Below are 46,865 nucleotides of genomic sequence, written 5' to 3'. Positions count from 1 at the left end.
CTAGCACAAAAATGACAAAGTACATTTTTATTTCCGCTGTTTTGTATCTCACTTTTATTTTATTAGGGATATGGATCGGCTTGATGTTAGGCACCTATATTTATAATTGTAATTACTGAGGCAATAATGAAAAAGTTAATGATGGTAGCGGCTATATTATCTCTTGCTGCGTGTTCCTCACCAGCTCAACGGATGGCTGATTGTCAAAGCAAAGGAGTGAGTAAAGATGCTTGTTATATTGCAGAGCAAAACCGCACCACAGCCATTAACGCTGCGGCTGAAAAACAGGCTTTAGAGAATGCAGCTCAACTTGCACAGTCAGCGCACAGGCGCCTTCCTGAAGGCTGCACTCAGGTTATGGATGCTGCCGGTCGTTGTGATAGCAAGCCAGCCAAAGTAAGCGGTGATTTAAAAAAGTTATCAGGTGATGCGGATCACGTTATGAATAAGCCTGTCTCTGATGCTGCTGAATATCTGCTTTCGAAAGGCTGGAAGCCAAATAAAGGTTCATGGCACAAGGGTAACTATATTATGCAGCTGGTTGTCGAAAAAGAGAGAGTTGTAAACGCACAATTATCAAAAATGTGATCTTTGCAGGACGCTACCACCTGATAAGATTTACGTAGCCCCATGTTTATGGGGCTTTATTTAGCTCGTTAATAGATTTACTCCAGCTGCCACGCCCCGCCATGAATAAGCGATGCTCCTCCCGTCCAGGCAAATAACGCCAGCTCGCGGCAGTCGGCATCAGGATATATACGGCTGCTGAGGCACGCCTCACCCTCGTTAACAAACACTTCCACGGAGGAGCTATCAAAGAACAAACGAAGATTAAGCGCGTTGCTAAGGTTAAGCGCGACGCTTCGGGTCCCGCACAGGCCATACTGCGGATAGTCTCGCTCCAGCACCAGGCGCTGCATCTGCGCATCAACATAAAGGCGTAACCCGTCGCCAAGACGAATGCCGTACTGCTCCGCGCTGCTGTTGGCGCAATCCCACTGCAGAATGACCTCCATCGCATCGCAGTGTTCCACCAGCGTCATCTGCTGGTTATTAAGCGTACTTATCGGGCAGGGGAACCACGCCCCGCGCAGGCTTTCCACTTCTCTGGCTGGCCGCATCTGCAGGCGGTTATCCGCGCTTAGCGTCAGTTCGCGCGGTAAAGAGAGCATGCCAGCCCACCCGTCCTCCTGTTCCGGAAGGGGAGATTCCCACATGTCCAGCCAGCCGATAACGATGCGGCGGCCGTCAGGCGTCAGGAAGCTTTGCGGCGCATAGAAATCATGCCCGTAGTCCATCTCCACAAATTCACCTTCACGCATAAAGGGCTGACCAGGCTGCCATTCGCCTACCAGATAGCCGCTCTGGAAGAGATTGCGATGTTTAAATCCGTCTGCCGCCAGTCCCTGAGGCGAAAACATCAGCACGCGTTTACCATTGAGAGTGAAAAAGTCCGGGCATTCCCACATATAACCCAGCTCTTTTTCAGCCACCGCGAGCACGCCCCTGTCCTGCCACTCAAGCAGATCGGCAGACCGGTACACACGCACCTGGCCCGTATCCCCCTCGCGCGCGCCAACGACCAAGTACCACCACGCCCCTTCACGCCATACCTTCGGATCGCGGAAGTGATGCAGCCCGGGCGGTGTATCAATGACGGTCCCGTGCCGCACAAACTGGATGCCGTCACGGCTGGTTGCCAGGCACTGAACCTGGTAGAGATTAGCCTCATCGCCGGGATCGCCGTGGAATTTGTGGCCGGTGTAAATCAGCGCCAGCGTATCGCCATCCACCACCGCTGAGCCGGAAAAACAGCCGTCCTTGTCGTCTGGCCCTTCCGGGGCCAGCGCAACCGGGAGGTGCTCCCAGCGAACTAAATCTTTGCTGCGCGCATGGCCCCAGTGCATTGGCCCCCACTGGGTCGAATACGGATGGTGTTGATAAAAGGCGTGATACCAGCCGTCAAACCAGACCAGGCCGTTCGGGTCGTTCATCCAGCCAGCGCGCGCAGCGAGGTGGTAACGGGGATACCAGCGCAGATTAAGCCCTTCGCGTCTGGACTGCAGTTCCTGTTCTGCTTTCGTAATGGAATACATCATTTCTCTACTCTTTCGATCAGATGGTGGAAGGTTGCGGCATGAGCGGGTCAGAAGAGGACTTACCCGAGCGCAACAGGAAGATGGAGATAAACGTGGTGCTGAAGACCAGTAGCCCCATGATGAGATAGGACTGGGCAAAGCCGTATTTCTCGTAGCTGTAACCTGCCAGCGGTGACAGGACCGAGGCAATCACCGAGCTTGTACAGGCAAAGCCCACCAGATAGAGGGTGGAAGAGAGCCGCTTATCAAAATGCAGGCTGTTGTATTTAAAGATGGAGACCAGCAAAACGGGCAGTTCAACCGCGTGCAATAGCTTGGTAATGGAGATCAATACCGGTCCCTCAACCAGACCCGATGCCACCATACGCATCGCCATCACCATTCCGGCGAAAATCAGGCCGTTTTTCGCACCGAGGCGATTCACCAGCCACGGGGCGCAGAACATGCCCGCCGCTTCCAGGAAAACCTGGAAGGAGTTGAGATAGCCGTACATGGCGTTTCCTTCCTGCAACGTCGGGAACTGTGAGGAGAAATAGACCGGGAACTGCTGGTCGTAAACGCCGTAAATACAGGTGCCAATAACGAAAAACACCAGCGCCCAGAAGCGCGGCAGCGTCAACAGGCGTAAGGCATCCTCCAGCGTGACCTTACCACCGGATACCGCCTCCTGCATGGCGTGCGGCGCGGAAGAGACTCTTAGGCGCGCCAGCAATACAAAAAACACCAGCCCGGCGCAGCTCGCCACCGCGAAGTTCAGCTTCGGATTGATGTTGAACAGCAGACCGGCAAAAAAGGTTGCCACCGCCCAGCCAAGGGATCCCCACATCCTCGCCTTGCCAAACTCAAACTGACTCTGGCGGGCTACGCGCTCGGTATAGGATTCCAGTACACCAATCCCGCCGTTAAACGTCAGCCCGATATAAATCCCGCCGAAAATACTGCCGAGCAACACGTTAATCTGCAGCAGATAACCAAACAGCAGGAAGGCCGGACCGGAAAGAATGAGCAGGCTGGTGAGAAACCAGAGCAGGTTTTTTCGCAGGCCGAGCTTGTCCTGAATGAAGCCGTAGCAGATTTGCGCGCACAGCGCGGAGATGGACAGCACGGCATAGATGACCCCCGTATCCCCTGCCTTTAACCCCACCTCCTGGTGGAGCCAGATAGAGAGCAACGAGCCGGAAGATGACCACGTGACAAAAAAGAAAAACAGTAATGCGCTTAATAAAGGGTAGCTGTGAGAGTGATGCGTTTTCATCATGACATTCTCATGTTGGAGTAATGACGCAATGGTAACGTTAACATTTACGCTTTCTCATGCTGTTTGGCTGAAATTTAAGATGTTAATCACGAAAGTTAACGTTAACATTAAGAGAATGAGATCGCGATCAAATATTCATCACTGAGGTAAACATGACCCGGCCTGGGCATCAGCCTTTCTTTTACATCAGCGACTTAGTTGTATACCCTTTCACGCAGAATATTCACGGAGTAAGACAATGGCTTCCCTGAAGGACGTCGCAAAGCTGGCTAACGTATCGCTGATGACGGTCTCCCGCGCGCTGAACAGCCCGGAGCGCCTTAAGCCGGAAACGCTGGCGCGCGTTCAGCTGGCTATTGAGCAGACCAACTACGTGCCCGATCTGTCCGCCAAGAAAATACGCGGCGCGCATGCCTCGCCTAAAACCATAGGGGTACTGGCGCTCGATACGGTGACGACGCCGTTCTCGGTGGAGATCACGCTGTCTATTGAAGAGACGGCCAGAATGCACGGCTGGAACAGCTTCGTGATGAATATGTTTACCGATGACAATCCGGACGCCATTGTCGACCTTCTCCTCTCTCATCGGCCCGACGGAATTATCTACACCACCATGGGGTTACGTCAGGTTCCTCTCCCGGCCAAACTCCTCACCCTTCCCTGCGTGCTGGCCAACTGCGAAAGCGACGGCGAAAAGGTCGCCAGCTATATTCCCGATGATGAGCAGGGGCAATATACCGCCGTGCGGGCGTTACTCGCGGAGGGTTATCGACGCCCTCTCTGCCTGCATTTACCTGAGGGGCATCTGGCCACAACCCGCCGGCGTCAGGGGCTGGAGCGTGCATGCAGTGAAGCGGGGCTCGATCCGGACAGCCTGGAGCACTGCTATATGGCACTCGGCGATGAGCACTATCGCGACATTCCGGCCGTGTTGCTGGCGCACATGCAGAATGGCATTCCCAGGTTCGACGCCGTTATCTGCGGTAACGATCGTATCGCGTTTATGGTGTACCAGACGCTACTGGGACAAGGGCTTCGTATACCGGACGACGTCGCGGTGATCGGCTATGACAATATGGTGGGCATTGGGGAGTTGTTCCTTCCTCCTCTCACGACGGTACAACTGCCGCACTATGAAATTGGTCGCCTGAGCGCCCTGCATATTATTAACGGTGAAGAACATCAGGAAACCACGCGCGTAGAAAGTCCATTTTTACTGCGTGATTCCGTTGCACAGGCAACGTGAGCACCGTTTTCTGCACCTGCCGGATAAACAGGGAAAGCTTCCCTCCTTTTGTGCCGTTGAATGGCACGATTTGTCACACTCTTTTCTGCGACTTTACACACCGGGCAAATAGCCTGTAACTAGCTGTTTTTATTTGGCATAAAATACAATTTTCATTTTAAAAAAGGGGATATTTCCTCGCTATACACACGTGTCACAAAACAGTAAACAAATTAACCATTGAGCCCCGTGGCAAAAGGCTCTATATTGGCGGCGTTTTTTTCAGGCCCCTTCTGTTTTTTAACTTTTTATTCAATCGTGGCTCATAACGAAGCGGCGGTTGTAGGAGTGATATGATGACGGATAAAGTCCGTATTGACACCGTAGATGCCCACAAAAGCAACGAAACCTATCTGGCCCGTCAGGCCGAGTTTGAATCTAACGTCAGGAGTTATCCGCGCAAACTGCCTTTAGCCATCACTAAAGCAGAAGGCGTGTGGATCACCGATGCAGATAATAAAGAATACCTTGACTGTTTAGCAGGTGCAGGGACCCTTGCTCTTGGCCATAACCATCCTGATGTGCTGAAAAGCATCCAAAATGTCATTACCAGCGGCTTGCCGTTACATACTCTGGATCTGACAACGCCTCTGAAAGACGCGTTTTCCGAATACCTGCTCTCTCTGCTGCCTGGCCAGGGCAAAGAGTACTGCCTGCAGTTCACCGGTCCATCCGGTGCTGACGCCGTTGAAGCAGCGCTGAAGCTGGCGAAAAAAGTGACCGGCCGTAGCGGTATCATCAGCTTCTCTGGTGGTTACCACGGCATGACCCACGGCGCACTGTCCGTGACCGGCAACCTGTCTCCGAAAGAAGCGGTAGACGGTATGATGCCAGAAGTGCAGTTCATGCCTTACCCGCACGAATACCGTTGCCCGCTGGGTATCGGTGGTGAAGCGGGCGTGAAAGCGCTGACTTACTACTTCGATAACCTGATCAACGACGTTGAAAGCGGCGTACGTAAACCTGCTGCGGTGATCCTGGAAGCGGTTCAGGGCGAAGGCGGCGTGAACCCGGCTCCGGCTGAGTGGCTGCAGCGCATCCGTAAAGTGACTCAGGAACACGGCATTCTGCTGATCCTCGACGAAGTTCAGGCTGGCTTTGCCCGTACCGGTAAATTCTTCGCCTTCGAACACGCGGGCATCGAGCCAGACATCATCGTGATGTCTAAAGCAGTCGGTGGCGGTCTGCCGCTGGCCGTACTCGGTATCAAAAAGCAGTTCGACGCATGGGCGCCAGGTCACCACACCGGTACCTTCCGCGGCAACCAGCTGGCGATGGCAACCGGTCTGACGACGCTGAAAATCCTGAAAGACCAGAACATCGCAGGCAAAGTGGCGGCACAGGGCGAATGGCTGAAAGGCCAGCTGAAAGAGATGGCGAAACGTTATCCGGTTATCGGTCACGTTCGCGGTCTGGGCATGATGATCGGTATTGAGATCGTTAAGCCGCACGAAGCCGCTGACCACATGGGCTGCTTCCCGGGCGACGGCGAGCTGTCTGCACTGATTCAGAAGAAGTGCTTCGAAGCCGGTCTGATTCTGGAGCGCGGTGGTCGTAACGGTATCGTTCTGCGTCTGCTGCCTTCTCTGCTGATCAGTGATGAAGAGCTGAAGATCTTCCTGGATAAATTTGAGCAGGCACTGCTTGCTGCGGGCGTTCGCCCGGCGTAACCGGAGTTATTGATTACGATGTCTGATTCAAACCCAATTTTGTTCTCCTCTGCGCAGAGCATTGAAGCTTACCAGCAGGCGATTGAACAAAGCACTCAGGCTGTGATGCAGTGGCTGAAACAGCCTGAGATGTACCAGGGCAAAACGGTCGCGGAACTGCGCGACCGTATTAAGCTGGATTTCAACCCGAAAGGGCTGGGCAACGAAGCGGCGATTGAACGCGCCGTGGAGTTCTTCCTGAAAGACAGCCTGTCCGTTCATCACCCGCAGTGTGTGGCGCACCTGCACTGCCCAAGCCTGGTCGTAAGCCAGGCGGCGGAAGTGCTGATCAACGCCACTAACCAGAGTATGGACTCCTGGGATCAAAGCCCGTCCGCAACCATCATCGAGATCAAACTGATCGAGTGGCTGCGTACCCGCGTGGGTTATCAGGCTGGTGACGCCGGTGTCTTCACCAGCGGCGGAACCCAGAGCAACCTGATGGGCCTGATGCTGGCGCGCGATGCGTTCTTTGCGCGTCAGGGTCACTCCGTTCAGCAGGACGGTCTGGTGGGCGATCTGCGTAAGATCCGCGTACTGTGCTCTGAAAACGCGCACTTCTCCGTGCAGAAAAACATGGCGCTGATGGGTCTGGGCTACCAGTCCGTGGTGCAGGTGAAAACGGACGAATTCTCCCGCATGGATCTGACCGATCTGGCGGCGAAAATCGAACAGTGCAATGCGAACGGCGAGCAGATTCTGGCGATCGTCGCAACGGCAGGTACCACCGATGCCGGTGCTATCGATCCGCTGCGCGCCATTGCTGAACTGGCGGCGAAGCAGAACATCTGGGTACACGTTGATGCGGCCTGGGGCGGCGCGCTGCTGATGTCTGAGCAGTATCGTCACTACCTGGACGGCATTGAGCTGGTGGATTCCGTCACCCTGGACTTCCACAAGCAGTTCTTCCAGACCATCAGCTGCGGCGCGTTCCTGCTGAAAGAAGCGCGCCACTATGAGCTGATGCGCTATCAGGCGGCTTACCTGAACTCTGAGTTCGACGAAGAAGCCGGCGTGCCGAACCTGGTCTCCAAATCTCTGCAGACGACCCGTCGTTTCGACGCGCTGAAGCTGTGGATGAGCCTGGAAGCGCTGGGTCAGGAGCAATACGCGGCGATCATCGATCACGGCGTGACCCTGGCACAGCAGGTTGCGGCGTACGTGAAAGCGCAGCCTGCGCTGGAACTGGTTATGCAGCCGCAGCTGGCAAGCGTGCTGTTCCGCTTCCGTGGCGAGGTGCAGGCAGATGATGCCGGTATCGCTCTGCTGAACCAGAAAATTGGTGATGCGCTGCTGGAATCCGGCCGTGCAAACGTCGGCGTGACCGAGCATAACGGCGTGACCTGCCTGAAGCTGACGCTGCTGAACCCAACCGTGACGCTGGAAGATATCAAAATCCTGCTGTCTCTGGTTGAGCGCACCGCGCAGGAAGTTCTGGCTAAGTAATATAAAACCCCTCTCCCGCCGGGAGAGGGGTTATTCTTATAAGCCCGCCCACCACATCCTGATTTTTAATCCCCAGTAGCTCGTCCAGCCCGTTGTGGTACTGACCACGTTCCCCTTCGATACAATGACTAACGTCGGCGTCACGCTCACCTGCCACGCCTGCGACAGCGCACCGTTTTCATCGTTTATCACCGGCATTTTAAGCTGTTTCTTGTCAACCCAGCGTGCAAGCTTTGCGTTATCACCAGAGCGCATGGCGATACTCACCACGTTCCCGCCCTCTTCTGCCAGTAGATTAACCGCAGGCGTCGTGTAGCGGCAAATGCTGCACCAGGTCGCCCAGACGTAGATCAGCAGCGGACGCTCCTGGCTGAGCGCCGCAATATCATGCATTTTTCCGTCGATGCTCGTCATCGGCGTTGCACTAAAACTGGCGGGGAGTGTCGGTTTTCGGTATTGATCAACTCCCCACGCCACGGCCAGCGTCAGCAGAACGAGTATTACCCCTTCCCGCGCCCAGCGGCGCAGTCGATTGATTTTGCGGTTATCCATTGTGACCTCGTGTTTTAACGAAGGTCATCTTAACGGGCAATACACCATCACGCTGTAAAGAAATGTCGCGTCAGGGTTACTCCCGGGTATAGCCATAGTCGTAAGCGCTATACCCGGAGTTGTAATAGAGCGCCGCCGATTTCACAATGTCATTGAGGATCACGCCATTCACCTTTACGTTCATCCGTTCCATACGCTTAAGGCTGGTCTCGATCTCTTTCACGCTGGTTTTACCAAAGCGGGCGACCAGCAGCGTAGTGGCTGCTGCTCTGGCGATCAGCAAAGCATCCGTCACGGCAAGCACAGGTGGAGTGTCGATAATCACGATGTCATACCCTTTTTCAATCTGCGCCATCACATCCTGGAAGCGTTCACTCATGAGCAGGTCAACGGGATGCGTAGGTTGGGGTCCGCAGGTCAGTACATCAAAACCGCCTTTCTCAAAGCGTTGAACCGCCTCCTGCCACTCAACGGTTCCGTCGAGCACGCAGGACAACCCCCGATGATTGTTCAGCCTGAACACATTGTGGACATACCCTTTACGCATATCCGCATCAATAAACAGCACCCGCTGTCCGGCCTGTGCCACAATCGACGCCAGTGAAGTACTGACCAGCGTCTTTCCGCAATCCTGCGTGGGGCCAGACACCACGACAACCCGGTTTGCGGTATCCATCATGGTAAAATGCAAACTGGTGCGCAGCCCACGCATCGCCTCGACAAACGTATCAGCCGGACGGTCAATGGGCAGGAAAGGCACGTTGGATATCCTATGCTTCCAGTGGGAAGTAAACAGGTTTCTCCTGCGCAGGTGCGTTTTTTTCCATAACCATACCGAGCGCGGAAGCGTTACCAGCAGCGGCATCCCGAACTCTTCCAGTTGTTCTGACGACGTAATGCCCCGCTTGAAGGCGGAACGCACTAAAACTGTTCCGGCAGAGAGGAGCAGCCCTATCATCATACCAAACAGAATGATGAGGGCTTTGCGCGGTTTGACAGGGGCAGGCTGCGTCACCGCCGGGTCTATGATCCGCACATTCCCGATAGCGCTGGAGCGCGAGATGCTCAGCTCTTGCTGACGCGTCAGCAACTGCATGTATACGGCGCGCCCGGATTCAACATCACGACTCAGGCGTAATATTTCCTGCTGCGTGGATGGCATGGAGGAGACGCGGCTATACAGGCGCGCGCGTTCCCGCTCAAGCGTTTGTTTTTTCTCCAGTAAAGCACGGTAGGTGGGATGGCCCTTTTTGAACAGCTGGGATACTTCTGCCTCGCGAAACGTCAGCTCGTTAAGCTGATTTTCCACGTTAACCACCTGATCAAGAACCGACTTTGCCTCAAGAGATAAATCGACCGAATCGCTTTGCTCTCGATAAGCATTCAGTCGCGCCTCGGCTTCATCCAGTTCGCGACTGATTTTAGGTAACTGATCCTGTAAGAAAGTGAGGCTACGGGAATCTTTAGCTTCCTGGCGCGCAATGTTCTGGCTGAGAAAATTTTCGGCAATCGTATTAAGTACCGTAGCGGTCTTGCCGGGATCGTCACCCGTTAACGTTAAGGCGATCATTCCACTCTGTTTCGACGACTCCACAACCGTCAGTCTGCTCTGAATGGCGTTGATGGCCTCAAGCCTGGTAACGATGTTGAGGGTAAACTGGGTTCCCGGTGCCGCATTGAGGGAGGTCACCAGAAGAGAGACGCCCTCTTTAAGCAGCGCTTTTCCAACAACGCCTTCTGCCTCAAGCGTTTGTCCCTCAAGACGATATCGCCCTTGCTCGAGAACAGTGAGTAAAAGCGTTTGTGGATCCCCCTCCACAGACGGAATATTCAGCGAGCCAATCGTGATTTCAGCGGGGTTGCGCCCCTGCACATGCTCCCAGAAAGCTCCAATGACGGGGAACAAGCGCCTATTAACCTCGTAGGTCAGCCCTAACCGATCAACGGTCTGTCCGAGGACCATCCGTGATTTAAGGAGTAAAAGTTCTGGAGCGACATCGGGTGAGAGATCGGATCTGAGCGAGGTCAGGTTCTTGAGCAGCGCGTTGCCCTGCTTCGCTTCGACCTGCACCAGGGCATCAGCCTGATAAACCGGCGTGACGCTGAAGGCGTAGATCCCCGCACATACCGTGAACAGAAGCGTAACACACGCGATCATTACCCGGTGATCGAACATCTCAGCAAGCAACTGAATGAGATCCATTTCGTTATTCTGCGGTGTCGCAGCACTATATTTGTCTGATTTAGAAGACGACATTACGGCTTCATTCCTTGTTAACTCAAACGACGAGCCCATTCCTGACTGGCTTTCCCCAATTGCCCGAAAACATATTCAAAGGCTTCACGGCTTTTGCGATACGGGTCGGGAATGACCTGGGTTTCCAGCCATTGTCCAAATAGCAGCGATTTTCCCCGGTTCTCCGGGGCCATTGTGGCAATAAAACGAAGGTGTTCCGGCTCCATCACCAGAATCAAGTCGGACTGTTGCAACAGACTGCACGTCACCCTGCGGGCAACGTGCCCCTCCAGCGAAAGGCCGTGACGCAAGGCCACAGCCTGCGCACTCGCATCCGCAGGGCGTCCTTCTAGTCCGAAAATACCTGCAGAGGTGACCTGCCTGCCGGGTAATTGCTGACGCAATAGCCGCTCACCAATGGGTGAGCGGCAAATATTGCCGGTGCAGACCACTAAGATTGAATGGAACATGACTACGGCCACGATCGGATGTTACGAACGGTTTCGGTCAGGTCATGTACGCCGCTGATGGTGGGCACCAGTTGGGAGATCACGCGATTCCAGCGCGATAGCGGTGCCGTGGTGACGTAGACAATGTCATACGGCTCAAGCTGGAATTCCGTACCCAGCACCATGGCTGAAGCATCTTCCGCATTCAGCTGATAGATATTGGCGATTTTGTCGGTATCACCTTTTTTCGATACCTGGCGAATAACAAAAATGCCGGTTGCATCGGCCATATTTTGGTTAAGCCCCCCGGCATTGCCCAGGGCCTCGGCCAACGTCATGCCGCTACGATCCATCTTAAGGGTGCTCTGTTTCACCACCTCGCCCATTACGAACACTTTCAGCGCGTCGTTCCGGGGAACAAACAGGATATCGCCAGGATAAAGCAGCTTATTTTGGGTCAAATCGCCATGCTGCATCAGGGCATAGAGTGAGAGGTGGGCGTCCTGTCCATTGTGTGTGAGTACGACGTTACGCCAGTCGGCATCCGCCGAGAGCCCACCCGCGGCGTTAATCGCATCCATCACCGTCAGCGGAATATTGGTTATCGGCTGTTGACCCGATTTTTCCACCTCTCCGGTGACGTAGGCTTTTTGTGAACGGAAGGAGGCTACGCTGACGTCCACCTGCGGGCTCTCAATGACGCTATCCAGTCGAGCCGTAATCTCTTCACGTACCTGTGAAACCGTTTTTCCTGCCACCCGCAGTTTACCGACATAGGGATAAAAGAGCGTACCGTCAGCGTTGACCCAGTTGCCTGTATCGCTCGCGCTACGATATTGTCCTGCGGGCGTTGTTAATTCAGGGTGATCCCAGACGGTGACCGTCAGGATGTCGCCTGCACCAATACGGTATTCCCAGTTTTTGATCTGCTTGTCCAGATTAGGATTTGCCTGAGATTTCGACACGGGCGGGCGCAGTTTTTCAATCCACTCCGGCGTCAGCGGAAAAATTTCCACGCGCTTATCAAGCTGATAATTTGCCTCTTTCGCCGAAATAACTTTCTTACCTGACACACTTAAGTTCTGACCAGGTGAAAAAACACACCCTGTTAACTGACTAATACTGAGAAATAACAGCGAAAATGCAGTTGTACTTTTCATTAATATAAATATTTCTTTTTAACGTTGCGTTTATCGTTAAGCCTGTAAAAAGACCCAATCCAACCCCATGAAATGTAATCAATTATGCTTATGAGAGATGAACTTCCTGCCCTTATAAAACACACCTCACCCGCGCTTTAAAAAACAGATCCTATACTCGACCTGGTTAAAAAAACGGATGTCAGCACGCTTCATCCGGAGGCAATATTAAATGCTCTTCCGAGAGAAAGCATTCGCCTCGCTTTCTAACTTTGATATGGAAAGTTATTTTCAGAATTAATTAATGAAATGATAAATATTAAAAATATAATGCATCGACAATATTCCCGACACTGATAAACATCACGCAATTGGGCTACACAAAACCGTCCACTTTTGTTACATTTTTTTTCAAACATACCCTGCGTTGATACTTAAAATGGACTGTCTGCTTCGCTTTCGACGTCCCGCAGACGAAAAGTATCTGTAACGATATCACTGGAGAAAAAATGGCTAAGCGTAAACTGCTGCTTCTGGGTGTATTACTGTCTCTGGCGGGATCCGCATTCTCTGCCCCGCAAACGGCCGCTGCACCCTCCGGCATCAAGGCCTATGAAGAACAAGAGTTCATCGCTGACTTCACGAAATTCAAGATTGGCGACACGGCGCCGGCGCAGTATCAAACGCCGGAGTACACCATCAAACAGTACCAGCTGCGTAACCTGCCGGCTCCGGATGCCGGAACCCACTGGACCTACATGGGCGAGAACTACGTGCTGATCGGCGATGCGGACGGCAAAATCTACAAAGCCTATAACGGAGATATTTTCTATCACCGCTAAGACCATTCTGATCCGCCCCTGGCAGGAAAGCGATCGTCCTTTCCTGCGCACGCTCTTTCTCCACGCCCGGCGTGAGGCCTGGCCATGGCTGGACAGTTCAGACTGGAAGCTTGAAGACTTTGACGCGGCCACCCGTGACGAAGTGATTTGGGTTGCCACGCAGAACGGCCATCGCCTGGGCTTTGCCTCCGTCTGGGCGAACGATAATTTTCTGCACAACCTCTTTGTTGACCCGCAGTATCAAAGCCACGGCGTCGGGAAAATGCTTCTGGAACAGGTGCAGAAGACGTTTACCAGTACAGGTTCGCTTAAGTGTCTGGTGAAGAATGCGCGGGCTGTCGCGTTTTACCAGCGGCACGGCTGGCACATTGAGGCGACGGGGGATTCTCCGGAGGGAGAGTATTATTTGATGCACTATCGGCTTGGGTAAAGTCAGGTGGCGCTTCGCTTACCTGACCTACAAAACCGTATTTCGTAGGCCGGGTAAGGCGAAGCCGCCACCCGGCACTAAGCGAAGAGGTATTACACCGCGCGGAACGCGATTTCGCCCGGGATGACTTCGCCCTGCCAGTAAAGCTGCGCCGCAACGCGTCCCGCCAGCTGACGATACATCTCTGCAAATTCGCTGTCCGGACGGCTGACGACCGTCGGCTTGCCGCTGTCCAGATCTTCACGCAGGGTAATGTGCAGCGGCATCTGTCCCAGCAGTTGGGTGTGATACTTCGCAGCCAGTTTTTCTGCCCCGCCCGTACCGAAGATAGGTTCATGGTGACCGCAGTTGCTGCAGATGTGCATGCTCATGTTCTCAACGATACCGAGCACCGGCACTTCCACCTTCTCGAACATCACGATGCCTTTTTTGGCGTCGATCAGCGCGATATCCTGCGGCGTGGTCACCACAACGGCACCCGTCACCGGAATGTTCTGCGCCAGCGTGAGCTGGATGTCACCGGTCCCCGGCGGCATGTCCAGCACCAGATAATCCAGATCCGGCCACATCGTCTCCTGCAGCATCTGCAGCAGCGCTTTGCTGGCCATCGGGCCGCGCCAGACCATGGCGTTATCGTCAGTCACCAGGTAACCGATGGAGTTGGTCGCCAGACCGTGCGCCATGATCGGCGCCATGTGGGTGCCGTCCGGTGAGGTTGGACGCTGGTTTTCCGCGCCCAGCATGTTTGGAATAGACGGGCCGTAGATGTCGGCATCCAGAATACCGACCTTTGCCCCTTCCGCTGCCAGCGCCAGCGCCAGGTTTACGGCAGTAGAGGATTTCCCCACCCCGCCCTTGCCCGAGCTGACCGCAATGATGTTTTTCACGCCGTTGACGCCAGGCTGGTTTTTCACGCGCTTCAGCGTGGCGATGCTGTGGCTCAGCTTCCAGTCGATCGCCTTCGCGCCGGTAATGCGCAGCAGCTCGGCGCTGGTCTGCTCTTTCAGCGCGTCAAAGGCGCTGGTCCAGACGAACGGCATCTGCAGCTCAACGTGCAGCGTGTCGTCCAGCCAGGCAACGTGGTGTAACGCTTTCAGCGTAGTGAGATTGTGCTTCAGGGTTGGATGCTGAAAGTTAGCCAGCGTCCCGGCGACCATTGCTCGTAAGGCTTCCGGTGATTTGGCCTGGGATTGAGAACTCATCCCGACTCCTTTGTTCTTGTGAATAAGACCTTAGATGAACAAGTTTACCTGAAAGGCCGTGGTTTGTGCTTACTTAATAATGCCCCTTTTGGTAATATCAAAAACCCTTTTCACAGTTAAAAGAAGTAATGCCTACTATGACTCAAGTCGCGAAAAAAATTCTGGTAACGTGCGCACTGCCGTACGCCAACGGCTCAATCCACCTCGGCCACATGCTGGAGCATATCCAGGCTGATGTCTGGGTCCGTTACCAGCGAATGCGCGGCCACGAGGTTAACTTCATCTGTGCGGACGATGCCCACGGCACGCCGATCATGCTGAAAGCGCAGCAGCTGGGGATCTCCCCGGAGCAGATGATTGCCGAAATGAGTCAGGAGCATCAGACCGATTTTGCTGGCTTTGACATCAGCTATGACAACTATCACTCCACGCACAGCGACGAAAACCGCGAGCTGTCGGAGCTGATCTACACCCGTCTGAAAGAGAACGGTTTTATCAAAAACCGCACCATCTCTCAGCTGTACGATCCGGAAAAAGGCATGTTCCTGCCGGACCGCTTCGTCAAAGGCACCTGTCCAAAATGTAAATCCCCGGACCAGTACGGCGATAACTGCGAAGTGTGCGGCGCGACCTACAGCCCAACCGAGCTTATCGAGCCGAAATCCGTGGTTTCCGGCGCCACGCCTGTGATGCGTGACTCAGAGCACTTCTTCTTCGACCTGCCGTCCTTCAGCGAAATGCTGCAGGCATGGACCCGCAGCGGCGCGCTGCAGGAGCAGGTAGCGAACAAGATGCAGGAGTGGTTCGAATCCGGCCTGCAGCAGTGGGATATCTCCCGCGATGCGCCGTATTTCGGCTTCGAAATCCCGAATGCACCGGGCAAATACTTCTACGTCTGGCTGGACGCGCCAATCGGCTACATGGGCTCCTTCAAGAACCTGTGCGACAAGCGTGGCGACACCGTCAGCTTCGACGAATACTGGAAGAAAGACTCTACCGCCGAGCTGTACCACTTCATCGGCAAAGACATCGTTTACTTCCACAGCCTGTTCTGGCCGGCCATGCTGGAAGGCAGCAACTTCCGCAAGCCAACCAACCTGTTTGTTCACGGCTACGTGACGGTGAACGGCGCCAAGATGTCCAAGTCCCGCGGGACGTTCATCAAGGCCAGCACCTGGCTGAACCACTTCGACGCGGACAGCCTGCGCTACTACTACACCGCGAAGCTCTCTTCCCGCATCGACGATATCGACCTGAACCTGGAAGATTTCGTGCAGCGCGTAAACGCGGACATCGTGAACAAGGTGGTGAACCTGGCGTCCCGTAACGCGGGCTTTATTGCCAAGCGCTTTGACGGCGTGCTTTCTGCCGAACTGGCCGATCCTGAGCTGTATAAAACCTTCACCGATGCCGCCGCTGCGGTTGGCGAAGCCTGGGAAAGCCGTGAATTCGGTAAAGCGATTCGCGAAATCATGGCGCTGGCCGATGTTGCCAACCGCTATGTGGACGAACAGGCTCCGTGGGTGGTCGCGAAACAGGAAGGCCGTGACGCCGACCTGCAGGCGATCTGCACCATGGGTCTGAACATGTTCCGCGTGCTGATGACCTGGCTGAAGCCGGTTCTGCCGCAGCTGGCAGCCCGCGCTGAAGCGTTCCTGAACACCGAACTGACCTGGGATGCTATTCAGCAGCCGCTGCTCGGTCACAAGGTCAACACCTTCAAAGCGCTGTACAACCGCATCGAGATGAAGCAGGTTGAAGCCCTGGTAGAAGCATCCAAAGAAGAAGTGAAGGCGGCTGCGGCACCGGTCACCGGCCCGCTGGCGGACGATCCGATTCAGGAAACCATTACCTTCGATGATTTCGCCAAAGTCGACCTGCGCGTGGCGCTGATCGAGAACGCGGAGTTTGTGGACGGCTCTGACAAGCTGCTGCGCCTGACGCTGGATCTGGGCGGCGAGAAGCGCAACGTCTTCTCCGGCATCCGTTCTGCCTATCCGGACCCGCAGGTGCTGATCGGCCGTCAGACCGTGATGGTCGCCAACCTGGCGCCGCGCAAAATGCGCTTCGGCATCTCTGAGGGGATGGTGATGGCCGCAGGCCCTGGCGGTAAAGATATCTTCCTGTTAAGCCCTGACGAAGGCGCGAAGCCGGGCCAGCAGGTGAAATAACAAAAAAGCCGGAGATTATCTCCGGCTTTTTTTTGCCCGGCGGCGCTACGCCTGCACGGGCCTACGGGTTTTGTAGGCCGGGTAAGGCGAAGCCGCCACCCGGCTAAACATCACGCCTTCGGGTGATGCACCCGGTGGGTCAGCCCGCGCAGGAAATTACGCAGGAACTGGTCGCCGCACTCGCGGTAGTTTTTATGATCCGGTGCGCGCATCATGGCGGTCACTTCCGGCACGGATACGCGGAATTTTTGCTCGGTCATGATCGCCACGATATCGTCCGTTTTCAGCGAGAACGCGATACGCAGCTTTTTCAGCACCGTGTTGTTGTTCACCCGACGCTCCAGCGCCAGCTCTGGCGCGGCAGGATCTTTGCCGCGCTTATCGTAAATCAGGCCGTTCAGGAAGCCCGACAGAATGATATCAGGGCAGCGGACAAACCCCTCTTCGTCTTCTTTGGTCATCCACGTGTCAAAACTGGCAGACGTGGATTCCATGTCGGACAGCGCAAGAATGCGCACCATGTCGTTATTGTTCGCTTTCAGGGTGTAGCGCAGGCTACGAAGAATATCGTTACTTAGCATAGTGCCTTCGAATGTCGATGATGCAATGGCGCGCAGTGTACCAGCTTTACAGCCCAATCGCCTCTTTCAAACTCTTCAGGTAGCGGCGGCTGACCGGGACGGTTTGCCCGGCGCGCAGCACCAGCTCGGCCTGGCCGTTATCTTCCAGGCGGATCTCCTTCAGATGCGCCATATTCACCAGGTACTGGCGGTGACAGCGAATCAGCGGCGTGCGGCTCTCCAGCGTGCGCAGGGTCAGCTCGGTAAACCCTTCGTTCCCTTCCGCGCTGGTAACAAATACCCCGCTCAGGCGGCTGCTGACAAAGGCCACATCATCCATCTGCAGAAGATAGATCCGGCTGTGCCCGGTGCAGGGGATAAACTTCAGCGGCTGCTGGTTCTCCGCCAGCAGCGTGACGTCCTGCACGGTGCGCTCCTGGCGTAAACGGTTGAGCGTTTTATCCAGACGCTTCTCTTCAATCGGCTTGAGTAAATAATCAAACGCATGCTCCTCAAAGGCCTTAACGGCATATTCGTCGAACGCCGTCAGAAACACGATGTAGGGGCGATGGTCCGGGTCAAGCATGCCGACCATCTCCAGCCCGCTGATGCGGGGCATCTGAATGTCGAGGAACAACACGTCCGGGCGCAGCTTGTGCACCGCGCCGATAGCCTCAATGGCGTTGGCGCATTCCCCCACAATCTCAACATCCGGCTGCTCCTGCAGCAGAACGCGCAGGTTTTCCCGTGCCAGCGGCTCGTCATCCACAATCAGCACTCTTAACATGCGTTTTCCTCCAGCGGCAGTCGTAGGGTAATACGGGTAAATCGGTCGGGCTCGCAGGCGACGGTAATGCCACAGTCATCGCCAAAATGGGCGCGCAGGCGTTTATCCACCAGGCTCATCCCTAAACCGCCGGAGGCGGAAGGCTGATAAAGCCCGGCATTATCTTCAATATCCAGCACCAGGTGATGGTTGAATCGGCTGGCGGCAATGGTTATCTCCCCCCTTCCCAGCAGCTGTGATGTACCGTGCTTGATGGCGTTCTCCACAATCGGCTGCAGGGTAAAGGCCGGAAGATGCTGATACGCCAGCTCGTCCGGCACGGAGAGCGACACCTGCAGACGCGACTGGAAACGCGCCTGCTCAATCTGCAGATAGGCATTCACGTGCTCAATCTCATCGGCGAGGGTCACGATCTCCGACGGCCGCTTCAGGTTCTTGCGGAAAAAGGTCGACAGAAACTGCACCAGCTGCGCGGCCTGATCGCTGTCGCGGCGGATCACCGCTTTAAGCGTATTGAGGGCGTTGAACAGGAAATGCGGATTGACCTGCGCATGCAGCAGCTTAATCTCCGACTGCGTCAGCAGGGCTTTCTGCCGCTCATACTGCCCGGCGAGGATTTGCGCGGACAGCAGCTGGGCGATCCCCTCCCCCAGCGTGCGGTTGATGGAGCTGAACAGACGGTTTTTCGCCTCATACAGCTTGATGGTGCCCATCACCCGCTGATTCTCGCCGCGAAGCGGAATCACCAGCGTGGAGCCCAGCTTGCACTGGGGATGCAGCGAACAGCGGTAAGGCACTTCGTTACCGTCGGCATACACCACCTCGCCGGTTTCGATGGCGCGCAGCGTATAGGCTGAGGAGATCGGTTTGCCCGGCAGATGGTGATCGTCGCCCGTACCGGTAAAAGCCAGCAGCTTTTCCCGATCGGTTATCGCCACCGCGCCGATATCCAGCTCCTTGTAGAGCACCTGGGCCACCTTCATGCTGTTCTCTTCGTTGAACCCCTGGCGCAGGATCCCTTCGGTCGAGGCGGCAACCTTCAGCGCCGTGGCGGAAAAGGCCGAGGTGTACTTCTCAAACATGGCGCGCTTGTCGAGCAGAATGCGCATAAACAGCGCCGCGCCCACGGTATTGGTCACCATCATCGGAGCGGCAATGCTGCTGACCAGGTGCAGCGCATCCTCAAACGGACGGGCAATCAGCAGAATGATCGCCATCTGCGCCATTTCGGCCACAAAGGTAATGGCTCCGGCGGTGAGCGGGCTGAAGACTTTATCCGGGCGACCGCGCTTGATCATATAGCTGTGCACCAGGCCGCCGAGGAGCCCTTCAACAATCGTGGAGATCATACAGCTCAGGGCCGTCATCCCCCCCATGGAATAGCGATGCAGCCCCCCGGTTAAACCGACAAGCCCCCCGACGACGGGACCGCCGAGCAGCCCGCCCATCACCGCGCCGATAGCGCGCGTATTGGCAATAGAGTCTTCGATATGAAGACCAAACCAGGTCCCCATAATGCAGAATATGGAAAATACGACGTAGCAGAGGAATTTGTGCGGCAGACGGACGGTGACCTGCATCAGCGGGATAAACAGGCGCGTTTTGCTCATCAGCCAGGCAATGACCAGAAACACGCACATCTGCTGAAGCAACAGCAGCACCAGGTTAAACTCGTACATACTCAAAACCGCACACGCTAAAAAACGCGTAACATACACGGATGCGGCTCAACTTTCTTTGAAGCATCCCAAAAAAGCGCAAAATCGTGCCCGTTATCACACCTTTTTCAGAATATCGCATACGCTTCGCATTCTTTGCGTAAAAAACAATCAATTCTTCCTGGTTCGGCAAAGTGGGTCTACAGTTAAGCTGGGGACGCGTAAGCCAGGGGGCGAATATGGCGCTTTACACGATCGGTGAAGTGGCACTCCTTTGTGATATCAATCCCGTTACCCTACGGGCGTGGCAGCGACGGTATGGATTACTCAAACCGCAGAGGACCGACGGTGGGCATCGCCTTTTTAATGATGACGATATCGACCGCATTCGCGAAATCAAAAGCTGGATCGACAACGGCGTGCAGGTTGGGAAAGTGAAGTCCCTGCTGAGCCACAACGACCCGGATACGCAACATCTCTGGCGCGAACAACAGGAAACCCTGCTGCGGCTCCTGCAGGCGGGCAACCTGCAGCGCCTGCGTGGATGGATAAAAGAGCAGGGTCGCGATTATCCGGCGCAGACGCTGATATCCCATCTTTTCATTCCGCTCCGGCGACGCCTGCAGTGCCAGCAGTCCACCCTGCAGGCGCTGCTCAGCATGCTCGACGGCGTGCTGATCAACTACATTGCCGTCTGCCTTGCCTCAGCGAAGAACAAAGCCGGAAAAGATGCGCTGGTTGTCGGCTGGAACGTACACGATACCACCCGCCTGTGGCTGGAAGCGTGGATTGCCACCCAGAAGGGCTGGCGCGTGGATGTTCTGGCGCACTCGCTGGCGCAGCTCAGACCTGAGTTTTTCGACGGCCAGACCCTGCTGGTCTGGTGTGGCGAAGTGCCGTCCGCCTCGCAGCAACAGCTGCTGACGGAATGGCGTGAAAATGGTTACCCGGTCTATTCCCTTGGTCCGGATGAGCCATAACGGCATTTAATGGTTCATTAACAGCTGCGCTTCACCGTATAATTGTTCCGTTAACAACAGGAGCACATGATGAAGGCAACCAAACTGGCCATTATTACCCTTTTTGTCCTGATGGCCGTAAGCGGTATCGGCGGCGTGATGCTGGCAGGGTACTCGTTTATTGTTCGCGGCGGTGTCGGCTGAGGTACAGCGCCAGCCGCTCAAAAGCGCGATCGACGACGATTGCCGCCAGCGCAACCAGCAGCGCTCCCTGCACAATATACGCCGTATTAAACCCGCTTAAGCCGATAATGATCGGCGTGCCCAGCGTATTAGCGCCGACCGTCGACGCAATGGTCGCCGTCCCGATGTTAATGATGACCGACGTGCGGATCCCGGCAATGATAACCGGTGCCGCTAGCGGCAGTTCAACCTTGGGCAGCCGCTGGCCGCGACTCATCCCCATCCCTTCCGCCACGCTCAGCACGGACGCAGGTACCGCCGCGAGGCCCGCCAGCGTGCCCTGCAGCACCGGCAATACGCCGTACAGAATCAGCGCAATGATGGCAGGCTGTTGGCCAAAGCCCATCACCGGCACCGCTATCGCCAGCACCGCCACCGGGGGAAACGTCTGTCCGATGGCCGCAATCGTCTCCACCAGCGGGCGAAACTCCCGGCCCGCGGGCCGCGTGACCGCGATGCCCGCCCCCACGCCCAGCACAACCGCGATGGCGCTTGAGAGCGCCACCAGCCAGAGATGCGCCAGGGCGAGATTAATGAAGCTCTCCTGCTGATACACCGGCCGCGGCAGCCCGGGAAAGAGACTGTTAAACAGCGCCGCGCTGTGGGGCATCAGAAACAGTAAGCCGACAAAGAGCGCTACCAGCCAGAGAAGCGGATCACGCAGTGCCTTCACGCGTCACCTCCCCGGCCAGCAGATCGCGAAAGTGTAAGGTGCCGCACGGCGCGCCCCGGGCATCCGAAACGGGCAATACTTCGCACTGGCGCGCGACAAACGCGGAGAGCGCATCCCGCAGGCTCATCTGCGCCTGCAGCGGTTCGCCGCTCACCGGCGCCGCCTCCCGACGCATATAGTCGCTCACCGTTCGCAGGGAGAGCAGCCTGACGCCCAACTCGCTGCGGCCAAAAAACTCGCGCACAAAGTCGTTCTTTGGCCAGGTTAACAGCTCAAGCGGCGAGCCCTGCTGCACCACTTCGCCATGATCCATCAGCACCAGATGGTCAGCCAGGCGCAGGGCTTCATCAATATCGTGCGTCACGAGCACGATCGTGCGTCCGAGAATGCGGTGAATGCGGGTCATCTCCGCCTGCAGCGCGCCGCGCGTGACCGGATCCAGCGCGCCGAAGGGTTCGTCCATCAGCAGCACCTGCGGGTTGGCCGCCAGCGCGCGCGCTACGCCCACGCGCTGCTGCTGCCCACCGGAAAGCTGGTGCGGATAGCGGTCGCGCAGCGCGGGCTCTAGCCCCAGCAGAGCCATCAGCTCATCAACACGTTCGGCGATTTTCGTCCGCGACCATTTCTCCAGTTGCAGCACGGTGGCGATGTTCTGCGCCACCGTCCAGTGCGGAAACAGGCCGATGGACTGAATGGCATAGCCCATCCGACGGCGCAGCTCCAGCACCGGCAGGCTGCGGATCTCTTCCCCGGCAAAGCGGATCAGCCCGCTGTCATGCTCCACCAGCCGGTTGATCATCTTCAGGGTGGTGGATTTGCCCGACCCGGAGGTGCCAATCAGCACGGAAAACGCCCCCTCGGCAAAGTTCAGGTTCAGGTGGCTCGCCGCGGGACGACCGGCAAAGGTTTTACTGACATCATGAAATTCAATCATTGGCTCTTCTCCCGAGCAGCGCGAGCCATAAGGCAAACAGTGCATCGACGACCACCGCCAGCGCAATCGTGGGCACTACGCCCAATAACACCAGATCCAGGGCACTGCTCAGCAGCCCCTGGAAGACCAGCGCGCCAAAGCCGCCCGCGCCAATCAGCGCCGCAATCACCGCCATGCCGACGGTCTGGACCGCCACCACCCTCAGGCTGCGCAACAGCAGGGGCAGCGCCAGCGGCAGCTGAATTTTCCAGAAACACTGCCGCGCGCTCATTCCCATCGCATGGGCGCTTTCCAGCACGTCAGGTGCGACCTGACCTAAGCCCGCGACCACGCCGCGTACCAGCGGCAGCAGGGCATACAGCACCAGCGCGATAAGCGCGGGCGTTAATCCCGTTCCGGCTATTCCCAGCATTCCCAGCGCCGGAAACGACTTCACCAGCCCGGCCAGCGGCGCAATCAGCAGGCCAAACAGCGCGACGGAAGGAATGGTCTGGATAACATTGAGCACGGTAAAAACCCCGCCCTGGCGTGAAGGATGGCGATAGCACCACATGCCAAGGGGGATCCCAACCAGAAGCGCCGGAAAGAGCGTACCGAAGAGGATCGTCAGGTGCTGCGCGAGGGCATCATCAAACACCTCCTGACGGTTGGCGTACTCTTTTAACAGCGAGAGGTTGTTCAGCTCCCCGCTGAACAGCAGGAGTAAAGGAATACACCATATCTGCGCATTGAGCACCCATCGCCAGACGGCGCTGGGGATGAGTCGACGAATCGCATCGCTGCAGGCCAGCAGGCAAAGCGCCAGCCACAGCCACAGGCCGCTGCCGATAGTGGTTCTCGCCAGCGGACTTTCCGCCGAGGCCATATGCGTCGCCGCCAGCCCGGCGCTCCAGAACAGGAGAATAAACAGCCCTTCAGAGAGAAGCAGCGTCAGCCACTGGGCCAGGCGTCCCTGCCAGAGCGACAGGATCACCCACGCGCCCAGCGCCGCCGCCAGCCACCCCGGCGTAAACGGCCAGACCTGCCAGAGCGCTTTGCCCTCCCCCGACATCAGGCGGTTTGGGGCAACGTTAACAAACGGTAACGCGACCGCCGCGATGGCTACGCAGGCCAGCAGCAGCAGGACGCGGTTATGACATTTTATTGGCACAGCCTTTTCCCGTTACTTCACAAGCCCTTGTTGTTTCAGGAAGTCGGCGGCCACTTTTTTGGCATCCAGCCCCTCGACGGCAATGCTGGCATTCAGCTGCTGCAGCGTTTTTTCATCCAGCTTTTCGAAGACCGGTTTGAGCCATTCTGCAATGTCCGGGTACGCTTTCAGCACCGCCTCACGCACCACCGGGGTCGGCGCGTAAATTGGCTGTACGCCTTTTGGATCGGTCAGGGTCTGCAGGCCAAGCGCCGCCACCGGGCCGTCGGTACCGTAGGCCATGGCCGCGTTAACGCCGGAAGTTTGCTGTGCCGCCGCTTTGATGGTCACCGCGGTATCCCCACCCGCCAGCGAGAGCAGCTGAGCCTGGTCGAGCTTGAAGTCGTAGGCTTTTTCAAACGCGGGCAGCGCGTCAGGACGCTCGATGAACTCCGCCGACGCCGCAAGCTTAAAGTCGCCCTTCTCTTTCAGGTAGCGGCTGAGATCCGCCAGGGTAGTCAGCTTCCCTTTCTCCGACACGTCCTTGCGCACGGCGATAGTCCAGGTATTGTTGGCCGGCGCCGGGGTCAGCCAAACCAGTTTGTTCTGTTCCGCGTCGAGTTTTTTGACTTTCTCATACCCGGCTTTGGCGTTTTTCCATGCCGGATCGTTTTCATCTTTGAAGAAGAATGCGCCGTTGCCGGTGTATTCCGGGTAGATATCCAGCTCGCCGGAGGTAATCGCGCCGCGCACGACGGGCGTGGTGCCGAGCTGAACTTTATTGACCGTTTTCACGCCGTGGCTTTCCAGCACCTGCAAGATAATATTGCCGAGCAGCGCGCCCTCGGTATCGATCTTCGAACCCACTTTAACCGGCTCCGCCGCCTGTAACGGCAGGCTCAGCGCCGCCAGTAACACCGCAGATCCCAACATCCCCTTTGCAATCGTCATTCCGCTATCCTCATTTTTTTGCTGCCTTTTTCAGAGGCTTGAGAGAAAAGCGTAGCTTAAAACGGCGGAATTAACCGTCAAAATGCCTTTTTAGCATAAGGTAAGACGCCTCCCCCGCAGGACGGGGGGAGGCAAAGGAGGGAAAGGTTACAGCAGCTCGAACTCGCCTTTATTCACGCGGGCGGAGTCCACGCCGATAAAGACGTTAAATTTGCCCGGTTCCGCATCGTATTTCATCTGCTGGTTCCAGAACTTCAGCGCATCCACGTCGATCGGGAAGCTGATGGTTTTGGTTTCCCCCGGCTTCAGGTTGACCTTCTCAAAACCGCGCAGCTGTTTCACCGGACGGCTCATCGACGCGGTGACATCCTGCACGTACATCTGGATCACCGTAGCCCCTTCGCGCTTGCCGGTGTTAGTCACCTCAACGCTGGCGGTCACGTTGCCGTCACGCTTCAGGGTCGGCGCCGACATTTTCACGTCGGAGACCTTGAAGGTGGTGTAGCTCAGGCCGTAACCAAACGGATAGAGCGGGCCGTTAGCTTCGTCGAAGTAGCGAGAGGTGTACTTGTTCGGCTTGTCGGCGTTATACGGGCGACCGGTGTTCAGGTGGCTGTAGTACACCGGGATCTGCCCGACGGAGCGCGGGAAGGACATCGGCAGCTTGCCCGACGGGTTGTAATCGCCAAACAGCACGTCAGCAATAGCGTTACCGCCTTCAGTACCGGCGAACCAGGTTTCCAGAATCGCATCAGCCTGCTGGTCTTCTTTCACCAGCGCCAGCGGACGGCCGTTCATCAGCACCAGCACCAGCGGTTTGCCGGTGGCCTTCAGGGCGGCGATCAGATCGCGCTGGCTTTGCGGAATGGTGATATCGGTACGGCTGGAGGCTTCGTGCGCCATACCCTGCGCTTCCCCCACGACCGCAACAACGACGTCAGACTGCTTCGCGGCGTTCACCGCTTCGTCAATCATCTCCTTCTGCGTGCGCGGATCGACCTTCACCGCTTCCTCGTACTGGTTGAGGAAGGTCACGATGTCTTTATCGTTGGTGACGTTCGCCCCTTTGGCGTAAATCACTTTGGCGTTTTCACCGACGGCACTCTTGATACCGGTCAGCACGGTCACGGACTGGTCAGCCACGCCCGCCGCAGACCAGCTGCCCATGACGTCGCGCTTGCTGTCGGCCAGCGGACCCACCACGGCAATGGTGCCGGATTTTTTCAGCGGCAGCGTGTCGAGGCGGTTCTTCAGCAGCACCAGGCTTTCGCGCGCGACGTCACGCGCCTCTTTGCGGTGCAGGCGGCTTTCGGCATTGGTATCTGCCGGGTCGGAGTCTTTCGGACCCAGGTGGCTGTACGGATCGTTAAACAGCCCCATGTCGTATTTCACGTTCAGCACGTGACGGGTGGCATCGTCCAGCTCCGCCATCGTCACCTTGCCGCTCTTCACCAGCCCCGGCAGATACTTGCTGTAATACTCGTCGCTCATGCTCATGTTGATGCCGGACTTGAGCGCCACGCGCACCGCATCTTCCGGATCGGAGGCGGTACCGTGTTTGATCAGCTCTTTAATCGCACCGTGGTCGGAAACGGTGATGCCCTTAAAGCCCCACTGGTCGCGCAGCACGTCTTTCAGCAGCCAGGAATCAGAGGTTGCAGGCGTGCCGTTCAGCGAGTTCAGCGCCACCATCACCGCGCCGCTGCCCGCATCCAGCCCTGCCTTGTACGGCGGCATGTAGTCGTTGAACAGGCGCTGCGGGCTCATGTCGACGGTGTTGTACTCTTTACCGCCCTCCACCGCGCCGTAGGCCGCAAAGTGTTTGACGCTGGTCATCACCGAGTAGCGGTCCGCGGGACTTTTGCCCTGCATCGCTTCCACCATGGTTTTACCCATCGTGGAGGTTAAATACGTATCTTCACCAAAGCCTTCCGAGCCGCGGCCCCAGCGCGGATCGCGCGAGACGTCCACCATGGGCGCCCAGGTCATGTTCAGCCCGTCGTCCGCCGCTTCATAAGCCGACACGCGCCCGACGGTTTTCACTGCGTCGAGGTTAAAGGAAGACGCTAAGCCGAGGCTGATGGGGAAGACGGTACGCTGGCCGTGCACCACGTCATAGGCAAAGAACAGGGGAATTTTCAGGCGGCTGAGATCCATCACCTGGTCCTGCATCTTGCGGATATCCTGGCGGGTGACGGTATTAAAGATGGCCCCTACCTGCCCGTCTTTGATCATCTCGCGGATGGCCTCTTTCGGATTATCCGGGCCGACGCTGATCAGACGCAGCTGGCCGATTTTCTCATCGACCGTCATTTTCTTGAGCAATTCCGTGACAAACGCGTCCCGCGCTTCAGGCGTGAGCGGGTGATTGCCAAACAAATCCTCTGCCAGCGCAGGTTGCAGCGCCAGGCTGACGGCGACACCTACAGAACATAGCCATTTCATGTCGTTTTACTCTCTCATCAATAACCGCCGGACGATCTCGGCCATACCGTGCGAAAAGCGCAGTGTGCCACAAACCCTCCGATCGTTGCAGGGTTATTCTCTGATTTTTCTCGTGAATACTCGACCGCTTAACAGTTAATCGCGCTATGCTTTACAGCGAGAAATTTGCCCCACCACAAGGAGTGGAAGATGTCTTCTGTTCGAACTGACGATAACAAAACCTTTATTAACGAACTGTCGCGCCTGGTTGGCTCCTCTCACCTGCTTACCGACCCGGCTAAAACCGCCCGCTACCGCAAGGGCTTCCGCTCCGGTCAGGGCGAGGCGCTGGCGGTGGTTTTCCCCGGCACGCTGCTGGAGCTGTGGCGCGTCCTGAGCGCCTGCGTCGCCGCCGACAAGATTATTTTAATGCAGGCGGCCAACACCGGCCTGACCGAAGGCTCCACGCCGAACGGCAACGATTACGATCGTGACATCGTGATTATCAGCACCCTGCGCCTCGACAAGCTGCACCTGCTGGATAAAGGCGAGCAGGTGCTCGCGTTCCCCGGCACCACGCTTTACTCCCTCGAAAAAGCGCTTAAGCCGCTGGGCCGCGAACCGCACTCGGTGATCGGCTCCTCCTGCATTGGCGCCTCGGTGGTCGGTGGGATCTGCAATAACTCTGGCGGCTCGCTGGTGCAGCGCGGCCCCGCCTATACCGAGATGTCCCTGTTTGCCCGTATTGACGAAAACGGCAAGCTGACGCTGGTGAACCACCTGGGAATCGATCTCGGCGTCACGCCAGAACAGATCCTCAGCAAGCTCGACGACGATCGCGTGAAGGATGAAGACGTTCAGCACGACGGTCGCCATGCGCACGATCACGACTACGTGACCCGCGTGCGGGATATCAATGCCGATACGCCGGCGCGCTATAACGCCGACCCGGATCGCCTGTTTGAATCCTCCGGCTGCGCGGGCAAGCTGGCCGTTTTTGCGGTGCGTCTGGACACCTTCCCGGCCGAGAAAAAGCAGCAGGTATTCTACATCGGCACCAACCAGCCTGAGGTTCTGACGGAGATCCGCCGTCATATTCTGGGCGAATTCACCCATCTGCCGGTGGCGGGCGAATACATGCACCGGGACATTTACGACATCGCCGAGCGCTACGGCAAAGACACGTTCCTGATGATCGACAAGCTCGGCACCGACAAAATGCCGTTCTTCTTCACCATGAAGGGCCGTACCGACGCGATGCTGGAGAAAGTGTCGCTGTTCAAACCCCACTTCACCGACCGCTTTATGCAGAAGCTGGGCAACGTTTTCCCGGCGCATCTGCCGGAGAGGATGAAAACCTGGCGCGACAGGTACGAACATCACCTGCTGCTGAAAATGGCCGGAGACGGAATTGCCGAAGCGCAGAGCTGGCTGACCGAATTCTTTAAAACCGCCGAAGGGGATTTCTTTGCCTGTACGCCTGAAGAGGGCAGCAAAGCGTTCCTGCACCGCTTTGCCGCCGCAGGGGCCGCCATCCGATATCAGGCGGTACATTCCGAAGAGGTGGAAGATATTCTGGCGCTCGATATCGCCCTGCGGCGTAACGACACCGAGTGGTTTGAACACCTGCCGCCGGAAATCGACAGCAAGCTGGTGCACAAGCTCTATTACGGCCACTTTATGTGCTATGTCTTCCATCAGGATTACATCGTCAAGAAAGGGGTCGATGCACACGAACTGAAGGAGCAGATGCTCGCCCTTCTGCGTGAACGCGGCGCACAATATCCTGCGGAACACAACGTCGGACATCTTTATAAAGCCCCTGACGCACTTAAGCAGTTTTATCGCGAGAATGACCCTACAAACAGCATGAATCCCGGCATCGGTAAAACAACGCGGAAGAAATACTGGAAAGAGAGCGCAGACGCGGAGCAGCACATAACGCAAACGTCTGATTAATTCCTACAGCCAAATTTGAGAGATTGTTAAGCGCTCCTTAATCGTAATAGAGTAACCGCTTATCGCCGGAGAAACGTTTCTCCGGCCTTCGATAAGAGGAGCAGGCACATCATGTCGGCTATTGATGTTTTATCCGAGACCGAGCTGGAAGTGCGCGACGCCCGTCCCGATGATGTGCATGCCATTGCCGCGATCTATGCCTGGCATGTGCTTCACGGGCGCGCGTCATTTGAAGAAGTCCCCCCGACTATTGACGAAATGCGTCATCGCATGAAAAGCGTGGCGGAGAACGGTTTACCGTGGCTTATCGCGCTGTACCGCGGCATTGTGGTGGGCTACTGCTATGCCACCCCTTACCGACCGCGACACGCCTACCGCTATACCCTGGAAGAGTCGATTTACGTGGATGCCAGCATCACCGGGCGCGGTTTTGGCACGGCACTGATGGATGCGCTGATCGCACGCTGCGAGCAAGGGCCGTGGCGGCAGATGATTGCCGTGGTAGGAGATGGCAATAACAATGCCGGCTCGTTACGTCTGCATAAAAAACATGGCTTCGTGATTGTCGGTCAGCTGCGCAGCGTAGGCTACAAGAAAGGCGACTGGCGGGATACGGTGATTATGCAGCGCCCGCTCAACGATGGTGACTGGACGCTGCCGGAATAAACGCAAAACGGTAACCTGGGTTACCGTTTTTAGTGTTTGTAGGCCGGGTAAGGCAAAGCCGCCACCCGGCGCTGACAGACGGCTCAGTCGTTCTGCGCCGTCGCCATCTGCTCCGCTTTCTGCTTTTTATACGTCAATGCCGCGGCCGGTACAGGCTGCACTTTTCCTGTTTCAATCCAGGTACGCAGGCGGCTCGCATCCGCGAAGTGCGTGTATTTGCCGAAGGCATCCATCACTACCAGCGCCACCGGCTTACCGTTAAATACGGTGCGCATCACCAGACAGTGTCCCGCCGCGTTGGTAAAGCCGGTTTTCGTTAGCTGAATATTCCAGTTATCCCGGTATACCAGATGGTTAGTATTGCGGAACGGCAGCGTATAGGCCGGGTTCGCAAAGGTCGCCATCTCTTCACGGGTGGTACTGAGCTGACCAATCAGCGGGTACTGTTTGCTGGCAATCAGCAGTTTCGTCAGATCGCGCGCCGTGGAGACGTTGTTGATCGACAGACCCGTCGGTTCCACATAGTGCGTATTGTTCATCCCCAGCGCTTTGGCTTTCGCGTTCATCGCGCGGATAAACGCGTCGTAGCCGCCCGGATAGTGGTGCGCCAGGCTCGCCGCAGCGCGGTTTTCAGACGACATCAGCGCCAGCAGCAGCATATTTTTACGGCTGATCTCACTGTTCAGCCGCACGCGGGAGTAGATCCCTTTCATCTCCGGCGTGTGGCTAATATCCACTTTCAGTTTTTCGTCCAGCGGCAGATGGGCATCAAGCACCACCATCGCGGTCATTAATTTGGTAATTGAGGCGATCGGTCGCACCAGGTCCGGATGGCTGGCGTAAATCACCTTATTGGTGTTGAGATCGACAATCATCGCGCTGCCGGACGCAATTTGCGGCTGAGCAGCAGCGGTGGTCACCGCGGGCGTTTTGGCGACGGCCGGTACGACTGCGGACGCACCCAGCAACAGCGCCAGGCTAAGTAAAGAGACTCGGAATTTCAGCATGGTGAGACTTCTGATAATTATTCACGCACGTTATGACGTACACCGCCTGGGTTGTTGGATAAACACAGGCTGGCCTCGGCATCATAGCCGTCAGCGGGCGTTGTCGCCAGAGGATAATCGTGAACGGATGCTGCATTGCTGGCATTTACGCCAGCAATGCAGTGAACTCAGAAGAGACGGTATCCATAACCCCAAAGAATCACCGTCAGTGCCAGTAACGCCTCCAGCACCAGCACCCCGATGGCGAGCGTTGAGCTCGAGAAGCTCAGCCCCTCTTCTTTATTGATATTCAGGAAGGTAGGAACCCCCAGATACAGCAGATAACCGGTGTAAAAGAGGGCAATGGTACCGATCAGCGCGCACAGCCAGACCAGTGGATAAAGCGCAACAATACCGCTTAAGAACAGCGGGGTCGCGACATACCCGGCAAAGACCATACAGTGCGCCAGCGATGGACGCTGCGGATAGTTACGCGCCATCCAGTGAATGACGCGCCCCATGACCGCCACCCCCGCCAGCATCAGGCCATAAAAGACGATGGCAAGATAGAGTCCGGTAAACCAGGAAAGCTGAACCACGGTGCCGTCACCGAAGTTCCAGCCGATTTGTGTCGTTCCGATAAAAGCGCATATTACCGGCACCGCAGCCATCAGCAGCACGTGGTGCGTGTAATGATGCGAGACCGTTTCGTTCTCACTTTTAATGACATGCATTTCACGATCGGGATGGGAGAAAAGTCCCCAGACATGGTTCATAGCGCCCCCTTGTTGTCGGCCCGTCAGCGATACCTTAAGTATAATGCAGGCTTTAGATTATTTTATGTACAGTGGGAAATTTCCGTTGATTTCCCCGCCGTTGATTCAAGGGGTATATGATTAAACGAGGCACGCAGAGGGAGAAAACCGTTACGTAATGGATATTAACGCACTCATTGAGCAATATGGCTATGCCGCGCTGGTCATCGGCAGCGTGGCAGAAGGTGAAACCATCACGCTGTTAGGGGGCGTCGCCGCGCATCAGGGGTTACTGAAGTTCCCGCTGGTTGTTGCCGCGGTCGCGCTGGGCGGGATGATAGGCGATCAGCTGCTCTACTTTCTGGGGCTGCGCTTTGGGCCCACGCTGCTCAAGCGTTTCGCAAAGCATCAGAAGAAAATCCGCCGCGCTCAGCGGCTCATTCAACGTCATCCCTACCTGTTCGTTATTGGCACTCGCTTTATGTATGGCTTTCGCATTATCGGGCCGATACTGATTGGCGCCAGCCATCTGCCGCCTAAAATTTTTCTGCCGCTCAATATTGTGGGCGCGATTGCCTGGGCGCTGATCTTTACGACGCTCGGTTATGTAGGGGGGGAAGTGATTGCGCCCTGGCTGCATAATCTCGACCAGCACCTGAAGCACTGGGCGTGGTTGATTCTGGTGGTTGTGGCGGTGATTGCGGTGCGACTGTGGCTGAAGCACCGTGAAAAGACGCGGGATGAGGAGTGAGTGCGGCCTGATGCCCTCACCCTAACCCTCTCCCACAGGGAGAGGGAACTAAAAATACCCTCTCTCACAGGGAGAGGGGAATCTATCCCTCCGGCTTAAACTGCGGGTTCGCCAGCATAAAGCCCCCGTCGACGATAAACGATTGCCCTGTTGTATAGCTGGCGTCGCTGTCACACAGCCACGCCACCAGGCTGGCAATCTCTTTCGTGTGGCCCGGCCTTGCCAGCGGGATTTCCGGCATGGAGCCTTCCTTCACTTCGCTGTCGTCCATGTCGTTCATCGGCGTGGCAATCGCACCCGGCGCGACGGCGTTCACCAGAATGTTGTGCTTCACCAGCTCCATCGCCATTGATTTGGTTAACCCGCCGAGCGCGTGTTTTGCCGCCGTGTAGGCACTCGCTTGCGGCAGAGGCGTGTGTTCATGCACCGAGGTGATGTTCACAATCCGCCCCCCTTCCCCCTGCTTCACCATCTGCCTTGCGGCTATCTGTGAACAGAGAAACGCACCGTCCACGTCGACGGTGAAAATATTCCGCCAGTCGTCAAACGGCATCTCGAGGAACGGCGCTTTGGTCATCGCCCCTGCATTATTGACCAGCACGTCCAGCCGGCCAAAGCGCGCAATCAGCGTCTCTATGGCCTCAGCGCCTTCCGGCAGCGTGCTTAGATCAAGATGGACAGCCTCCGCGCGCTGCCCCTGCGCTTCGACTTCACGGCAGGTTTCCAGCGCCCCTTTCTCATCCGAGTGCCAGGTGACCCCAATATCAAACCCGCGCTCAGCCAGCATCAGGGCCGTGGTTTTACCGATCCCGGAATCCGATGCGGTCACAATCGCTACTCTGGTCATACTCACCTCCTGAAAAACTGCAAAGAGGTAAGTATAGTTAATGACCTTTTTTAGCCATGATGATAGCCACCGCCCAGCGCGGAGGTCAGCTGCAGCGTGGCGTCCACATACTGCCCCTTCAGCAGCAATCCTTCGAGGTGCTCTTTAAGGGCCGGTATTCTGGCTTCACTGACCCGGGAGCCCGCAACGATCCCCGCGCTGAAACGCGCCTGCGCCAGCGCTACAACCCGTGCCGCATCTTTTTCAACCTGCTGCTGGTGGCTGTTTTTCGCCATGAGCGTTTCGACTTCACTGGCCGTGTGTGCCACCTGATTGACGGCCTCTACCACCGCTTTGTTGTAGTTGGCTACTGAAAGGTTGTTCTGCGCCTGAGCGATATCCAGCCCGGCGTTAAGCCTGCCGCTGTCGAAAATCGGCAGCGTTAGCCCGGCGGTCACGCCCATCTGCTGCGCGGACGAACGGAACAGATCGCTCAGATGGAGGGCATCCTGCTGTAAGAACGCCATCAGGTTCACGTCAGGATAAAACGCCGCTCGGGCGGCCTCCACTTCGCTCATGGAGGCTTCGATATACCAGTGCGCCTCCTGCAGATCCGGACGGCGTGCCAGCAGCTCATAGCCGAGCGTCGACGGTAGCGAGGCTTCCACCGTTGGCAAAGCGTGCCGCGTCAGCTTCACGGAGGAGGCGTTCGTCAGCGCGACCAGGCGCGCCTCAATGGCTTTCATTTTCCCGTTGACTTCGGCCAGCTGCTCTTCGGTTTTGCTGGCGTTGATATCCGTTTCAACGCCCTCCACGGAGGAGGTGATCCCGTGTTGATACAGCTCGCGATCGGCACCGATAATATTGTCCTGCTCATGTTTGATCTCCGCGAGGACCTCCCCCACGGCGGCCTGCGTTTGCCACTCCCAGTAGAGCCGCGCCACGCTGCTGGCCAGCAGCTGACGGGTCTGCTCCAGCTCCGCTTTTTGCGCATTCACTTTGCCAATCCGGGCTTCGACCTGCGCGCGATTTTTTCCCCACAGATCGAGATCCCAGCCTGCCGTCAGGCCAAAGGTGCCGTTGGTGTACCACGGCCCGGTTGTCCCTGCCGCCGGGTCGGTAATGGCAAAGGGCCCCATCAGCCCCTCGGCGGACATTTTCTGACGTTCGGCATCCGCTGAAAAATCAATCTGCGGACCGTCGGCAGCCATAGCCGCTTTGGCCTGGGCTTCCGCAAGCGTAATGCGCTGACGGGCAATCTGCATATCCGGCGCATCGCTTAATGCTTTCGCAATAAGCCCGTTAAGTTCCGGATCGTTATATGCTTTCCACCACTCATTTTTCGGCCAGTCCTGATGATTCAGAACCGTATTCACCGACGCCGCCGTGGTTTGCGTTTTAATGGGAGATACCGTGGCATGTTCAGGCGCACAGGCAGCCAGAATAAAAACGAAGGGAGCACTCAGAGATAAAATAAGAGAACGTTTCATGACGCCATAAACTCAAAAAATAAAGGCGCAAATTACGCTTGATTCTCTTTATTTTTTTAGTAATCCGTGGCAATGCGTAAATTGTCATAGATTTAAATATACGGAAAAGTATTCACCAAAATTATTATTTAAATTGAATTATGCAAATGAAAAATAATCAACCCGACAGGGTGAACATCCCCTGTCAGGTTGATCGCTTTATTAAACTTTCAGCGAAGCGCCTTTTGTCGCAATAACCTCTTTATACCAGTAGAAACTTTTCTTACGGCTGCGCGCCAGCGTGCCTTTCCCGCTGTCATCGCGATCGACGTAAATAAAGCCGTAGCGCTTAGAGAGTTCAGCTTTTGATGCGCTTACCAGATCGATGGGCCCCCAGCTGGTGTAGCCCATCACCTCAACGCCGTCTTCAATGGCTTCCCGCACCTGCACCAGGTGATCGTTGAGATAGCTGATGCGGTAGTCATCCTGCACCGTGCCATCTGCGTCCGGTTTATCCTTCGCCCCGAGCCCATTTTCCACGATAAACAGCGGCTTCTGATAGCGATCCCAGAGCACGTTTAGCAGAGTACGCAGGCCGATGGGGTCAATCTGCCAGCCCCATTCGGAACTGGCCAGATGCGGGTTTGGCACCATGCTCAGGATATTGCCGCGCGCCTGCTGGTTGAGGGCGTCGTCCGCGGTGACGCAGCCCGTCATGTAGTAGCTGAAGGAGATAAAATCGACGGTCGATTTCAGCGCCTCGTGGTCGGCGTCAGTGACCTCTAGCTGAATGCCGTTGTCGCGGAAGAAGCGCTGCATATACCCCGGGTAGGCGCCGCGACACTGCACGTCGCCAAAGAATTGCCACGCGCGGTTTTCCTGCAGCGTCTCCAGAACATCTTCCGGCTTGCAGGTCAGGGGATACATCAGGCCGCCCAGCAGCATGTTGCCGATTCTGGCATCCGGGATAATCTCATGGCAGGCCTTCACCGCCAGCGCGCTGGCCACCAGCTGGTGGTGGATCGCCTGGTACACCTCCCCTTTGCTGCTGGTTTCCGGCAGACCGACGCCGGTCATCGGCGCGTGCAGAGACATATTGATCTCGTTGAAGGTCAGCCACAGCTTGACCTTCTCTTTGTAGCGCGCAAACACGGTACGGGCGTAGCGCTCAAAGAAGCCGATAGTCTGACGGCTGCCCCACCCGCCGTACTGCTTCACCAGCCCCCACGGCATTTCATAGTGCGACAGCGTCACCAGCGGCGTGATGTTGTGCGCGGCCAGCTCGTCAAACAACCGGTCGTAAAACGCCAGCCCCGCCTCGTTCGGCTGCTGCTCGTCACCGTTCGGAAAAATGCGAGTCCAGGCAATGGAGACGCGCAGGCAGCTAAAGCCCATCTCGGCGAACAGCTTGATGTCTTCCGGGTAGCGATGATAGAAGTCGATGGCGACATCCTTGATGCCGCTGTCCCCAGGGACGCGCTCAACTACCGGGCCGAAGACACCCTGCGGCTGAACGTCAGAGGTGGACAGCCCTTTCCCCTCCTCCAGATACGCACCCTCTACCTGATTCGCGGCAACCGCGCCACCCCATAAAAAATCGTCCGGGAAAGTTTTCATCACGTTCTCCTGTTATTGATGACTGACGCTGAGTAACGGCGCACCGGCATTGACGGACGTTGCCGCCACGGTCGCCACCTCGCGATACTCGTCGCTGTTACTGATAATAATCGGGGTCGCCAGGTCGTATCCGGCATCGATAATCGCCTGTCGGTCAAACTCCAGCAGCAGATCGCCGGGCTGCACCTTGTCACCGACCTTCACATGGGCGGTAAACGGCCTGCCGTCGAGCTTCACGGTGTCGATACCCACGTGGATCAACACTTCAATCCCGCTGTTACTGAGCAGGCCGATGGCGTGTTTGGTCTGGAACAGCGAAGCCACCACGCCGGCAAACGGGGCAACCACTTTGTTATCGGAGGGAATAATCGCGGCGCCGCTGCCCAGCAGGCCGCTGGCAAACGTGGTATCCGGCACCTGGTCGAGAGCAAGAACGGTACCGGTCATCGGCGATAGCACATCGTTTTCGCCCGCGGAGACCACATTCTCTGGCGCGGTGTTTCCTGGCATACCGGCGAGCAGCGTCAGGCCGCAGCTCAGCACCAGCGCCACCACCGTGCCGATAATGCCTCCCCACAGCGTGGCGTCCACGCCGCCCGGCGGAATCATCTGGGCGATGGTAAAGATATTGGCGAAGCCGAAGGAGTAAACGTGGGTGTCACTGAAGCCGACAATCGCCCCACCGATAGCGCCAGCCACGCAGCCAAAGATAAACGGACGGCGCAGCGGCAGGTTTACGCCATACACTGCGGGTTCGGTGATACCAAAAATACCTGCCGTCACGGATGAACCGGCCAGCATTTTCTGACGCGCATCGCGGGTACGCAGGAAAATGCCCAGCGCCGCCCCCACCTGGCCAAACACCGCAGGCAAAAGCATGGGCAGCATGGAGTCATGCCCCAGCACCGCCAGGTTGTTGATCATCAGCGGCACCAGCCCCCAGTGCAGGCCAAAAATAACGCAGACCTGCCACAGCGCGCCCATCGCCGCGCCCGCCAGCCACGGTGCCAGAACGTAAATAGTCTGATAGCCGTTCGCCAGCATCTGGCTCAGCCAGGTCGCCAGCGGCCCGATAACGAGGAATGTCAGCGGCACGGTCACGCCCAGACAGATCAGCGGCGCGAAGAAGTTTTTCATCGAGGAAGGCAGCAGCCTGGTGCTCTGTTTTTCCAGCCAGCAGCTGACCCACGCGGCGAGAATAATCGGGATCACCGACGCGCTGTAGTTGAACCACGTGACGGGGATGCCCAAAAAGGCTTCCGATACCGCCCCCGGCTGCTGGCTGACGTTAAATGCCGCAATCATCACCGGATGGGTGAGCGCCCCGCCGATCACCATGGTAATAAACGGGTTGCCGCCGAACTTTTTCCCGGCGGTATAGCCCAGCACCAGCGGGAAGAAGAAAAACAGCGCATCGCTGGCGGCAAACCAGATTTTATACGTGCCGCTCTCGGTCGTGAGCCAGCCGCAGACCACGGCCAGCGCCAGCAGCCCCTTCAGAATACCGGACGCGGCCAGAATGCCGATAAATGGGGTAAAGATCCCGGAGACGATGTCAATCAGGCGGCCCAGCAGGTTCCCCTTTTCGCCCTTCTCTTCCACGACAGGGGCGTCGTCGGTCAGGCCTGCTTCATTGCGCACTGCCTGCCAGACGTCGTGAACGTGGTTGCCAATCACAACCTGAAACTGGCCGCCGCTTTCGACCACCATGATCACGCCCGGGTTTTTCTTGAGCCCTTCCGCATCCGCCCGTTGATTCTCTTTCAGTTTGAAGCGAAGCCGGGTCGCGCAGTGCACAAGACTGACGATGTTCTCTTTTCCGCCAACGTGGCCGAGAATATCCTTCGCTAACGCCTGGTATTCCATCTCGATTTCCTTACATCCGATGCCCGCAGGCACCTGTTGACTGAGTACAAAAATAAAAAAACCCGAGAACGACCTTCTGACGAAGGCCGCGCTCAGGTTTTGCCTGCGTGATGCAGTAACAATCCTGTTTTGAGGCTTAACGCCCCTCTTTTCTCACCCGCTCGATATGAATGGCGAGGAACATAATTTCTTCGGTTGTCAGCTCACGCTGATAGCTTTTGTTCAGGTGCTGTGCGATTTTCTCGGCGCATTTCCACGCTTTCGCGTAGTTGTCTTTGACTGCCGTATGCAGCGAGACATCGTCATCTTCCACCACGGTGCGGGTGAGCATCCGCTGGGCAAAAAACTTCAGGTGGGTGACAAAACGCTGATAGCTGAGCGACTCTTCGTCATACTCAAGCTGCAGCTGATACTTCACCAGCTGCAGGATCTCCTGCATCACCCGCGTCACGTGCATCACCTCCGGCATTTCGCTGTTCAGCTGCGCGGTAACCAGATGCAGCGCGATAAAACCGGCCTCATCCTCCTCCAGTTCGACGTTCAGGCGTCTGGCGATAATGGCCCGCGCCTCCTGCCCTAGTTCGAACTCCTTCGGATACAGCCGTTTAATATCCCACAGCAGCACGTTTTTGATGGCCAACCCGTTCTTCTGCCGCTCAATCGCAAAGTAGCAGTGATCGGTGAGGGTGATATACAAGCTCTCCTGCAGCTTGCCCAGCCGCTGCGCCGCCAGCCCGATGATGCGGTCGCAGGTGGTCATCACCTCCAGCGGAATTTGACTCAGCAGTTCTCCAAGCCGACGCACCAGTTCATCGCTTTGTAACGCAAACACCTTTTCAACCCGCGCGGTATCCAGCGCTTCACCGACGCGCTTCTGAAAGGCCAGCCCACGGCCCATCACCACCTGTTCGCGCCCGCGCTCATCCTGAACAACCACCACGTTATTATTGAGTATCTTGGCGATTTTCATCTGAACCCCAGAAACAAAAAAACCTGACCTCCGGCAGATGCCAGAAAATCAGGTTTTGCCTGCCTAAGCAGTAACAATCCAGTTCTGGCACTCTAACAGTTTCATTCGTAGCCTCAATGCGTCACGCGTCAGAAACGTGACGCGGATCGAACTTGCTACCGTGATATCAGAAGGTCACCACCGTTTTCAGTTCGGTGACCCAGGCATCCTGGGTGCGACTGACCCCGCCGGGATGGTGCCAGTACTGAATGCCCGGCTGCAGTTCAAGCCATGACACCGGACGAAAGCGGTAGTAAAACTCGCCGTTCAGGGAATGGCCCGGCACCGGGTGCCAGGCCGGATTGTTGTAGTCGCTCACGCCGCTCAGGCTGTTCAGGTAACGCTGGTTGCGGGCGTACTGGCTGCTCATATCAATCCAGGTTAAGCCAAAGCCAATCCAGTCTTCCGGTCGCGCATCAAACAGTCCGCGGTAGCGCAGCGAGGCGGCATAAACCTGATGCATGTAGTTAGTGCTCTGATCCGCAAGGCTCATGCTGAACGAGGTGCTCAACCCGCGATTCGGGTCATCCTGATGCTGCGTAAGCTGCTGGTTCAGCCCGGCGTACATGAACCAGGTCCGGTTGTGGGTATCGAATCCGTCCGGGTCCGTCGCGCCCGCCCCGCCGGATTTGCCGCGATAGAGATCGGTTTGCGGCGCGTTGGTAAACACCACGCCCAGGTTGTACGCGCCCGGCAGGCCGTTAATCAGCGGACGCGCTTCGATTTCAACCGGCAGTAAGACCCCTTTGCTGCCCTTCGTCGACCAGCTCCAGGCATGGCTGCGGCTGGCGGCCTGCGGATTCTGCTCCATCACGCCGCCTTTTAAGGTCAGCGTCGGCGTGAGTTTATAGGCAAGCGTGGTGCCCCAGGTGTGCACGTTCCAGTTGTTCCAGGTCAGCGAGTTGGCTGACTTTCCGCCGCACTGGGACAGCAGCTGAAAATCACAGGGGATAATTTGATCGAAGGTTTGCACCTTGTTCATCATCCCGATGCGCCAGGTCAGACGCCGGTCGTCAAAGCTGCGGGCAAAGGTCAGCCAGCCCAGACGGGTAATCGACTGCCCGCCCCAGCTCTCCTGGGTCAGATCGTTGAAGTTGACGCGCGGGTCCTGCACGCGTTTGGTGGTGAGATCGTCATTGTGGTTGCGGTTGACGATGTTCCCCTCGATACGCGCGTCCGGGATACCGGTCCAGCGCTCCAGATCCTGGTTGAAGGTCAGCGCGAACTGGTCAATATAGGCCACGTGGGAGTCGTGGTTATATCCGCCACCGCCGTTCCAGCCAATTTCATTCAGGTATCCGAGATTATAGGTAAAACCGTTATCGTTAAGGATTTTACGTATGCCGAGCATTTCGCCCAGCACAGGCTCCGGCGGAGCTTCAAACCCTAATACCGTACCGTTCCAGTCTTGCGCCATCGACAGCGGGGATATCGCCAATAAGGCGAACGCATAGAGTTTATTTTTATATGCCATGATAACAACCTGTGATTGAGTATTGAGTGCGTAACCGGCCGCAGGAAATTTTTCTATTTCCTGTCACTATTTCTTTTTTTAAAAATCATTAAAAAGCGCTAAGCCAAATATCTCTCCTGCGTAAATGACAGGCAAAAAAAAACCTAAGCGCCCCACAGCGAAAATGCTGTGGAACGCTTAGGTTTTGCCTGTTAACCAGTCACAATCCTGCGTTGAAAACAGTGGCACCTTAACACCGTCGCGCCACGTTGAAAACCTGAACTGTTTTCTGTTTTAAAAAAGTGTGAGCAATTTAACGCTTATTATTTGGACTGAATCACCCGCGCAATATCAGCCGACGTCTGTAAAGTACGAATCTCCTGAAATAATTCCAGCGCTTCCTCGTACTCTTTGCGTAAATAACTCAGCCACTGCTTAATACGCGCGACGTGATACAAACCGGTGTCGCCCTGTTTTTCCAGACGGCTGTATTTTTGCAGCAGCGTGACGACATCTGCCCACGGCATACGCGGTTCGTTATATTTCACCACCCGGCTGAGGTTGGGCACATTCAGCGCGCCGCGGCCGATCATTACCGCATCGCAGCCGGTGGCCTGCAGACAGGCCTGCGCGCTCTCGTAGTCCCAGATTTCGCCGTTGGCGATCACCGGAATGGAGAGGCGTTTGCGGATCTCACCGATCGCCTGCCAGTTTATGCGATCGGCTTTGTAGCCATCTTCTTTAGTGCGGCCATGCACCACCAGCTCGGTGGCCCCGGCCTGCTGCACCGCATCGGCGATCTCGAACTGTCGGGCATCGCTGTCCCACCCCAGGCGCACCTTTACCGTCACCGGCAAATGCGCGGGCACGGCCTCGCGCATGGCTTTCGCGCCGCGGTAAATCAGCTCAGGATCTTTCAGCAACGTCGCCCCGCCGCCGCTGCCGTTCACCAGCTTAGACGGACAGCCGCAGTTGAGATCCACCCCGTAAGAGCCCAGCTCAACCGCGCGGGCGGCGTTTTCCGCCAGCCATTCAGGGTACTGGCCGAGGAGCTGAATCCGCACCAGCGTGCCGGAAGAGGTCCGGCTCTGGTTGTGCAGCTCGGGGCAAAGCCGGAAGAAGGATTTTACCGGCAACAGCATATCGACCACGCGCAAAAACTCCGTCACGCAGAGATCGTAGTCGTTCACCTCGGTCAGAAGCTCGCGCACGAGGGAGTCGAGCACGCCTTCCATTGGGGCCAGTAAAACACGCATAGCAGTACCTGTGAAAAAAGACGCGCTATAGTAGCCGCTCTCTATATCGCTGGGAAGCGCTTCTGTTCAGGCAGAAAGTCACCCGGCGTTGCCCCAACAATGGCGCGAAACGCCGCCGCAAATGCCGCCGGGCCGGAAAACCCCAGCATCCAGGCCACCTGCTTAACCGGGTATCCGTTGGCGAGGAGATCCAGCGAGGCACAAATCCTTGCGCGCTGTCGCCAGGCCCGGAAGCTAAAGCCGGTATCGTTGATAAACGCGCGTGAAAATGTGCGTTCAGACATCGCGGCCCGTTCCGCCAGCCTTTCCAGAGAGAGATCCCAGAGATTGTTGGCAATGATGTCACAGGCCACGCGATGTAAGCGCTCATCCACGGGCATCGGCAGTTCGGCAGAAATCTGCTGCGTCTCGCTGAGGATGTCGAGCAGCAAAACGGCCATGCTGCGCTGGCTTGCCGGCCGGTATTCCGCGCTGAACAGCCCGGCAATCAGCTCTTTGAACAACGCTGTGGCCATAATCACGTGAACCTCGTCTTTCCGCTTAAAAGGCTCGCATTGCGCTATCAGCGCCGGGCTAAACCAGACCGCGCGCAGCTCCGTTGCGGATAACACGCTGTAGGTATGCTCCTGAAAGGGAGGGATCCACAGCGCGCGCTGCGGCGGTATGACCCAGCGTTGGCTGCCGGTTTCGACCAGCATGACTCCTTTGATGGCAAACAAAAGTTGTCCCTGCGAATGCTGGTGAGGCGGATCGATTTCGCCGCGCGTATAGCGAATTGCCCCTCTTGACCATCCGATAGCATCGTCGTGAATTGGCGTTTTATCGATAACGGTTGGCATTTCACATTTCCCCCTTCCTCTTATGATGCTGCTTGTACACGTAACCAGAGAGAGACGCAATGCACATCCATTTTATTATTCATGAACATTTCGAGGCACCTGGCGCCTATGAAATCTGGGGGAAAAGTCGCGGCTGCAGTCTGAGCTACACCAGAGTGTATCAGGGCGATTCGTTACCTGAGGAACTGGAGAACTTAGACCTGCTTATCATCATGGGAGGCCCGCAGTCCCCCGCCACCACGCGTGAGGAATGCCCCTGGTTTGATGCGCAGGCGGAAAAGGCACTCATCAGCCGCGCGATAGAGGCAGGTAAAACGGTGATAGGCGTTTGTCTGGGCTCGCAGCTTATCGGTGAAGCGCTGGGCGCCGCGTTTTGTCATAGCCCGGAAAAAGAGATCGGCACATTTCCCATCAGGCTCACAGATGCAGGTAAGGCGAACCCGCTGTTTGAGGACTTTGGCAGCGTGCTGAACGTCGGTCACTGGCATAACGATATGCCTGGGTTGACGCCGCAGGCTAAAGTTCTGGCTTACAGCGAGGGCTGTCCCCGCCAGATCGTGCAGTACAGCGAACGGGTTTACGGTTTCCAGTGCCATATGGAGCTGACGCCGGAGGTGGTAGAGTTGCTGATTGAGCATTCGCAGAATGACCTCCGCCGTGCGGGTGAATTCCGTTTTGTCGAAACGGCGGAAAAACTCCGTTCGCACGATTATCGCGAAATGAACCAGGTGCTGTTTTCTTTTCTCGATAAACTGACCGCCTGACGCTGATGCCTTCTCTGGCGCGTTACTTCGCCAGCGCAATCCCTTTCCTCTAAACTGTAGCCTGCACCAGTAAGGTCATACCGGACGTTCCATTCCGGAATGTCTGGTATGCTCAAAATTCATGATGTGATCCGTGGCACATTTTTAGGTTTAATTGTATGATGAATGCGTTTCAGCAAGGACTATCACCATGAGCAAATCATTGAACATTATCTGGCAATATCTGCGCGCATTCGTCCTGATTTACGCCTGCCTGTATGCCGGGATTTTCATCGCGTCGCTGCTGCCCATCACCATTCCCGGCAGCATTATCGGCATGCTGATCCTCTTCGTGCTGCTGGCGCTGCAAATCCTGCCTGCAAAGTGGGTCAATCCCGGCTGCTTCGTCCTCATTCGCTATATGGCGCTGCTTTTCGTGCCTATCGGCGTCGGGGTCATGCAGTATTTTGATTTGCTCAAAGCCCAGTTCGGCCCGATTGTTGTTTCCTGCGCGGTGAGTACGCTGGTGGTTTTCCTGGTGGTGAGCTGGAGTTCACATCTGGTGCATGGCGAACGTAACGTGATTGGGGAGAAAACAAAAAAATGATGGACAATATCTGGTGGTCCCTGCCGCTCACCCTTGCAGTCTTTTTCGCCGCACGTAAACTTGCCGCGCGTTTCAAAATGCCCTTGCTGAACCCCCTGCTGGTGGCGATGGTGGTGATTATTCCGTTCCTGCTGCTCACCGGCATTCCTTACGAACGCTACTTTGCCGGCAGCAAAATCTTAAACGACCTGCTGCAACCCGCCGTCGTGGCGCTGGCGTTTCCTTTATATGAGCAACTGCACCAGATCCGCGCCCGCTGGAAATCCATCATTACCATCTGTTTTGTGGGTAGCCTGGTGGCGATGATCACCGGCACGTCGGTGGCGCTGCTGATGGGCGCTTCCCCACAGATTGCGGCGTCAATCCTGCCTAAATCGGTGACCACGCCTATCGCGATGGCGGTTGGGGGCAGCCTCGGCGGCATTCCGGCCATCAGCGCGATGTGCGTCATTTTCGTCGGTATTCTCGGCGCGGTGTTTGGCCACACCCTGCTGAACGCGATGCGTATTCATACTAAGGCGGCACGGGGGCTCTCGATGGGCACCGCCTCGCACGCGCTGGGTACTGCCCGCTGCGCGGAGCTGGATTATCAGGAAGGGGCGTTTAGCTCCCTGGCGCTGGTGATCTGCGGGATTATTACCTCCCTGCTGGCCCCGTTCATTTTCCCGCTGATTCTGGCAGTGATGGGCTAAAATTTGCGATGCGTCGCGCAAATTTCATTTTGATTTCATAAGTTGCATGCATAATGAGAAGTGGATCACATATAAAGCCCTGACGGCTCCGTAAACTACCGATCCATTAACCTTTATGAGGCAAACGCCATGCACCCACGTTTTCAAGCTGCTTTCGCCCAGCTTGCAGAGAATTTGCAGTCAGCCCTTGCTCCCGTTCTGGCAGATGCGCACTTCCCCGCCCTGCTGACCGCGGAGCAGGTCACGATGCTGAAACAGGCAACGGGACTGGACGAAGACGCGCTGGCTTTCGCACTGCTTCCTCTGGCTGCCGCCTGCGCGCGGGCCGATCTCTCCCACTTCAACGTCGGGGCCATTGCGCGCGGCGTCAGCGGCACCTGGTACTTCGGCGGCAACATGGAGTTCCTGGGCGCAACCATGCAGCAAACCGTTCACGCCGAGCAGAGCGCCATCAGCCACGCCTGGCTGCGCGGTGAAAAAGCGCTGAGCGCCATTACCGTGAACTACACCCCCTGCGGCCACTGCCGTCAGTTTATGAACGAGCTGAACAGCGGGCTGCAGCTGCGCATCAACCTGCCGGGCCGCGCGCCGCACACGCTGGCGGATTACCTGCCGGACGCGTTTGGCCCGAAAGATCTGGAGATCAAAACCCTGCTGATGGACGAGCAGGACCACGGTTTCGCCCTGTCCGGCGATGACCTGAGCCAGGCCGCGATTACCGCCGCCAACAAGAGCCACACGCCGTACAGCAGGTCCCCGAGCGGCGTGGCGCTGCAGTGTCGCGATGGCCGCATCTTCATCGGCAGCTATGCGGAAAACGCCGCGTTTAACCCAACGCTGCCGCCGCTGCAGGGCGCACTCAACCTGCTGAGCCTGAACGGCTATGATTATCCTGACATTCAGCGCGCCATTCTGGCAGAAATTGCCGATGCGCCGCTGATTCAGTGGGATGCCACTGCCGCAACGCTTAAAGCGCTGGGCTGTACAACGATTGACCGCGTGCTGCTGGCGTAACCCTTCCGGCGGGCAGAAATGCCCGCCAGTTTGTTGAAAAACCCCTCAGTTGAGTCGCTGTTTCTTGCGCTAACCAGGCGGGTAAAGTAGCCTGAGTTAAATTTCACCTTCGGTACGAGCCATCTGCATGTTAAAGCGCGTTTTTTACAGCCTGTCTGTCCTGGTCGGCATACTGCTGTTGATCGTGCTCGGCCTCGACCGCTGGATGAGCTGGAAAACCGCCCCCTATATCTTTGACGACCTGCAGGACCTGCCCTATCGTCAGGTTGGGGTGGTGCTCGGCACCGCCAAGTATTACCGCACCGGCGTCATCAACCAGTATTACCGTTACCGCATTCAGGGCGCGCTGAACGCCTACAACAGCGGCAAGGTGAACTACCTGCTGCTGAGCGGCGATAACGCCCTGCAAAGCTATAACGAACCGGTGACGATGCGTAAGGACCTGATTGCCGCGGGCGTGGATCCTGCCGATATCGTGCTCGACTACGCGGGCTTCCGCACCCTGGACTCCATCGTCCGCACGCGCAAGGTCTTCGACACCAACGACTTCATCATCATCACCCAGCGCTTCCACTGCGAGCGCGCGCTGTTTATCGCCCTGCACATGGGCATTCAGGCGCAGTGCTACGCGGTGCCGTCGCCAAAAGATATGCTGAGCGTGCGCGTCCGCGAGTTCGGCGCCCGCTTTGGTGCCCTGGCCGATCTGTATATCTTTAAGCGCGAACCGCGCTTTTTAGGCCCGCTGGTACCGATTCCGGCGATGCACGAAGTGCCGGAAGACGCGCAGGGTTATCCGGCCGTCACGCCCGAGCAGCTGCTGGATATGCAGAAAAAAGAGAAATAACAGAGCCGCCTTTATACTTTCTTTACGCCGGGCCTGACGCTTTTTATCTCCCCTTTACGTCGGCTCTTTTAAGCTGAGTTCATTGCCGCTACGGCTTCATTGAAGAATGACTATGAACTCGATAATGAATGCGTTTTTCCTCAAAAGTCTCCGTCCGTACTTTAACTTTCCCGGCTTATCACTCCCTGGCGCACTTAATTCTGGCCTCTGGCTGGATGAAAAAATTGACGCCCTGCAGCACAACGTTGCCGTGGAAGTGGCCGATTATCTGGAACGTTACCCGCAAACGAAACATGTTGACGTTTACCTGAACGATATCAACGGCACGATGCGCGGCAAGCGCCTCTCGGTAGAGAGCATGCTGAGCCTGGAAAAAG

General features: G+C 56.6%; 42 protein-coding genes and 1 pseudogene (1 of these 43 only partly in view). 18 read left to right on the top strand and 25 right to left on the bottom strand.

The window, feature by feature from the left end:
* Nucleotides 1-126 precede the first annotated feature (126 nt).
* Nucleotides 127-588 carry a hypothetical protein gene (locus tag N6P30_RS18270; protein ID WP_065366035.1) on the top strand — a complete coding sequence of 154 codons (462 nt, stop codon included), beginning with the start codon at nt 127-129 and terminating at the stop codon, nt 586-588.
* A gap of 77 nt (nt 589-665) precedes the next feature.
* Here the strand turns inward: N6P30_RS18270 and N6P30_RS18265 are convergent, their stop codons facing one another.
* On the bottom strand, nt 666-2,099 hold the full coding sequence (locus tag N6P30_RS18265; protein WP_032663210.1) for a glycoside hydrolase family 32 protein: 1,434 nt from the start codon (nt 2,097-2,099) through the stop codon (nt 666-668).
* A 16-nt stretch (nt 2,100-2,115) separates the two neighbouring features.
* Nucleotides 2,116-3,357: an MFS transporter gene (locus tag N6P30_RS18260; protein ID WP_032663209.1), complete on the bottom strand. Its 1,242-nt coding sequence runs from the start codon at nt 3,355-3,357 to the stop codon at nt 2,116-2,118.
* A gap of 238 nt (nt 3,358-3,595) precedes the next feature.
* Between N6P30_RS18260 and N6P30_RS18255 the strand changes: the two genes are divergently transcribed.
* The 3 genes from N6P30_RS18255 to N6P30_RS18245 all read left to right on the top strand — a co-directional run bounded on the left by N6P30_RS18255 (nt 3,596) and on the right by N6P30_RS18245 (nt 7,797).
* On the top strand, nt 3,596-4,603 hold the full coding sequence (locus N6P30_RS18255; protein ID WP_058673311.1) for a LacI family DNA-binding transcriptional regulator: 1,008 nt from the start codon (nt 3,596-3,598) through the stop codon (nt 4,601-4,603).
* A gap of 332 nt (nt 4,604-4,935) precedes the next feature.
* On the top strand, nt 4,936-6,312 hold the full coding sequence (locus N6P30_RS18250; protein WP_014884533.1) for a diaminobutyrate--2-oxoglutarate transaminase: 1,377 nt from the start codon (nt 4,936-4,938) through the stop codon (nt 6,310-6,312).
* 18 nt (nt 6,313-6,330) lie between these two features.
* Nucleotides 6,331-7,797 (top strand): pyridoxal phosphate-dependent decarboxylase family protein, encoded by a 1,467-nt coding sequence (locus N6P30_RS18245; RefSeq protein ID WP_023325650.1) that lies wholly within the window; start codon nt 6,331-6,333, stop codon nt 7,795-7,797.
* A gap of 36 nt (nt 7,798-7,833) precedes the next feature.
* Here the strand turns inward: N6P30_RS18245 and N6P30_RS18240 are convergent, their stop codons facing one another.
* The 4 genes from N6P30_RS18240 to N6P30_RS18225 form a co-directional block, all read right to left on the bottom strand.
* Nucleotides 7,834-8,349 carry a protein disulfide oxidoreductase gene (locus N6P30_RS18240; RefSeq protein WP_065366034.1) on the bottom strand — a complete coding sequence of 172 codons (516 nt, stop codon included), beginning with the start codon at nt 8,347-8,349 and terminating at the stop codon, nt 7,834-7,836.
* A gap of 76 nt (nt 8,350-8,425) precedes the next feature.
* Nucleotides 8,426-10,606, bottom strand: a complete 2,181-nt coding sequence (locus tag N6P30_RS18235; RefSeq protein WP_154827300.1) for a polysaccharide biosynthesis tyrosine autokinase — start codon at nt 10,604-10,606, stop codon at nt 8,426-8,428.
* A 17-nt stretch (nt 10,607-10,623) separates the two neighbouring features.
* Nucleotides 10,624-11,055, bottom strand: coding sequence for a protein tyrosine phosphatase (locus N6P30_RS18230; RefSeq protein ID WP_058673309.1), 432 nt, complete (start codon nt 11,053-11,055; stop codon nt 10,624-10,626).
* A gap of 2 nt (nt 11,056-11,057) precedes the next feature.
* Nucleotides 11,058-12,194, bottom strand: coding sequence for a polysaccharide export protein (locus tag N6P30_RS18225; RefSeq protein ID WP_045372638.1), 1,137 nt, complete (start codon nt 12,192-12,194; stop codon nt 11,058-11,060).
* A gap of 488 nt (nt 12,195-12,682) precedes the next feature.
* On the opposite strand from N6P30_RS18225, the gene N6P30_RS18220 reads away from it, so the two are divergent.
* Nucleotides 12,683-13,015, top strand: a complete 333-nt coding sequence (locus N6P30_RS18220; RefSeq protein ID WP_008500887.1) for an RcnB family protein — start codon at nt 12,683-12,685, stop codon at nt 13,013-13,015.
* Nucleotides 12,960-13,445 carry a GNAT family N-acetyltransferase gene (locus N6P30_RS18215; protein ID WP_058673308.1) on the top strand — a complete coding sequence of 162 codons (486 nt, stop codon included), beginning with the start codon at nt 12,960-12,962 and terminating at the stop codon, nt 13,443-13,445. The genes N6P30_RS18220 and N6P30_RS18215 overlap by 56 nt, the downstream gene beginning before the upstream one ends.
* 92 nt (nt 13,446-13,537) lie before the next feature.
* Here N6P30_RS18215 and apbC read toward each other — a convergent pair whose 3' ends face one another.
* Nucleotides 13,538-14,647, bottom strand: coding sequence for an iron-sulfur cluster carrier protein ApbC (apbC, locus tag N6P30_RS18210; protein ID WP_008500889.1), 1,110 nt, complete (start codon nt 14,645-14,647; stop codon nt 13,538-13,540).
* 137 nt (nt 14,648-14,784) lie between these two features.
* Here apbC and metG point away from each other — a divergent pair, with 137 nt between their 5' ends.
* Nucleotides 14,785-16,818: a methionine--tRNA ligase gene (gene metG, locus N6P30_RS18205; RefSeq protein ID WP_032663202.1), complete on the top strand. Its 2,034-nt coding sequence runs from the start codon at nt 14,785-14,787 to the stop codon at nt 16,816-16,818.
* A 110-nt stretch (nt 16,819-16,928) separates the two neighbouring features.
* Here the strand turns inward: metG and N6P30_RS18200 are convergent, their stop codons facing one another.
* From N6P30_RS18200 to N6P30_RS18190, 3 genes are read right to left on the bottom strand one after another with little or no spacing between them, the layout of a single operon-like run.
* Entirely contained in the window at nt 16,929-17,399 is a 471-nt protein-coding gene (locus N6P30_RS18200) for a DUF1456 family protein (protein ID WP_008500891.1), read from the bottom strand.
* Nucleotides 17,400-17,445: 46 nt separating this feature from the next.
* Entirely contained in the window at nt 17,446-18,165 is a 720-nt protein-coding gene (btsR, locus tag N6P30_RS18195) for a two-component system response regulator BtsR (RefSeq protein WP_032663201.1), read from the bottom strand.
* Nucleotides 18,159-19,844 carry a sensor histidine kinase gene (locus tag N6P30_RS18190; RefSeq protein ID WP_032622865.1) on the bottom strand — a complete coding sequence of 562 codons (1,686 nt, stop codon included), beginning with the start codon at nt 19,842-19,844 and terminating at the stop codon, nt 18,159-18,161. The genes btsR and N6P30_RS18190 overlap by 7 nt, the downstream gene beginning before the upstream one ends.
* Nucleotides 19,845-20,062: 218 nt before the next feature.
* On the opposite strand from N6P30_RS18190, the gene mlrA reads away from it, so the two are divergent.
* Both mlrA and N6P30_RS18180 read left to right on the top strand, forming a co-directional pair.
* Nucleotides 20,063-20,803 carry an HTH-type transcriptional regulator MlrA gene (gene mlrA, locus N6P30_RS18185; protein ID WP_032663200.1) on the top strand — a complete coding sequence of 247 codons (741 nt, stop codon included), beginning with the start codon at nt 20,063-20,065 and terminating at the stop codon, nt 20,801-20,803.
* Between the two features lie 69 nt (nt 20,804-20,872).
* Entirely contained in the window at nt 20,873-20,986 is a 114-nt protein-coding gene (locus tag N6P30_RS18180; protein WP_008500895.1) for a protein YohO, read from the top strand.
* Here the strand turns inward: N6P30_RS18180 and N6P30_RS18175 are convergent.
* From N6P30_RS18175 to bglX, 5 genes are all read right to left on the bottom strand, one after another.
* On the bottom strand, nt 20,961-21,698 hold the full coding sequence (locus N6P30_RS18175; RefSeq protein ID WP_032663199.1) for an ABC transporter permease: 738 nt from the start codon (nt 21,696-21,698) through the stop codon (nt 20,961-20,963). The genes N6P30_RS18180 and N6P30_RS18175 overlap by 26 nt on opposite strands.
* The gene (locus N6P30_RS18170; protein ID WP_008500897.1) at nt 21,682-22,632 is read right to left on the bottom strand and encodes an ABC transporter ATP-binding protein; all 951 of its coding nucleotides are present in this window, start codon (nt 22,630-22,632) and stop codon (nt 21,682-21,684) included. Before N6P30_RS18170 ends, N6P30_RS18175 begins: the two co-directional genes overlap by 17 nt.
* Nucleotides 22,625-23,782 (bottom strand): ABC transporter permease, encoded by a 1,158-nt coding sequence (locus N6P30_RS18165; protein ID WP_058673307.1) that lies wholly within the window; start codon nt 23,780-23,782, stop codon nt 22,625-22,627. The genes N6P30_RS18170 and N6P30_RS18165 overlap by 8 nt, the downstream gene beginning before the upstream one ends.
* Before the next feature lie 12 nt (nt 23,783-23,794).
* A complete protein-coding gene (locus tag N6P30_RS18160) occupies nt 23,795-24,712 on the bottom strand; it encodes an ABC transporter substrate-binding protein (RefSeq protein WP_058673306.1) in 918 nt (305 codons plus the stop codon).
* Nucleotides 24,713-24,859: 147 nt separating this feature from the next.
* Nucleotides 24,860-27,157, bottom strand: a complete 2,298-nt coding sequence (gene bglX / locus N6P30_RS18155) for a beta-glucosidase BglX (protein ID WP_154827301.1) — start codon at nt 27,155-27,157, stop codon at nt 24,860-24,862.
* A 189-nt stretch (nt 27,158-27,346) separates the two neighbouring features.
* On the opposite strand from bglX, the gene dld reads away from it, so the two are divergent.
* Nucleotides 27,347-29,095 carry a D-lactate dehydrogenase gene (gene dld / locus N6P30_RS18150; RefSeq protein WP_039266749.1) on the top strand — a complete coding sequence of 583 codons (1,749 nt, stop codon included), beginning with the start codon at nt 27,347-27,349 and terminating at the stop codon, nt 29,093-29,095.
* Between the two features lie 111 nt (nt 29,096-29,206).
* On the top strand, nt 29,207-29,761 hold the full coding sequence (locus N6P30_RS18145) for a GNAT family N-acetyltransferase (protein WP_008500902.1): 555 nt from the start codon (nt 29,207-29,209) through the stop codon (nt 29,759-29,761).
* Between the two features lie 83 nt (nt 29,762-29,844).
* On the opposite strand, the gene pbpG is transcribed toward N6P30_RS18145, so the two are convergent.
* The gene (gene pbpG / locus N6P30_RS18140; RefSeq protein ID WP_023293820.1) at nt 29,845-30,768 is read right to left on the bottom strand and encodes a D-alanyl-D-alanine endopeptidase; all 924 of its coding nucleotides are present in this window, start codon (nt 30,766-30,768) and stop codon (nt 29,845-29,847) included.
* Between the two features lie 167 nt (nt 30,769-30,935).
* On the bottom strand, nt 30,936-31,523 hold the full coding sequence (locus N6P30_RS18135; RefSeq protein WP_023312454.1) for a Yip1 family protein: 588 nt from the start codon (nt 31,521-31,523) through the stop codon (nt 30,936-30,938).
* Between the two features lie 157 nt (nt 31,524-31,680).
* On the opposite strand from N6P30_RS18135, the gene N6P30_RS18130 reads away from it, so the two are divergent.
* Nucleotides 31,681-32,253 (top strand): DedA family protein, encoded by a 573-nt coding sequence (locus N6P30_RS18130; RefSeq protein WP_008500905.1) that lies wholly within the window; start codon nt 31,681-31,683, stop codon nt 32,251-32,253.
* An 82-nt stretch (nt 32,254-32,335) separates the two neighbouring features.
* Here the strand turns inward: N6P30_RS18130 and N6P30_RS18125 are convergent, their stop codons facing one another.
* The 8 genes and pseudogenes from N6P30_RS18125 to N6P30_RS18090 form a co-directional block, all read right to left on the bottom strand.
* Nucleotides 32,336-33,100, bottom strand: coding sequence for an SDR family oxidoreductase (locus N6P30_RS18125; RefSeq protein ID WP_008500906.1), 765 nt, complete (start codon nt 33,098-33,100; stop codon nt 32,336-32,338).
* Between the two features lie 50 nt (nt 33,101-33,150).
* Nucleotides 33,151-34,569 (bottom strand): multidrug resistance outer membrane protein MdtQ, encoded by a 1,419-nt coding sequence (gene mdtQ / locus N6P30_RS18120; protein WP_032663195.1) that lies wholly within the window; start codon nt 34,567-34,569, stop codon nt 33,151-33,153.
* Between the two features lie 201 nt (nt 34,570-34,770).
* On the bottom strand, nt 34,771-36,165 hold the full coding sequence (locus N6P30_RS18115; protein ID WP_032663194.1) for a glycoside hydrolase family 1 protein: 1,395 nt from the start codon (nt 36,163-36,165) through the stop codon (nt 34,771-34,773).
* 12 nt (nt 36,166-36,177) lie between these two features.
* Nucleotides 36,178-38,143: pseudogene (gene bglF / locus N6P30_RS18110) on the bottom strand (PTS beta-glucoside transporter subunit IIABC).
* A 24-nt stretch (nt 38,144-38,167) separates the two neighbouring features.
* A complete protein-coding gene (gene licT, locus N6P30_RS18105) occupies nt 38,168-39,001 on the bottom strand; it encodes a BglG family transcription antiterminator LicT (protein WP_023293816.1) in 834 nt (277 codons plus the stop codon).
* A gap of 166 nt (nt 39,002-39,167) precedes the next feature.
* Nucleotides 39,168-40,457 (bottom strand): carbohydrate porin, encoded by a 1,290-nt coding sequence (locus N6P30_RS18100; protein ID WP_229020423.1) that lies wholly within the window; start codon nt 40,455-40,457, stop codon nt 39,168-39,170.
* A 359-nt stretch (nt 40,458-40,816) separates the two neighbouring features.
* The gene (gene dusC, locus N6P30_RS18095) at nt 40,817-41,749 is read right to left on the bottom strand and encodes a tRNA dihydrouridine(16) synthase DusC (protein WP_008500912.1); all 933 of its coding nucleotides are present in this window, start codon (nt 41,747-41,749) and stop codon (nt 40,817-40,819) included.
* Between the two features lie 41 nt (nt 41,750-41,790).
* A complete protein-coding gene (locus tag N6P30_RS18090) occupies nt 41,791-42,588 on the bottom strand; it encodes an AraC family transcriptional regulator (protein ID WP_032663192.1) in 798 nt (265 codons plus the stop codon).
* Nucleotides 42,589-42,647: 59 nt separating this feature from the next.
* On the opposite strand from N6P30_RS18090, the gene N6P30_RS18085 reads away from it, so the two are divergent.
* The 6 genes from N6P30_RS18085 to N6P30_RS18060 form a co-directional block, all read left to right on the top strand.
* Nucleotides 42,648-43,352 (top strand): type 1 glutamine amidotransferase, encoded by a 705-nt coding sequence (locus tag N6P30_RS18085; RefSeq protein WP_032663191.1) that lies wholly within the window; start codon nt 42,648-42,650, stop codon nt 43,350-43,352.
* Between the two features lie 190 nt (nt 43,353-43,542).
* The gene (locus N6P30_RS18080) at nt 43,543-43,938 is read left to right on the top strand and encodes a CidA/LrgA family protein (protein ID WP_014884558.1); all 396 of its coding nucleotides are present in this window, start codon (nt 43,543-43,545) and stop codon (nt 43,936-43,938) included.
* On the top strand, nt 43,935-44,630 hold the full coding sequence (locus N6P30_RS18075; protein WP_008500916.1) for a CidB/LrgB family autolysis modulator: 696 nt from the start codon (nt 43,935-43,937) through the stop codon (nt 44,628-44,630). Before N6P30_RS18080 ends, N6P30_RS18075 begins: the two co-directional genes overlap by 4 nt.
* A 129-nt stretch (nt 44,631-44,759) precedes the next feature.
* The gene (gene cdd / locus N6P30_RS18070; RefSeq protein ID WP_021241502.1) at nt 44,760-45,644 is read left to right on the top strand and encodes a cytidine deaminase; all 885 of its coding nucleotides are present in this window, start codon (nt 44,760-44,762) and stop codon (nt 45,642-45,644) included.
* 127 nt (nt 45,645-45,771) lie between these two features.
* Complete coding sequence (gene sanA, locus N6P30_RS18065) at nt 45,772-46,488, top strand: outer membrane permeability protein SanA (protein WP_008500918.1); 717 nt, start codon at nt 45,772-45,774, stop codon at nt 46,486-46,488.
* A 124-nt stretch (nt 46,489-46,612) separates the two neighbouring features.
* Nucleotides 46,613-46,865, top strand: partial view of a glutamine synthetase family protein gene (locus tag N6P30_RS18060; protein ID WP_032663190.1) — the 5' portion only. It continues 1,136 nt past the right edge of the window; only the first 253 of its 1,389 coding nucleotides appear in the window; its start codon is at nt 46,613-46,615; its stop codon lies off the right edge, out of view.

The organism is Enterobacter sp. PL1, assembly GCF_945957325.1.
In the GTDB taxonomy this organism is placed as follows: Bacteria; Pseudomonadota; Gammaproteobacteria; order Enterobacterales; family Enterobacteriaceae; genus Enterobacter; species Enterobacter roggenkampii.
The sequence above is the reverse complement of the archived record's forward strand: the minus strand, read 5'-3'. Positions and strand labels throughout refer to the sequence as shown.

What these genes read in the sequence shown, in the direction of transcription:
- N6P30_RS18265 (WP_032663210.1), bottom strand. Translation starts at nt 2,099, where the DNA reads ATGATGTATTCCATTACGAAAGCAGAACAGGAACTGCAGTCCAGACGC.
- cdd (WP_021241502.1), top strand. Translation starts at nt 44,760, where the DNA reads ATGCACCCACGTTTTCAAGCTGCTTTCGCCCAGCTTGCAGAGAATTTG.
- N6P30_RS18200 (WP_008500891.1), bottom strand. Translation starts at nt 17,399, where the DNA reads ATGCTAAGTAACGATATTCTTCGTAGCCTGCGCTACACCCTGAAAGCG.
- N6P30_RS18260 (WP_032663209.1), bottom strand. Translation starts at nt 3,357, where the DNA reads ATGATGAAAACGCATCACTCTCACAGCTACCCTTTATTAAGCGCATTA.
- N6P30_RS18085 (WP_032663191.1), top strand. Translation starts at nt 42,648, where the DNA reads ATGCACATCCATTTTATTATTCATGAACATTTCGAGGCACCTGGCGCC.
- N6P30_RS18215 (WP_058673308.1), top strand. Translation starts at nt 12,960, where the DNA reads ATGCGGACGGCAAAATCTACAAAGCCTATAACGGAGATATTTTCTATC.
- btsR (WP_032663201.1), bottom strand. Translation starts at nt 18,165, where the DNA reads ATGTTAAGAGTGCTGATTGTGGATGACGAGCCGCTGGCACGGGAAAAC.
- N6P30_RS18270 (WP_065366035.1), top strand. Translation starts at nt 127, where the DNA reads ATGAAAAAGTTAATGATGGTAGCGGCTATATTATCTCTTGCTGCGTGT.
- N6P30_RS18115 (WP_032663194.1), bottom strand. Translation starts at nt 36,165, where the DNA reads ATGAAAACTTTCCCGGACGATTTTTTATGGGGTGGCGCGGTTGCCGCG.
- N6P30_RS18125 (WP_008500906.1), bottom strand. Translation starts at nt 33,100, where the DNA reads ATGACCAGAGTAGCGATTGTGACCGCATCGGATTCCGGGATCGGTAAA.
- sanA (WP_008500918.1), top strand. Translation starts at nt 45,772, where the DNA reads ATGTTAAAGCGCGTTTTTTACAGCCTGTCTGTCCTGGTCGGCATACTG.
- N6P30_RS18240 (WP_065366034.1), bottom strand. Translation starts at nt 8,349, where the DNA reads ATGGATAACCGCAAAATCAATCGACTGCGCCGCTGGGCGCGGGAAGGG.
- N6P30_RS18220 (WP_008500887.1), top strand. Translation starts at nt 12,683, where the DNA reads ATGGCTAAGCGTAAACTGCTGCTTCTGGGTGTATTACTGTCTCTGGCG.
- N6P30_RS18145 (WP_008500902.1), top strand. Translation starts at nt 29,207, where the DNA reads ATGTCGGCTATTGATGTTTTATCCGAGACCGAGCTGGAAGTGCGCGAC.
- dusC (WP_008500912.1), bottom strand. Translation starts at nt 41,749, where the DNA reads ATGCGTGTTTTACTGGCCCCAATGGAAGGCGTGCTCGACTCCCTCGTG.
- N6P30_RS18080 (WP_014884558.1), top strand. Translation starts at nt 43,543, where the DNA reads ATGAGCAAATCATTGAACATTATCTGGCAATATCTGCGCGCATTCGTC.
- N6P30_RS18075 (WP_008500916.1), top strand. Translation starts at nt 43,935, where the DNA reads ATGATGGACAATATCTGGTGGTCCCTGCCGCTCACCCTTGCAGTCTTT.
- N6P30_RS18130 (WP_008500905.1), top strand. Translation starts at nt 31,681, where the DNA reads ATGGATATTAACGCACTCATTGAGCAATATGGCTATGCCGCGCTGGTC.
- N6P30_RS18245 (WP_023325650.1), top strand. Translation starts at nt 6,331, where the DNA reads ATGTCTGATTCAAACCCAATTTTGTTCTCCTCTGCGCAGAGCATTGAA.
- apbC (WP_008500889.1), bottom strand. Translation starts at nt 14,647, where the DNA reads ATGAGTTCTCAATCCCAGGCCAAATCACCGGAAGCCTTACGAGCAATG.
- mlrA (WP_032663200.1), top strand. Translation starts at nt 20,063, where the DNA reads ATGGCGCTTTACACGATCGGTGAAGTGGCACTCCTTTGTGATATCAAT.
- N6P30_RS18235 (WP_154827300.1), bottom strand. Translation starts at nt 10,606, where the DNA reads ATGTCGTCTTCTAAATCAGACAAATATAGTGCTGCGACACCGCAGAAT.
- N6P30_RS18170 (WP_008500897.1), bottom strand. Translation starts at nt 22,632, where the DNA reads ATGATTGAATTTCATGATGTCAGTAAAACCTTTGCCGGTCGTCCCGCG.
- N6P30_RS18180 (WP_008500895.1), top strand. Translation starts at nt 20,873, where the DNA reads ATGAAGGCAACCAAACTGGCCATTATTACCCTTTTTGTCCTGATGGCC.
- N6P30_RS18230 (WP_058673309.1), bottom strand. Translation starts at nt 11,055, where the DNA reads ATGTTCCATTCAATCTTAGTGGTCTGCACCGGCAATATTTGCCGCTCA.
- N6P30_RS18100 (WP_229020423.1), bottom strand. Translation starts at nt 40,457, where the DNA reads ATGGCGCAAGACTGGAACGGTACGGTATTAGGGTTTGAAGCTCCGCCG.
- pbpG (WP_023293820.1), bottom strand. Translation starts at nt 30,768, where the DNA reads ATGCTGAAATTCCGAGTCTCTTTACTTAGCCTGGCGCTGTTGCTGGGT.
- mdtQ (WP_032663195.1), bottom strand. Translation starts at nt 34,569, where the DNA reads ATGAAACGTTCTCTTATTTTATCTCTGAGTGCTCCCTTCGTTTTTATT.
- dld (WP_039266749.1), top strand. Translation starts at nt 27,347, where the DNA reads ATGTCTTCTGTTCGAACTGACGATAACAAAACCTTTATTAACGAACTG.
- N6P30_RS18160 (WP_058673306.1), bottom strand. Translation starts at nt 24,712, where the DNA reads ATGACGATTGCAAAGGGGATGTTGGGATCTGCGGTGTTACTGGCGGCG.
- N6P30_RS18135 (WP_023312454.1), bottom strand. Translation starts at nt 31,523, where the DNA reads ATGAACCATGTCTGGGGACTTTTCTCCCATCCCGATCGTGAAATGCAT.
- bglX (WP_154827301.1), bottom strand. Translation starts at nt 27,157, where the DNA reads ATGAAATGGCTATGTTCTGTAGGTGTCGCCGTCAGCCTGGCGCTGCAA.
- N6P30_RS18255 (WP_058673311.1), top strand. Translation starts at nt 3,596, where the DNA reads ATGGCTTCCCTGAAGGACGTCGCAAAGCTGGCTAACGTATCGCTGATG.
- N6P30_RS18225 (WP_045372638.1), bottom strand. Translation starts at nt 12,194, where the DNA reads ATGAAAAGTACAACTGCATTTTCGCTGTTATTTCTCAGTATTAGTCAG.
- licT (WP_023293816.1), bottom strand. Translation starts at nt 39,001, where the DNA reads ATGAAAATCGCCAAGATACTCAATAATAACGTGGTGGTTGTTCAGGAT.
- N6P30_RS18250 (WP_014884533.1), top strand. Translation starts at nt 4,936, where the DNA reads ATGATGACGGATAAAGTCCGTATTGACACCGTAGATGCCCACAAAAGC.
- N6P30_RS18190 (WP_032622865.1), bottom strand. Translation starts at nt 19,844, where the DNA reads ATGTACGAGTTTAACCTGGTGCTGCTGTTGCTTCAGCAGATGTGCGTG.
- metG (WP_032663202.1), top strand. Translation starts at nt 14,785, where the DNA reads ATGACTCAAGTCGCGAAAAAAATTCTGGTAACGTGCGCACTGCCGTAC.
- N6P30_RS18090 (WP_032663192.1), bottom strand. Translation starts at nt 42,588, where the DNA reads ATGCCAACCGTTATCGATAAAACGCCAATTCACGACGATGCTATCGGA.